This window comes from Anabaena sp. 4-3 (assembly GCF_001597745.1).
Taxonomy (GTDB): domain Bacteria; phylum Cyanobacteriota; class Cyanobacteriia; order Cyanobacteriales; family Nostocaceae; genus Trichormus.
This window is the reverse complement of sequence record NZ_LUHJ01000017.1, coordinates 18,780-76,450: the sequence shown is the minus strand read 5'-3', so window position 1 is coordinate 76,450 and position 57,671 is coordinate 18,780. Positions and strand designations below refer to the sequence as shown.

Genomic DNA, 57,671 nt, shown 5'->3' with positions numbered 1-57,671 from the left:
GATTCCACTTGAATTTGTCTGACTACAGTCAGGGCGGAATAACTTACCCCAGCTGTACCTTCCCCTGGATGGGTAGAGTCACCCACTAACCATAAATGATTGATGGGTGTACGGTTAGCAAAACCAAAGGGGCCAAAGGTGGGAATTCTTTGACCAATACCGCCAACTATACCGCGATCGCGGGCTGTGTAATGAGCAAAAGTCCGGGGTGTGGCAGCTTCTTGATAAACTATCGTCTCTGGTTTGAGATAAAAGTATTGAGCTAGTTTGGCGATCGCTTCTTGAGTATACTTTTCTTTTAATCCTGAGTAATCTTCAGTACGCCACCACGGTTCAGGGTCAACAAAAGATGAAGCGATAATTGTCGCTTTCCCTTCCGGGGCGCGTCCATCACCTGCATGACTCACAGAAACAAATAAAGAATTATTCTCGCCAATCGGGCCATTACCATCATACATAAACTGTAAATGCGGCGGACAATCCAGAGGAATCGCACTTGCATCTACCCCTAGATAGATGACAAATGCACCGGAGGCTGAAGGTAATTTCTGCACACGCTGTTTATAGCCAAAAGGAGCTTTTTCGCCTAATAGTTGCACTAAGTTTTGGACAGTCACATTAGCAACTACATGATCAGCTGTTTCAGTCCAGACTTCGCCTGTTTTTTGATTTCTAATCACAACAGCCGTAGCTTTGCCATTTTCGACTTTGATTTGTTCGACGGTGTGGCGCATTAATAATTTACCACCGTCTCGTTCTAAAGCTGAGACTAGGCGATCGCTCAATACCTGCATACTACCCTGAAGATGAAATAATCCTTGGGGTAGTTGGGATACACTCAAAGCTGTAGCGGCGTAAAGTAAAGCTGTTTCTTCAGCATTGACTTGAGAATATAACTTGAGTTGCAAGTCTAAAAAAGTCCGCAGTCGTCGGTCATTTCCCAAGCCAAATAACCTTAAAGCATCACCCACAGTTAACAAAGTGAAAGGTGCTGTAATGAAGGTATTAGGACGTACTGCTTGAATTAACTGCCCCAAGTCCCACAAATTGCGGGGTGGTAGCACAGGGTCACGTCCCTGGAATTCCCAACTAGCATCAAATAAAGTCGCCATCAATTGCCAGAAAGGTTCGCTACCAGGAAACTGTTTTTGGCGTTCATCTTGCCATTTTTCAGGGTCACGCCAGACGTTGATAGGTGTATTTTCCCCTGGTAAATAGACTGCACAAGCTGGGTCACAGGGGGTTGCATCTGGTAAATCTATTTCTAATTCGGAAAATATCCGATGATGAATTCCCCCAGGTTCTAACCCTGCTACCTGAGTTGCACCGACATCAAAGGTAAAACCTTGGCGTTTGAATGTGGAAGCACAGCCGCCAGGGACAAGGGCTTGGTCTAGGGCTAAGACGCTGTAACCCCGATGGGCTAGCAATGCAGCCGCCGTCAGTCCGCCAATTCCCGCACCGATGACGATGACGCGGGGTTTAGTTTGGTTAATAGAAATATGAGACATTTAAGATTAGGTTTACAAAAATTAATATTCTTACTCATAATTTTACAAGCTATATAGCCGAAGAAGAAACCTCAGAATAGCAGCCTGGGACATTTCATGATATCTTTTGACTTGTTTTATAGGAAATTTCATATAAAATGGAAGATGGCGAGGATAGTATAGAAAATCCTTTACGACCTCTTGTTTGGATGGGAGACTCTCGCAAAAATATCTGTTCATTTCCTGAAGAGGTGCGTAAATCAGTAGGCTATGCACTGCAATTGGTGCAAGCTGGGCATACACCAATGGATGCCAAGCCTTTTAAGGGGGTTGGCAGTGGGGTGTATGAAATCGTCAAACGTTACGATACCGATACTTACAGGGCTGTTTATGCAGTAAAGATTGGAGAAAAAATCTATGTCCTCCACGCTTTTCAAAAGAAATCAAAGCAGGGTATTAAAACCCCACAGGCTGATGTTGATCTGATTAAACAACGCTATAAGGATGCGGTAGCAAGGGAGAAACAACAATGACTCAAGAACCGGTTTTTGAAGAAAGCAGTGGCAACGTATTTGCTGATCTCGGTTTGTCAGATGCAGATGAACTTTTTACACGGGGTAAAATAGGGATTCACGTACTGCGTCTTCTGAAACAACGCAATCTAAAACAGCGCGAAATCAGCGAATTACTTGGCATTCCGCAGCCAGAAGTATCTCGTTTGATGAGAGGAGAGTTTCAACGGTTTAGTGAGGGTAAACTGCTGATTTTTCTCAAGCGACTTGATACAGAAATCACCTTACATCTTCGGACTTGTGACGCGCCGGGAGAATCTGCTGAAACTGTGATACCGTTATAGGACTCAATTAATAGGTACTGGAACGCGGTTCAGTACCTATTTAGTTTTATTATATTTTTCTGATGACATAAGTCATTTTAATAATCAAGTTTCATTCTTGACAAGATATAACAGTGATTTTGCTTAAATCTTCACTTGGCTGATTCGGGCGATTTAAGATATAGAAGTAAGGATATGTTCACTCACTACTACCCATGACTTCAACGCTGTCTAAGTTTCCGCGTCTTAACGCCCCAAAAGTACATCAATTACCTAATGGCTTAACTATTATTGTTGAACAGATGCCTGTGGAAGCTATGAACCTTAACTTATGGATCAATGTTGGTTCAGCAGTGGAGTCTGATGATATTAACGGTATGGCTCACTTTTTAGAACACATGATTTTTAAGGGTACTGAAAGATTAGGTAGCGGTGAGTTTGAACGGCAAATTGAAGAACGTGGTGCTGTGACTAACGCCGCTACTAGCCACGATTACACCCATTACTATATAACTACTGCTCCCAAGGATTTTGCTGCACTAGCTCCTCTGCAAATAGATGTAGTATTAAATGCCAGTATTCCTGATGATGCTTTTGAACGGGAAAGGTTGGTGGTATTGGAGGAAATTAGACGTTCTGAAGATAACCCCCGTCGTCGCACTTTTCGCCGGGCTATGGAAACAGCCTATGCAGAGTTACCTTATCGTCGTCCAGTCTTGGGGCCAGAATTGGTGATTTCCCAACTGACAGCCCAGCAGATGCGAGATTTTCATCAGACTTGGTATCAACCCCAGTCGATGACTGCTGTAGCTGTGGGTAATTTACCAGAGGAAGAATTAATCGAAATTATTGCTGAAGGTTTCACTCAACATCATATTACTTCCCAATCCCCAGTCCCTAGTCCCTATTCCCCAAATCTTGAACCTGCGTTTACTGAAATTGTGCGCCGGGAATTTATCGATGAAAGTCTCCAGCAAGCTAGGTTAGTTATGGTGTGGCGAGTTCCAGGGATGAACCACTTAGAAAAAACTTATGCTTTGGATGTTTTAGCAGCGATTTTGGCACATGGGAGAACATCAAGATTAGTCCAAGATTTACGGGAAGAAAGAGGGTTAGTAACTTCAATTGCTGTTAGTAATATGAGTAATCGTCTACAAGGGACGTTTTATATTTCAGCTAAGTGTGCAGTAGAAAATTTACCAGAAGTAGAAGCAGCGATCGCTCACCATATCCGCAGATTACAATCAGAGTTAGTCACAGACAAAGAAATTGCCCGTGTTCATAAGCGTGTAGCTAACAGATTTATTTTTGGTAACGAAACACCAAGCGATCGCACCGGCTTATATGGTTATTATCATTCCTTAGTAGGAGATTTAGAGCCAGCGTTTAACTACCCAGCCTATATCCAAGCCCAAGCAGCCAAAGATTTACTCTTAGCAGCTAATCAATACCTGTGTCCAGAAGCTTATGGTGTAGTTGTCCTCAAACCAGCTTAAATTAGGGACTGGGAATTAGGGGGTGATAATATATACTAATTCCCACTTCGGATATTTCATCACTCAGAGGATGTTTGTCAAGGTGCAAAGTAGGGGCAAGTTTATCAAGAATTCTGTCTACCTACAAATTAACTTGTGAACCCGCCCCTACAAAAACCCCTCTCCAAACCTCTCCCCTACAAGGAGAGAGGCTTTCACACCCCCATTCCCTTGTAGGGAAGGGGGCTGGGGGGGTTAGGTTTGAGAGACTTTGGTGTTAAAAACAATACTTTCCAATCATCCTCTGAGCAATTATTGAATTTTGAATTTTGAATTTTGAATTTAAAATGTGGACTGAAATCGATGCCCATATTAGCCGAGTCACTGACAAAAAATTTCAGCATCAACATAAGCGTTCAGTTGGTGGTGGCTGCATTAACCAAGGGTATGCTGTCTCTGATGGCAAACTAACGTATTTTGTCAAACTCAACCAAGCATCTCAAGTTGCCATGTTTGAAGCAGAGATGCTGGGATTACAGCAGATGTACGATACTAATACGATTCGCGTACCAAAACCAATATGTTGGGGTACAGCCGGGAATTCTGGTTATATCATCCTAGAATGGTTGGAAATGGGAGGCGGTAACAGTAATTCTTGGGCAGAAATGGGACGTAGGTTAGCAGCGATGCACAAAACCACTAGCCCTAAAGGTTACGGTTGGGAGATGAATAACACCATCGGTTCTACACCCCAAATCAATACTTGGACAGCAGACTGGGTAGAATTTTATGTTAAACACCGCTTGGGCTATCAATTTCAACTTGCAAGGCGACGAGGTGGTAACTTCCCCAAACAAGACGAATTACTAGATGCTATTCCCCAACTGCTAGCCAATCACGAAGTAAAACCTTCCTTAGTACATGGTGATTTATGGGGTGGGAATGCTGGCTGTACTGTCACAGGTGAACCAGTGATATTTGATCCAGCTACTTATTTTGGGGATAGAGAAGTTGATATCGCCATGACAGAACTTTTCGGTGGGTTTCCCGCAGCTTTTTATCAGGGTTATAACGAAGTCTTCCCCTTAGATGCAGGTTATGAAACCCGAAAAACACTCTATAACCTGTACCACATTTTAAATCACTTCAATTTATTTGGTGGTGGTTATGCTTCCCAAGCTAATCGCATGATAGACCAAATTTTGCGATCGCTCCATTAGAGGGAGTAGGGGTTTAGCAATGCTAAACCCCTACAATACTTGCAATACTTACTTATTGGCGTTCTTATTTGCGCCTACCGCAAGCGGTTCCGCCTTAGCGGTATGCGCGAAACAAAAATCAAGAGACGCGAAACTTCGCGCCTCTCAAAACTACTGCTCATCACTAATAGTAGAAGGCTGAAATTGCTGTATCGGCTCAGGATTAAGCAACTGCTGCCATAATTTAATTTGGTCTTGTGCTGCATTGTAAGTAGAGCTACCCCGTGGTACTAAGCGAGCAGTTTCAATCGCTCTGGGAATATCAGAACTACCTTGAGAACGGGCAATATCTAAGATTTGCTGACTCCATTGGTCAATAGCTATATTGGCATCCATCCGCAACAAACTGCGGTTGGAAATCTGATCAGCCAATCTAATCGCTTGCAGCAAAGCTCCCGGTGTACCAGCCTGTGCAATTTCTTTGGCTTGTTGCCAATTTTCCCTAGCACGAATTTGGCCTTGCCATTCATCGATGGCGGCTTGCGCTTCCCCAGCCAGCGATCGCCCAGAAGATGCCAGTGGTCTAGCTGTATTAATTGCTGCCGTCAACTCTCCAATTTGGGCTAAGTCGCGCGCCTGAGCTAATATTGGTTGGTCTTGGATCCGCTCTATCCTACCTACCCAATTCCGAATTCTGCGGCGTGCTTCTGGATACAATGACCGACCCGGACGAATTTGGCTAGCTTCGGCGATCGCCGCTTGCAAAGAATTCATATCCCCTAAATAAGCTATTTGTTCCGCCCTTTCCAGATAAGGTTGGTCTTCAATAGTTTCTATCTGTGCTTGCCAACGGTTAATACTTTGTCTAGCTTCCGAACTGCGGGGGTTGCTTCCCGGCACCATTTGTGCTTCGGCGATCGCTGCTGTTAAATCATCAATTGTGCCTCGGCTAGCTAGTGTTCTCGCTTTTTCCAACCGGGCAACATCTTCAATTTCCAACTGCCATTGGGTAATTAGCTGTTGCGCTTTGTCATACACTGGCCGTGATGGATCAATGTCTTGTGCCAGGGTAATTGCTGATTCCAAACCTGCTATATTACCTATCCACGCACTTCTTTGGGCATCAGCCAAGGCAATAAAGTCTTCCACTTCTGCCTGTATTCCGGTAATTTGTGGAATTTGTCTGGCAATGTCTATAGCTGTATCAGCATCACGCTGTTTCATTTTCGCTTGTGCTAAATCCAGCATTTTCCGCCCGTAGGCAGGAATCAGTTCTTGCGCTTTTTGATATAAGTAGCTATTTTGTCCAATCGATTGAGCTAATTTGATCGCTTCTAGTAAATTATCTACTGATCTACTCTTAGCTAATCTTTCGGCTGTACCTAACTTATCAACGTCTTCTTTTGCTAAGGTAATAATGCCGTTCAATTGGTCGTATTTAGTCGTTGCCCAATACTTATTATCTACACGCACCAATTTAGCTGCAACCATAAACGCTGATTGCCAGCGTCGTTCCCGTAGTTCTGCTTCTGCTTCCTGGTATATACCTTCTGCCTTCGTCCAAATTGCTTCCCACTTAGCAATTTGCTCATCTACCAATTTATAAGCTGACACATCTTGGGGTATCTTGCGCGCCGTGGCGATCGCCTCTTCTAAATTCCCCGCTTGAAAACTTTGATCAGCCAGCTTTAAAATATCCCGTGACCATTGTTCTACAAACCGATCAATTTCTCCCCGCAGTGGATGGTCTGGGGGTAATTGTCGCACTAAGGCGATCGCTTGTAGCAAATCTTCAACTGTTTGTTTAGTAGCCGCCAGTTGAGCGCAATGCAGCCGCACCGACGCACTCGCTAGCGGCCAAAAAATTGACGGACAATTAGGCGCAGATGGTAACTTCAGCAGCATTGCTGTGGCCATAAATGCCACACCACCCGGAATCAGCGTTAACAATAACGCCCATCCCATCCAGCCTTTCATCCAGCCCGGCAATTTGCTTTGGCCGCTAACGCCTACATTTTTTTCTGATTCGCTGTTAATCGGGTATGCTGCGGTTTTGTTATCTGTGAGTTGCTGCACTGAATTAGACGAACCAGTAGCAGGTACACCAGAAACATCAGGTTCACCAAATTTTTGCGTTCGGGAGAATCCTCCTATCTCATCTGGTTTTCTTCCTCTGCTTGGATGCCAACTTTCTGGGATATCCCGCTCTGTCATCTCTCACACCACAAATAAGGGAATAGCGATCTGTTTTAGAATGATAATTCTATTTTTGCCATAGTAACTTTCTCATATTTCAAAAGCTACTTGTTACATTATCCTACCCACAGATAACATTAATAATTAAAAGATTCAGCCTTCTTTTATACTTAACTGGAAACCGATGACTCCCCTTGCAAATCCACAATTAATTGAGCTAAATGATCACTGCTGGCTTGATACACACTGCCGCAAAAGTCGCAAGTAGCTTCTGCCCCATCATCTTTGACAATCATATCTTGTAATTCTGCCTCACCCAACATCTTTAATGCTCCTAGCACCCGGTCAAAAGAGCAACCGCAATGAAACCGCAAAATTTGGTGTTCAGGAAAGATGCTTAACCCCATATCACCCAATAAATCATTAAATATCTCCGGTAAATTCTTCCCTGCTTGCAATAACGGCGTGAACCCTGATAACGCTGCTACCCGCGCTTCCAATTTTGCTACTAAAGCCTCATCTCTGGCAGCTTTCGGCAATACCTGTACTAACAAGCCTCCCGCCGCCGTCACTCCACCTGAACCGACAAACACCCCTAAAACCACTGCCGAAGGTGTTTGCTCAGAATTCACTAAGTAATGCGCGACATCATCACCAATCTCACCGGACACCAATTCAACTGTACTAGAGTAGGGGTAGCCGTAACCGATATCTCTGACAACATAAAGGTAGCCATTACCCACTGCACCCCCAACATCTAATTTTCCCTTAGCATTGGGTGGCAATTCTACAGATGGGTTGCCTACATAACCCCGTACTGTCCCATCTAAGCCAGCATCTACTAATATACCGCCTAAAGGGCCATCGCCTTTAATCCTCACATTCACCCTAGATCCTGGTCGCTTCATACTAGAAGCCATCAACAAACCTGATGCCATCGTCCGACCTAGAGCCGCAGTTGCTACATAGGAAAGCTTGTGGCGTTGTCGTGCCTCTTCTGTTAAGCGTGTGGTAATCACACCTACTGCACGAATCCCACCATCAGCTGCTGTGGCACGAATTAACTGATCCGCCATGAAAACCTTACCAATAATAATTTCTTACCCACTCCCCTGACACATCAGCATAGGGGTGAATCTTATATTTAGTATAACAAAACTTAACTTATACATAAGTAGCCTCAGTATCAGAGAAAATTGATATTCCGGCGAGTCTAGCCCACAGTTCAGAAACAATTTCTCAACTTAACCAAAATTCAGACAGAGCATGCCTCTATCCCCAGCAATTTTTATTTATCTATCTTCTGGTATATTTAACTAACAGCCAATAATCCTGCTCAATCAGCATTTTGAAAGCAATATAAGTTACATTAAAATTATTATTCTCATCTCAAGTTATAGCAATGGTATTATTGCTCATTAGGTGTGATGTTAACAACTAAAAATATTGCATCATCTTGATAGTTATCCTCACCATAAAAAACAACAACTCATTATCATCAAAGTGTAATTTTTAGCAATGCTAGGAAATTTTCAAAAAAGCCAACTCAGAATAGAAATTGCTGCCTCAGCCAGTGCAATTCATGATAGTTTACTGCGAACTGAACAACTCAAAAAATGGCTCCTCGGACAGCGTTTTGCCCCAGGAATACCAGACGAACTGAGTCAAGGTATCAAATTTACTACCTGGACTGGCCCCATCAGTATTCATCATCAAGTGGATGTAGCAAAATCTAACTGTCTACGCTTGCTACTCAGTGGCGGGATAGATGGTTTTCACGAATGGTATTGGGGAGACGGTTGGGTACAATCTCATTTAGAAGGCGTATCATTGATGCCGTTAAATTTAGGGCAAACTTTGAGTTTACTAAGCTTGCGTCAATTTTTGGTGGAGAAAAACAGACGCTAAAATCCCATTTTCACCTGTTTAATTGCATCAATATTATTTTAATGCGGCTTGACCACCAACACAGAACAACCAGCCTCTTCCACTACTTGATTACTCACAGAACCTAAAACAATTCGCTTCATGCCAGTTAAACCACGACTACCAATAATAATTAAATCAGCTTGGTGAATATTGGCGAGGCGAATAATTTCGTCGGCTGGTTCTCCGGCAACCAATTCTATGTGAGTTTTGACTGATAACTGTTCTTGGAAAGATTGCAATTGCTGTTCAATATGAAAAGATGAAAATCGAGCAGATTCAGGCTGAGGTCGATCAGCTGGTAATTCTGTGTCTGACTCGCCTGTGGGAAATACATGACAGAGTATGACTTTTGTCTCTGGTGACAAAACCAAATTTTCTAAAGTCTGGATGACTCGTGTTGCAATTTCCGAACCATCTATAGCTACCAAAATAGTTTTGAGCATGGCTGTTACCTCTTCCAATTCAGATTCCTGATATCAGCATGAATCAACTGATTGGCAGCCATACCAACAATTTCTCACACAAAGACTGAGTTTACATGGTAGAGACTTTGCTGTACAAAGCTTTCCCAGGTGAAGATGACAGCTGCCTAAACTTTTAGTTTGAAGCCATTAAGTATTTTTTACCAAAACTATAGGAAAAACTTAAGCATTCTCCATCAGTCTTCTTGCTGAATTCGGCGACGCACTGAATCAGCATGAGAAGGTAAGCCTTCGGCTGTGGCTAGTGCGTCAATGGCTCCTGCAACTTTTTGCAATGCTGTGGGTGAATATTGAATAATATTGGAATGCTTCAGAAAAGTTTCCACTCCCAAAGCGGAAGCGTAGCGAGCAGCACCAGAAGTAGGTAAGGTGTGGTTAGGCCCTGCTATGTAATCCCCAACAGCTTCCGGTGTAGAATAGCCGAGGAATATCGCCCCAGCATGGCGAATGTTCGGCAATAATGCCCAAGGGTCTTTAACTTCTAATTCTAGGTGTTCCGGTGCGAATTCATTGGAGAGTTCCGCAGCTGCTTCTAAAGATTCCACCAGGATGATTAAACCGTAGTGAGCGATCGCTTTTTCGGTATCTATCCGCCGGGGGTGATCAACTAATTGTCTTTCTACAGCTACTTGCACATTTTTGGCTAACGCCGGTTCTGTGGTTAACAAAATCGCCGCCGCCATCGGATCATGTTCGGCTTGCGCTAATAAATCAGTCGCCACTTGCACAGGATTAGCTGTTTCATCGGCAATGATTAGCACTTCCGAAGGCCCGGCTAAACAATCAATCCCCACAGTGCCGTAGACTAACTTTTTAGCTAAGGTGACATAAATATTCCCCGGCCCGGTAATTACATCTACCTTGGGGATGGTTTCTGTACCATAAGCTAAAGCGGCGATCGCCTGCGCGCCTCCTACCCGATAAATTTCTTTAACTCCCGCTTCTTGTGCCGCGACTAACACCGCCGGGTTAATAGTTTTATTTGCACCTGGGGGAGTCACCATGACTACACGCGGTACACCAGCCACTTTCGCCGGAATGGCGTTCATTAGTACCGTACTCGGATACGCCGCACGGCCTCCAGGGATATACAAACCCGCACGGTCTACCGCAGTGTAGCGTTTACCTAACACCACATCATCATCGCCAAACTGTACCCAGGTTTTCGGGACTCGCTGACGATGAAAGGCTTCAATTTGCTCACAAGCTAGCTGAATTGCCTGTAGTAGTTCTTTCGATACCTTTTGGTAAGCCGCATCCAGTTCCGAACCTTTGACAAGCAGTTCTTCAGGCTTGAGGTCTTGATTGTCAAATTCGGCGGTATAATGTAGCACAGCTTTATCGCCTTGGCGTTTAACTGCTTGCAACACTTCCCGCACGGTGGCTTCTTGATGAAGCACTGGTTCATCATTGGTGCGATCGCAGATCCGTTTTAGTTCTGCTCTAACGTCTGCCTGCTGAGTAATGATTCGCAGCATGGAGTAAGGACAATGCCAAAATTTTAGAATATACCCGCCTGAGAATTAGTTCTGCTATTTACCCACTGGGTACATTGCCGACGCTAATCCTCTTCTCTAGCTTAACCTGGATTTTTTTGATACTCTCAATACCTCCAGCAGTTGATTTGCTGAAGACGGCAACTAAATGACTGATGACACCACCTCGCCATCTTTCTGGGAGCTTTGCTGATGCTGATACACATCTACGCTTACCCAATCCAGAAATCAAATGAGTGGTCGAGTCAAATTTGTGCTGATTTTTACTTAAATATCCACTAAAGTTCTTCAACCCTAGCTATTTGCAGCCTTTTCTTGTAACTGTACATCCTGGTTAGGGGATGTACCCCAGGGCTGGTCTTTAGGTCAGGTTTGGCAGCCATGAAAAAAGTTGATGATTATGACCTTTTATCATAGCGTTTTTTCTCAGGTATGCACCAAACCTGAGAAATTAGCTAGCAACTTTCTGAGCCACCCAAAAGTAATTTTTTGTCAGAATGCCTAACATTGGCAATCTTGATGCTATATTAGTAAGTCTAGTAGTGTGTGTACATAATTAATAGTCTTTTTGGAATTGACTGTGGCGAATACAAAGTCTGCTCTCAAGCGCGCCAAAATCGCAGAACGCAATCGGCTGCGTAATAAAAACTACAAATCAGCAGTTAGAACGCTGATGAAAAAATACTTGCAAGCGGTAGAAGTTTATGCAGGTAATCCTACTCCAGAAGCACAACAGGAAGTACAAACAAGACTTTCTGAGGCTTACAGCAAAATCGATAAAGCTGTAAAGCGGGGTGTTCTGCATCCCAACAATGGGGCAAGGAAAAAGTCCAGAATGGCTCAAAAGCTCAAGCCACTCACCCAAACAGCATAAGCAGTGATTGGTTATTAGTCATTAACTAATGACTAATGACTAATGACTCATGACTAATGACCATGCAACTGATTGATACTCACGTACATCTCAATTTCGCAGCCTTCCAGGCAGATTTAACAGCAGTGCGATCGCGGTGGCAAGAAGCAGGAGTTGTACGTTTAGTACATTCCTGTGTCGAGCCATCAGAGTTTGCCAGTATTCAAGCCTTAGCCCACAAGTTTCCGGAAATCAGCTTTGCCGTAGGCTTGCATCCTTTAGACGCAGAAAAATGGCAGAGTCATACAGGTGAGGAAATATTATCCTTAGCGCGTTCTGATTCTCAGGTAGTGGCGATTGGTGAAATGGGGCTGGACTTTTATAAAGCCGATAACCATGAACAACAGCATCAGGTATTTGAGGCGCAATTAGCGATCGCCTCTGAACTCAACTTACCCGTAATTATTCACTGTCGGGATGCCGCAGTTGCAGTCAGAGACATCTTACAAAAATGGCAAGAGAGGACAAATCATCAACTTCGGGGGGTGATGCACTGTTGGGGAGGGACACCAGAAGAAACTCAATGGTTTATGGATTTAGGCTTTTATATTAGTTTTAGCGGTACTGTTACATTTAAGAACGCTAAAACAATACAAGCCTCAGCCCAGATAGTGAGCAGCGACCGCTTACTAATTGAAACCGATTGTCCGTTTTTGGCACCAGTTCCCAAACGGGGAGAAAAGCGGAATGAGCCAGCTTATGTGCGCCATGTAGCGGAGCAAATAGCCAAGCTAAGAGGAGAGACATTAGAGGCAATTTCCACTCAAACTACCCAAAATGCCTGCAAACTATTTGGTCTAGCACTATAAAGTTTGTCCGGTTATATTATAGGTTGCAGTTAAAAATAAACAGCTAGGAGGAAAAAATATGCTAAAATTAATGCCTCCAAAACATTTTGTGTGCGTCATAATGATAAAGGAAGGAACTGAAAACTCCTAAGCTTGATTTTGTACAGTTATCAACTTGACCCTCCTCACATCTCCACAAGCGGATGCTTTCAATGTTATGACAAAACCTGACAACCAACATTGAGAGCAATTCTGACTAAAACCACCGGCTTTGTAATTAACCTATAGAAAATTGTTAAAAGAAATTGTCTTGTGATCACAATCTTGCAAAATCAAGCCATTTTGACGAATAAACTCCAAAGAAAGCTTTTGCTCCTCAATCACAGGCTATCACCGTGAGTAGCAATGGTGTGTTTTAGACAAAATAACATCTGCGACAAGTACAAGTAGTTGAAGCACTGTTGGGAGGGGAAGTGAGTTAGTTAGACAAATTGGGGTAAGGGCAGATTTCCGATTACTGCTGTTAAGGAATCAATGACATAGCTGGATGATAGTAGCCGTGGCTGGCTATCAGGGGTGATCACCCCTTGTGAAAATCTCCCGCGCCAGATGCAATTGCTGCGTTTATCCACACTTGTAAATCATCAGGTGAGATTGAAGGAGAAGTTCCCAAACAGCTAAGGACACGGAAGCAAGACAACAAAAGTCATCCAACTGTGTCCTCTAAAAATTTAACCAGGTTGACAAAGGTAGAGGCATGACTAGCGAAAATTATATTGAACCCGCCTTTCTATTGCCCGACTTGATTGAAATCCAGCGTTCAAGCTTTCGCTGGTTTTTAGAAGAAGGGCTGATCGAAGAACTCAACTCCTTTAGTCCTATTACAGACTATACCGGCAAACTAGAACTGCATTTTTTAGGACAAAACTACAAACTTAAAGAACCAAAGTACAGCGTTGAAGAAGCCAAACGCCGGGATAGTACCTATGCTGTACAGATGTATGTTCCCACCCGCCTGTTAAATAAAGAAACAGGGGATATTAAAGAGCAAGAAGTATTTATTGGGGATCTGCCCTTGATGACAGATCGCGGCACCTTTATTATTAACGGAGCCGAGCGGGTAATTGTCAATCAAATCGTGCGATCGCCTGGAGTTTACTACAAATCCGAAATCGACAAAAACGGACGACGTACCTATTCTGCCAGCTTAATTCCCAACCGAGGAGCATGGCTGAAATTTGAAACCGACCGTAACGATTTAGTGTGGGTAAGGATAGATAAAACCCGTAAACTCTCAGCCCAAGTATTACTTAAAGCCCTAGGGTTATCAGATAACGAAATTTTTGATGCTCTTCGCCATCCCGAATACTTCCAAAAAACCATCGAGAAAGAAGGGCAGTTTTCCGAAGAAGAAGCCCTGATGGAGTTATACCGCAAACTCCGCCCCGGTGAACCACCAACCGTCTTAGGCGGACAACAACTGTTAGACTCCCGGTTCTTCGACCCCAAACGCTATGACTTAGGTCGGGTTGGCAGATACAAACTGAACAAAAAATTACGCCTATCCGTACCCGAAACAGTACGGATACTGACCCCTAGCGATATTTTGGCAGCAGTTGATTACCTGATCAACCTGGAATATGACATCGGTAGCGTAGATGACATCGACCACTTAGGCAACCGTCGCGTCAGAAGCGTCGGTGAGTTGTTGCAAAACCAAGTCCGGGTAGGGTTAAACCGCCTTGAAAGAATCATTCGGGAACGGATGACCGTATCCGACGCAGAAGTATTAACCCCTGCATCCTTGGTCAACCCCAAACCCTTGGTAGCAGCCATTAAAGAATTCTTTGGTTCCAGCCAATTAAGTCAGTTCATGGATCAAACAAATCCCTTAGCAGAACTGACCCACAAACGCCGTCTGTCAGCCCTTGGGCCTGGTGGTTTAACCCGTGAACGGGCAGGTTTTGCCGTGCGGGATATTCACCCCTCCCACTACGGACGTATCTGCCCCATCGAAACACCAGAAGGCCCCAACGCGGGTTTGATTGGTTCCTTAGCTACCCACGCACGAGTCAACCAGTACGGCTTCTTAGAAACACCCTTTAGACCAGTAGAAAACGGTCGGGTGATCTTTGACAAGCCAGCAGTCTACATGACCGCCGATGAAGAAGACGACCTACGGGTAGCACCAGGGGATATTCCCTTGGATGAAAATGGCTACATTCTGGGGCCACAAGTACCAGTCCGTTATCGCCAAGAATTCTCCACCACCACCCCAGAACAGGTAGACTACGTAGCCGTATCTCCGGTGCAGATTGTCTCCGTAGCTACAAGCATGATTCCCTTCTTGGAACATGACGACGCAAACCGTGCCCTCATGGGTTCCAACATGCAACGCCAAGCAGTACCCCTGCTGAAACCAGAGCGACCCTTAGTCGGTACTGGTTTAGAAGCCCAAGGTGCGAGAGACTCCGGGATGGTGATTATTTCCCGTACCGATGGCGAGGTAACTTATGCAGATGCCACAGAAATTCGGGTACGTCCCAAACCAAATTCATCAGAAATTAAGTATACCCTTTCCAAATACCAGCGTTCTAACCAAGATACCTGCTTGAACCAAAAGCCACTTGTACGCATTGGTGAACACGTAGTAGCGGGTCAGGTATTAGCTGATGGTTCTTCTACCGAAGGCGGAGAATTGGCACTTGGTCAGAATATTGTCGTGGCTTATATGCCGTGGGAAGGCTACAACTACGAAGACGCAATTTTAATTTCTGAACGCCTGGTACAAGATGATATTTACACCTCAATTCACATTGAAAAATATGAAATTGAGGCACGGCAGACCAAACTAGGGCCAGAAGAAATTACCAGAGAAATTCCCAACGTCGGGGAAGATGCCTTGCGTCAGTTAGATGAACAGGGGATCATTCGCATTGGGGCGTGGGTAGAATCTGGCGACATCTTAGTAGGTAAAGTCACACCCAAAGGTGAATCTGACCAACCCCCAGAAGAAAAACTGTTGCGGGCGATTTTCGGGGAAAAAGCACGGGATGTGAGAGATAATTCCCTGCGCGTACCCAACGGTGAAAAAGGTCGGGTAGTTGACGTGCGCTTGTTTACCCGTGAACAAGGTGATGAACTGCCACCGGGTGCGAACATGGTAGTCCGGGTGTATGTGGCGCAAAAGCGGAAAATCCAGGTAGGCGACAAAATGGCAGGTCGTCACGGGAATAAGGGGATTATTTCGCGGATACTGCCCATAGAAGATATGCCTTATCTGCCTGATGGTTCCCCTGTAGATATTGTCCTCAACCCTCTGGGTGTACCCAGCCGGATGAACGTCGGACAGGTATTTGAGTGTCTGTTAGGTTGGGCTGGCTATAACTTAGGAGTGCGGTTTAAGATTACCCCCTTCGATGAAATGTATGGGGAAGAATCATCTCGCCGCATTGTGCATGGCAAATTGCAAGAAGCACGGGATGAAACAGGTCGCAACTGGGTGTATAACCCCGATGACTCTGGCAAAATCATGGTATTTGATGGTCGGACTGGCGAACCATTCGACCGACCGGTGACCGTGGGTGTAGCTTATATGCTGAAACTGGTACACCTAGTAGACGATAAGATTCACGCTCGTTCTACTGGCCCGTACTCCTTAGTGACACAGCAACCCTTGGGTGGTAAAGCACAACAAGGTGGTCAGCGATTTGGGGAAATGGAAGTGTGGGCTTTGGAAGCCTTTGGTGCTGCTTACACCTTGCAAGAATTGTTGACAGTAAAATCCGACGATATGCAGGGACGAAATGAAGCCTTAAATGCGATCGTTAAAGGTAAGGCTATTCCCAGACCTGGCACACCAGAATCCTTTAAGGTGTTGATGCGCGAATTACAATCCTTGGGCTTAGATATTGCTGTGCATAAAGTAGAAACCCAAGCCGATGGTAGTTCCTTAGATGTGGAAGTTGATTTAATGGCAGACCAAGCCAACAGAAGAACACCACCTCGACCCACCTACGAATCTCTCTCCCGCGAATCCTTGGAAGACGAAGAATAGGTATTAGAGACTGGGGACTCTTGACTGGGGACTGGGAAATAATCCCCAGTACCCAATACCCAATCCCTAATACCCAACACCCAAAGTTCCAAAACTAAATACACTCAACACTCAGCACTGAAAGTATGAGACCTGCCCAAACTAATCAGTTTGACTACGTAAAAATCGGCTTGGCATCACCTGAACGTATTCGCCAGTGGGGTGAAAGAACATTACCCAATGGTCAGGTAGTCGGTGAAGTTACCAAACCAGAGACAATTAACTACCGTACCCTCAAGCCAGAGATGGATGGCTTATTTTGTGAGCGCATCTTTGGCCCCGCGAAAGATTGGGAATGTCACTGTGGTAAGTATAAAAGAGTCCGCCATAGAGGGATTGTTTGTGAGCGTTGTGGCGTAGAAGTTACCGAGTCACGGGTGCGTCGCCATCGCATGGGATACATCAAACTAGCTGCGCCAGTAGCCCACGTTTGGTATCTCAAAGGGATTCCTAGTTATATTTCCATCCTGCTAGATATGCCTTTGCGGGATGTGGAACAAATTGTATATTTCAACTCTTATGTTGTCCTTAGTCCCGGCAATGCGGAAACTTTAACCTATAAACAACTGCTGAGTGAAGACCAGTGGTTGGAAATTGAAGACCAAATTTATAGCGAAGATTCTCAGTTGCAAGGTGTAGAGGTAGGTATCGGTGCGGAAGCATTACTGCGCTTGCTGGCTGACATTAACTTAGAGCAAGAAGCCGAAAACCTCCGCGAAGAAATTGGTACTGCCAAAGGACAAAAGCGAGCAAAACTGATTAAACGCCTGCGGGTAATTGACAACTTCATTGCTACCGGTTCTAAGCCGGAGTGGATGGTGATGACAGTTATTCCCGTCATTCCTCCAGATTTGCGCCCAATGGTGCAGTTGGATGGTGGACGGTTTGCGACTAGCGATTTAAATGATTTATATCGTCGGGTAATTAACCGGAATAATCGTTTAGCACGACTGCAAGAAATTCTCGCACCGGAAATTATTGTGCGGAACGAAAAGCGGATGCTGCAAGAAGCGGTAGACGCTTTGATTGATAACGGTCGTCGGGGACGTACCGTGGTAGGGGCAAACAATCGACCCCTGAAGTCTTTGTCCGACATTATTGAAGGTAAACAAGGACGTTTCCGGCAAAACTTGTTGGGTAAACGGGTTGACTACTCTGGACGTTCCGTAATTGTCGTAGGGCCAAAGCTGAAGATTCACCAATGCGGTTTGCCCAGAGAAATGGCGATTGAGCTATTTCAACCATTTGTGATTAATCGCCTGATTCGCAGTGGCATGGTGAATAATATCAAAGCTGCGAAAAAATTAATTTCTCGTTCCGATCCAAGTGTTTGGGATGTTTTGGAAGAGGTGATTGAAGGACACCCCGTGATGCTCAACCGTGCGCCAACGCTGCACCGCTTGGGTATTCAGGCTTTTGAGCCGATTTTGGTAGAAGGGCGAGCAATTCAACTACATCCTTTGGTTTGTCCGGCGTTTAACGCTGACTTTGACGGTGACCAAATGGCGGTACACGTACCTTTGTCATTAGAAAGTCAGGCTGAGGCGCGGCTGTTGATGCTGGCTTCTAATAACATTTTGTCACCAGCCACAGGTAGACCGATTATTACACCTAGCCAAGATATGGTCTTGGGGGCATACTACCTAACTGCGGAGAATCCTGGTGCTACAAAGGGTGCAGGTAGGTATTTTGCATCGATGGAAGACGTAATTATGGCCTTCGAGCAAGAGCAAATCGACTTACACGCCTACGTTTACGTCCGCTTTGACGGGGAAGTAGAAACTTCTCAACCTGATACAGAACCCGTAGAGGTGAAAAATAACGAAGACGGTAGCCGGACTGTCATCTACAAATTCCGCCAAGTCAGAGAAGACGCTCAGGGCAACTTAATTTCTCAGTATATACGCACTACGCCGGGTCGCGTTATTTACAATAAAGCGATTCAGGAAGCACTTGCAAGTTAGGGAGTATAGGCAGGGGAGATGAGGGAGATGAGGGAGACAAGGAAGACAAGGAAGACAAGGAAGACAAGGAAGAATCTTCTGCCTTCTGCCCCAGTCCCCAGTCCCCAGTCCCCAATACCCAATACCCAATCCCCAATGACTAAGGACTAAAGACTAATGACTAACGAAAAGATGATTTTTCGCAATCGCGTCGTTGACAAAGGTCAACTGAGAAATTTGATCGCTTGGGCGTTCACTCATTACGGGACAGCGCGAACTGCTGTAATGGCGGATAAGTTGAAGGATTTAGGCTTTCGCTATGCTACCAGAGCTGGGGTTTCTATCAGTGTTGATGACTTGATGGTGCCACCAACTAAGCGGAGTCTTTTGGACGCAGCAGAAGAGGAAATTCGCGCTACAGAAGCCCGTTACCAACGGGGTGAAATTACTGAAGTAGAACGTTTCCAAAAGGTAATTGATACTTGGAACGGTACGAGTGAAGCGTTGAAAGATGAGGTAGTTACCCACTTTAAACAGACAAACCCCCTCAATTCTGTATACATGATGGCGTTTTCTGGGGCGCGGGGTAATATCTCTCAGGTGCGTCAGTTGGTGGGGATGCGGGGACTGATGGCAGATCCGCAAGGGGAAATTATTGACTTACCTATCAAAACTAACTTCCGGGAAGGTCTGACGGTAACAGAATATATTATTTCTTCTTACGGTGCGCGGAAAGGGTTGGTAGATACGGCGTTACGGACTGCCGACTCTGGTTATCTTACCCGTCGTCTGGTGGATGTTTCCCAGGATGTGATCATTCGGGAAATTGATTGTGGTACTACTAGAGGCATTCCTCTGCGGGCGATGACCGAAGGTAGTAAAACCCTGATCAAGTTGTCTACACGCTTGCTAGGACGGGTAGTGGGTGAAGATGTCATACATCCAACTACCAAGGAAGTGATTGCACCACGTAATACCCCAATTTCTGATGACTTAGCTAAGGAGATAGAGAAAGCTGGGGTAAAAGAAGTTGTAGTGCGATCGCCCCTCACCTGTGAAGCCGCCCGTTCCGTTTGCCAACACTGCTACGGCTGGAGTTTGGCACACGCCAAAATGGTAGACTTAGGCGAAGCCGTCGGTATCATCGCCGCCCAAAGTATTGGCGAACCTGGCACCCAGCTAACCATGCGGACATTCCACACCGGGGGTGTGTTCACCGGGGAAGTAGCTCAACAAGTACGTTCTAAAATTGATGGGACGGTAAAAATCCCCCGCAAATTGCGGACAAGACCCTATCGTACCCGTCACGGGGAAGATGCCTTGTATGTGGAAACCAATGGGACTCTGATTTTAGAACCACAGAAAGATGGTGCAGAAACACCAGTTAACCAAGAAATCCAAGTTACCCAAGGTTCCACACTCTATATATTTGATGGGCAGCAGGTAAAAATTGGTCAGTTATTGGCAGAGGTCGCCCTGGGTGGTCGTACTACCCGCGCCAACACAGAAAAAGCCGTCAAAGATGTGGCTTCTGACTTAGCTGGCGAAGTCAAGTTTGCGGAAGTAGTCCCCGAACAAAAAACCGACCGTCAAGGTAACACCACCACTACCGCCGCACGGGGTGGTTTGATTTGGATTTTGTCTGGGGAAGTTTACAACTTGCCACCAGGAGCAGAATTAGTAGTCAATAACGGCGACTCAGTAGCAACTAACGGCGTATTGGCAGAAACCAAATTAACCACCTTACACGGTGGTGTAGTGCGTTTACCAGAAGCTACCCCAGGTAAGAGTACCAGGGAAATTGAAATTATTACGGCTTCTGTAATTTTAGACCAAGCCACCGTCACCGTTCAAAGTTCCCAAGGGCGCAACAACTACCTAGTCACCACAGGTAATAACCAAGTATTTAACTTGCGGGCTACACCAGGCACAAAAGTGCAGAATGGTCAAGTAGTAGCGGAGTTGATTGATGACCGCTATCGCACTACCACAGGTGGATTACTGAAGTTTGCTGGCGTAGAAGTCCAGAAGAAAGGTAAAGCCAAACTGGGTTATGAAGTGGTACAGGGAGGTACACTGTTGTGGATTCCCGAAGAAACCCACGAAGTTAACAAAGACATCTCCTTGCTGTTGGTAGAAGATGGTCAGTATGTCGAAGCTGGTACTGAAGTCGTTAAAGACATCTTCTGTCAAAACAATGGTGTAGTTGAAGTCACCCAGAAAAACGATATTCTGCGAGAAGTCGTAATTAAGCCTGGTGAACTGCTAATGGTAGACGATCCAGAAGCAGTGATGGGACGAGATGACACATTTCTCCCCGCAGGTGAGGAATTGTTAGGGCGAGTCTTTAATGAACTGCGCTACATCCAGTATGTGGAGTCCCCAGAAGGCCCAGCATTGTTAAGCCGTCCCGTGGTAGAGTTTGCCGTCCCTGAGCATCCAGATGTGCCATCGACTACATCTGTGAGCCAACAGACCGGACGTTCTATTCAGATGCGGGCAGTACAGCGATTGCCTTATAAAGACTCTGAACGTGTCAAGTCTGTGGAAGGTGTGGAACTGCTACGCACCCAATTAGTCTTGGAAATTGAGCAGGAAGGCGAACAAGAACATAATGCTTCTCCGTTAGCCGCAGATATTGAATTAGTAGCGGATGCGGAGAATCCAGAAATTCAACGTTTACAACTGGTAATTCTGGAATCTTTAATCATTCGGCGCGATATTGCTGCTGATGCGACTCAAGGCAGTACCCAGACAGCTTTAGAAGTGAAAGAGGGAGACACGATCGCTCCTGGTGCAGTGGTGGCGCGTACCCAAATCTTATCTAAAGAAGGTGGGATTGTGCGCGGTCTGCAAAAAGGAACCGAAGCGGTGCGTCGCTGTTTAGTGCTGCGCCGCACTGACATGGCAACGCTGAATGTTAACGGCCAACCCACAGTCAAAGCAGGTAACTTGATCGTAGCAGGTGCAGAAATTGCCCCTGGTGTCTTCGCTGAAGAATCTGGGCAAGTGGTGTCAGTGAAAAATGCTAATGTTGAATCTGCTGCCAGTGAATCAGCACTGAGCACCCAAAACTATGCAGTTACTATCCGGGCTGGTCGTCCTTACCGAGTTAGCCCTGGGGCGGTGTTACAGGTAGAAGACGGCGATTTGGTACAACGGGGCGATAACTTAGTGTTGCTGGTGTTTGAACGGGCAAAAACTGGAGACATCATTCAAGGTTTGCCTCGGATTGAAGAACTGCTAGAAGCCCGCAAACCTAAAGAAGCCTGTATTTTGGCAAAACGGGGCGGGGAAGTGAAGGTGGTTTACGGTGATGGTGATGAAGCGATCGCTGTCAAAGTCATAGAGTCAAATGGTGTAGTCACCGACTACGCACTTGGCCCTGGTCAAAACCTCATCGTACCTGATGGTTCTCATGTATCAGCAGGGCAACCACTAACAGATGGCCCTTCTAATCCTCACGAAATTTTAGAAACTTTCTTCAGTCTGGGTTCAGACGAAGGTGTTTATGCCTGTGCCAGCCACGCCTTGCAAAAAGTACAGACATTCTTGGTGAATGAAGTCCAGATGGTTTATCAATCCCAAGGGATTGACATCGCTGACAAACACATCGAAGTGATTGTCCGCCAAATGACCAACAAAGTGCGGATTGATGATGGTGGTGACACCACTATGCTTCCCGGTGAGTTGGTGGAATTACGCCAAGTTGAGCAAGTAAATGAAGCTATGGCGATTACTGGCGGTGCTAGAGCGCAATACACCCCAGTATTGTTAGGGATTACCAAAGCATCCTTGAACACCGATAGCTTTATTTCTGCGGCATCCTTCCAAGAAACCACACGGGTTCTCACCGAAGCAGCCATTGAAGGTAAATCTGACTGGTTGCGTGGCTTAAAAGAAAACGTAATTATCGGACGTTTGATTCCGGCGGGTACTGGTTACAACACCTATGATGAACCCGGTATGATCGAAGACTATTCAACTCTAGATACCAGCAGTGTCTTAGATGAAACCGATGACCCACTGGATATGGTGCTAGATGACCGCACAGCTCGCGCCTATAATTTAGATGTTCCTTCTTTGGGAGACGGTGGATTTGGTAATCGGCGGTCAATTCTCGATGAGGATGATGATTTGATTGCAGATGAAATTCATGACCTCGTAGACGAAGAGGAAGAGGAAGACGAAGTTGACGACTACGAGGAAGATGACGAAGACGATTTCGATGATGAGTAATATCGAAAAGTCAAAGTGAAAATTGCAAAGGCAAAAGAATCAATTCTTTTGCCTTTTTTTATATCTATCTTTCTTAATTTTGAATGAGAGAATTTTGAATTCAGAGCGAAGCAACGTCACGATCCCCAGAAGGTCTTAAAATATTGTTAATTTCCCCCAAACCCCTTGACCTGCAAATTACAAGTATCACCCCAAAAAACTATGGCTATTGGCTACGTCGCGCTTGTACTCCACGCACATCTGCCTTTTGTTCGTCACCCAGAAAGTGATTATGTACTAGAAGAAGAATGGCTGTATGAAGCTATTACCGAAACATACATTCCCTTACTAAAAGTATTTGAAGGCTTAAAACGAGACGGCATCGACTTTAAAATCACCATGAGTATGACACCACCGCTAGTGTCGATGCTCCGTGACCCTTTGTTACAAGAACGCTATGATACTCACTTAGCCAAACTAGAAGAATTAGCAGAACTGGAAGCCGAGCGTAATGTCCACAATGGGCATATTCGTTACCTAGCCGAACACTACGCCACTGAGTTTAATGAAGCGCGTCAGATGTGGGAACGCTACAACGGTGATTTAGTAACGGCTTTTAAAGAGTTCCAAGATACTAACAATCTAGAAATTATCACCTGTGGTGCCACTCATGGCTATTTGCCATTGATGAAGATGTATCCGCAAGCTGTATGGGCGCAAATTCAGGTAGCTTGTGAACATTACGAAGAAACTTTTGGTCGTCCCCCTAAAGGTATTTGGTTGCCAGAATGCGCCTACTATGAAGGTTTAGAACGGATGCTGGCAGATGCGGGTTTGCGTTACTTCCTGACTGATGGACATGGTATTCTTTATGCTCGTCCTCGTCCCCGCTTTGGTACTTACGCGCCAATTTTTACTGAAACTGGTGTTGCGGCTTTTGGTCGTGATCATGAATCTTCACAACAGGTATGGTCTTCTGAGGTGGGCTATCCCGGTGCGGCGGAATATCGGGAATTTTATAAAGATTTGGGCTGGGAAGCTGAATATGAGTACATCAAGCCCTACATTATGCCCAACGGTCAACGTAAAAATACGGGGATTAAGTATCACAAAATTACTGGGCGTGGCTTAGGTTTATCCGATAAAGCACTCTATGACCCTTATTGGGCAAGAGAAAAGGCGGCAGAACACGCTGGTAATTTTATGTATAACCGCGAACGTCAGGTAGAGCATCTCTATGGCATTATGCAGCGTCCGCCAATTATTGTTTCGCCCTATGATGCTGAGTTGTTTGGGCATTGGTGGTATGAAGGGCCTTGGTTTATTGATTATCTCTTCCGCAAGTCTTGGTATGACCAAGGAACTTATACAATGACTCACTTGGCAGATTATTTACGGGCTGAACCGACTCAGCAAGTCTGTCGTCCTTCTCAGTCAAGTTGGGGTTATAAGGGTTTTCATGAGTATTGGTTAAATGATACCAATGCCTGGATTTACCCACATCTGCACAAAACTGCGGAACGGATGATTGAAATCTCTCGTTTAGAACCGGAGGATGAATTATCCTGGAAAGCACTCAATCAAGCGGCGCGTGAATTGCTGTTGGCTCAATCTTCTGACTGGGCGTTTATTATGCGGACAGGGACTATGGTTCCCTATGCAGTACGACGGACGCGATCGCACATCATGCGATTTAATAAACTTTATGAAGATATAAAAATCGGCAAGATTGATAGCGGTTGGCTAGAAAAAGTGGAATTAATGGATAATATTTTCCCCAATATTAACTATCGGGTTTATCGTCCTTTGTAATTAACATCTCACCTCAGTTTATTTTTTTCACAGATGAAAAGCTAAACCCCCAGTTATCAATACTGGGGTTTTGGCTGGCTTCTTGCTGATTTTACCAGTGCGTCGCCGCACCGGTGGGAAGCTGATATCTGATATCATGTTCATCTCTTGAGTTACAGTGATGAGCGCATCTGTGCAGAACCTAATGATCAATCTTTCATATCAGAAATTTTTACCTTTACATTTCTTTAGAAATACAGCAGGGAATAGGGAACTCTTAACAGGGAAAAGGTTTGAAACTCTCTTAGTATAAAGCTTTGTTCCTAAAATTTGTACCTGATTGACCCCAAATCTGCTGTATCTTCTCCAACTTAGAAGGCATCAAAAATTTAATCATCCTCTTCTGAATTTTGGATTTAACTTTTTTGGCAATCAAACCGTAAAAATAAGGATTTGAGTTGATTTTCTGGCAAAAGTGACAAAAGATGTTGATTACAAAAATTAACTTTTTTTGCTCGGCAGGGCTGTAGTCAGATTATTACAGTTTTTATTCATCAATATAGGTTTCGGCAAAGTTTTAGTATAATTAAAGCTAAATTAGTCTAAAAATTTAATTAAAACAATCCAAATTGACATTAACTCATGCTAATCTCTCTTTTTGAGAGATGCGTGATCAAGCAAATATTAATTTTTCGGGTGCGTTAAAACAAAGCGTAACGTACCAAAATCATCTGCTGCATTACGGCTGATTTCTATTATCAAAAACACTTATAGCTGTAGTCGGATAAGTTAGGAAATTTTGAAAGCGTGAATGCTAGGAATAGTAAGATTTTACCTCCAGCATAGCTGCCTCCTATCTTTTGCCTCCTGCTATAAATTCTGAAATAGCCGGAAGAAAATGCCAGTAAGTTTAAATCGGGAAAGTATTCTGGAGAATAGCTTATGGGGGAAATTCACTGTTCTGCGGACTGCCTGAAAACTGGATACACTCCTCTATTTACATCTTGCAGTAGTTGCTTGATTGCGCTGACAGGGTGGTGGGCATTGCCAACAATATAAAACTAAGGCTTTCAGCAAGTTACAAGCAATGCCCACCCGACAAAAATTATCATCAAGGAACAGGTGCCAGATGTGGGTAGAGATAAACAGCCAAAAATAGATTTTGAGGCAAATTGTTCACGATTAAGGAGAAAAGTTAAAGTAACGTCAAATTCATACCCAGCCATAAATGATGTTAGTCAAACAGGTTGAGAAACTCTGTAGTTGACGATAGAACTGATCAATTAAATCAAAACTTTTCATATTTCTTTTGTTCTGATTGTATTTAATATAAATCTATAATTTATGGACGTTCAAGAAGCCTTAGCCTTTGTTGACACTTTCATATTCCAGAAAAAAGGTAAGCATCTGAGTGATTTGCAAAGGCTGCTTCTGCATGCGTTTTGGTCAGAACCACATCTACGCTACAGTGACATTGCCGAAACCTATGGTTATTCAGTAAATTACCTTAAGCAAGATATTGGCCCTAAGTTATGGCAGTTGCTGTCGGAGGTGTGCGGTGAAAAAGTTAGTAAAACTAATTTTCGCTCGGCTTTAGAGAGACAATGGTATCAGGCTAGTGCAACTTCAGTTGTTGGGGAAAATGTCGCCCAGACAAATGTTAGTGATCAGGTGATGGCAACGCCAGACGCTTGGCGATCGCCAGATATAATTAACATCCCAGTCAGGGAGACGACAAGATACCAAGACTGGGGAGATGCACCTGATGTTTCTGTGTTCTACAATCGGACTGAAGAACTGGCTACCCTAGAACAATGGATAGTCAACGATGGCTGTCGTTTGGTGGTATTGCTGGGAATGGGAGGAATTGGCAAAACCCATCTCAGCGTCAAGTTAGCCGAACAAATTCAGCAACATTTTGAATATGTGATTTGGCGATCGCTTCTGCAAGCCCCTCCTTTACAACAATTGGTAATCAATCTCCTGCAATTTTTGACTCAAGGAGAGGAAAATAATTTACCCATCAGATTTGAGGCACAAATGTCTTATCTGATTCATATTCTGAAAACAAAAAGATGTTTGCTCATCTTAGATAATGCGGAAACAATTTTAAAAAGTGGTGTATTAGCAGGTCAATATCAAGAAGGCTATGAGGAGTATAGAACATTTTTTAAACGTATAGGAGAATGTCATCATAAAAGTTGCTTACTCCTGACTACCAGAGAAAAACCTAAAGAAATAGCCTTAATGAAAGGAGAAACCTTACCGGTTCGTTCTTTAAAATTAGGAGGATTAAATTTCCAAGCTGCGAGAAAACTCTTGCAATTAAGAGACGGATTTTTAGAATCTGAAGAATCTTACCAATTTTTAATCGAAAACTATGGAGGCAATCCTTTAGCGTTAAAAATTGTTTCGGCAATAGCAGCAGATTTATTTAATGGAAATATTTCGGAGTTTATTAGAAATAAATCATTAATTTTTGGAGAAATTAATAAAGTTTTAGAGGAGCAATTTAATCGACTACCATTGTCAGAAAAAAGCTTTTTATACTGGTTAATCATTGAACAGGAGCCTATTGATCAATCAGATTTGAGGTCGGGAATATTTGCGAATATATCAGATGGAATAATTATTGAAACTATTCAATCGCTTTTGCATCGGTCTTTTTTAGAAAAAAAGAACACAAATTTCTTTTTACAACCTGTTGTGAGAGAATATTTATGCAACAAACTAATTGATGAAATTTTTGCAGAAATTCAAAACGAAAAAATATTTTTATTAAATCAATACCCTTTACTGAAGTCAAGGTCTAAAGAATATCTCAAACAAGCTCAGATTAAGCAGATTATTAAACCTTTATTAGATAAGCTGTTAACTTGCTATAAAAGTAAAGAAAAAATCGAGTTGCAATTCCAAAATATTATTAATAAACTCAAAAATGACCCGACATTAGAGCCGGGTTATGCGGCTGGAAATATTATTAATATCTTATGTCAGATGCAAGTTGAGCTATCAGGCTATGACTTCTCAAATTTAACAATCTGGTCTGGCTGTTTACAACATACGAACTTACAAAATGTCAATTTTACCGATGCTGATCTGAGTCAGTCAGTATTTGCAAAACAGTTAGCCAGTATTTTATCTATAGCCTTTAGTCCTGATGGCAGATTACTAGCCACTGGAGATGTGAACGGGGAAATTTACTTATGGCAAATTACAGACGGTCAACCAATTCTCAATTGTCAAGGTCATGCAGGTTGGGTACATTCAATTGCGTTTAGTCCTGATGGAAAAACGCTTTGTAGTGCTAGCAGCGACCATACGATTAAATTATGGGATGTGTGGGATGGCAGCTGCTTGAAAACGCTTACAGGCCATCATCAGCGAGTGCGTTCCATCGCCTTTAGTCCCAATGGTAAACTGATAGCCAGTGGCGGCAGTGACGCAACAATCAGACTCTGGGATGTTAACACTGGTGAATGTCTCAAAGTGTTTTCAGGACATAACAGTTATGTTTGGTCTGTTGCTTTCTCCCCTGATGGCAGCATGATTGCGAGTGGGAGTGAAGATAGGAGTATTAAACTATGGGATGTAAATACAGGTGAATGTTACCACACACTATCAGCACATGAGCGTTGGGTGCGGACATTAGCCTTTAGTCCCGATGGTAAGTTGATAGCTAGTGGGAGTGGCGATCGCACCCTGAAAATTTGGGAAACCAGCACTGGCAAATGTGTGCGGACATTAACCGGACATACCCAAAGATTGCGGTCAGTCGCCTTTAGTCCCGATGGTAAACTCATAGCTAGTGGTAGTGGCGATCGCACCGTGAGACTTTGGAGTGTTGCTGACGGACAATGCCTAAAAACCCTACACGGCCACAACAGTCTTTTAACCTCAGTCGCCTTTACTCCCGATGGCACAATGTTAGCAACTGGCGGCGAAGATCGCTCAGTGCGACTGTGGGAAGTCAGCACAGGTAGCTGCATCGATATCTGGCAAGGTTACGGTAGTTGGATTCAATCAGTCGCCTTTAGTCCCGATGGCAAAACCCTAGCTAGTGGGAGTGAAGATAAAACCGTCCGATTATGGAATCTAGAAAAGGCTGATGCTGTCAACACTCCTGTGAGTTCAATCGTCTTAGAAGGACATCGGGGATGGGTTTGTTCTGTTGTCTTTAGTCCCGATGGCAAACATCTTGCCAGTGGCAGCAGTGATTATAGTGTCAAGCTTTGGGATGTCACTACAGGTCAATGCCTGAAAACATTGCAGGGACACACCCGTTGGATTGGTTCAGTGGCGTTTAGTCCTGATGGATTGGTGTTAGCCAGTTGCGGCGGCGACTACACTGTTAAATTATGGGATATGATTACAGGAAACTGCCTGAAAACTCTCCACGGACACGAGGGTTGGTTATGGTCTGTGCAATTTAGTCCTGATGGAGTCACCTTAGCTAGTGCTTCTGAAGACAAAACCATTAAAATCTGGGATGTTGCCACAGGTCAATGTATTAACACACTGGTAGGACATACTAGCTGGGTGCAAGGAATCTGTTTTAGTCCTGATGGCAAACTTTTAGCCAGTGCCAGTTGTGATTGTACTATTCGTCTGTGGGATGTCGCCACAGGAGAATGTTTAAAAACCTTACAGGGACACACCAGTTGGGTACAGTCAGTAGCATTCAGTCCCAATGGAGAAATTCTAGCCAGTGGTAGTTGCGACCAGACCGTGAAGTTTTGGAATATCAATACAGGTAAATGTCAGCAAACCATCCCAGCACATAAAAGTTGGGTGTGGTCTGTGGCATTTAGTCCCGATGGCGAGATTTTAGTAAGTGGCGGTCAAGATGAAACTATCCAACTGTGGGATATTCATACAGGAAAATGCCTAGAGATGTTGAGAACAAAACGACCCTATGAAGGAATGTGCATCAAAGGAGCAAAAGGTTTAATAGATGTACAACGAGAAGCCTTAAAATTTTTAGGCGCAGTCGATGAGAATGAGTAGGTTTGTTGATTTGATGCCGTACTGTGCGCTAACACACCCTACTGGACTTGGGTTAGTCCTAGAGAATTACTTATCTAGTTTGAAAAGGGTATTGCCCATCCGCATCATGAGTTTTCTGGTTTCGCTGGGTTGTTCTCTGTTGTCATTTCCATGATGCCATTGAGCGATTTCATGATTTAACACCTTCTTCAATACCTCACGGTAAGGAAATCTAAACCCAAGCGGATCAGAAATTAGTTCTTCGTCTGGTTTGATGATTCCTTGAGGAGTTGGTAAGTAGATTTTTTGAAACCTGCGATAATGACCGCCAAGATTAGCATAATCCCAACCTTTGAATCCTTGCAAAATTCCATAAAGACTGGAGGCTGTCATATAAGTAAAGAGATTTGCCAAAGGATTTCTACCTGCTTGAGCTTGAATATTGGTTTCTGAAAAATCAAAATTCCAAATCTTTGAGCCGTCGGGAAAGACTATTTCCAATTGATAAATCACTTGCCATCGACAATGCTCTATAAACAGAAAATTTCGATTTTTAGTGATCAATTCCGCTAGGTTAACACTAATTTCCTGCTCAATTGCCTGCTTCATCTCATCAAGATGATAGTTGTCGGGATTGCTATCTATCATTTGATTCCCGACTCGAACGGGTGCAAAATCTAAATCTTCTCGATGATCAGAAATTTTTTTGACAAATTTGCATTCACCTTTTAAATGATTAAATTCACCGTGTTCAAAACTTAAAACATCCCCAGGGTCTAAGGTAAATATATTGTCAACTATTTCTGGACAAACAATTTTTATATCCTCACAAAAACGTTCTCTCGTAACGGGAAATAAAATTTTATTCAGCCAAGCTGAATCCCCATTACATCTAAAAGCATTAGAACCAGGAGCAATTGCTTGCGGCTGAATTGTACTAATAGTCTCTAGAACCTTGCTATAGATTGAATAGGGAAAATTTAAACTCATGTTCAGTTGATAGTTCATCTCTAGCATGGGTTGCCACATGGCTAAGAGAAAATCTATCTTTTCATAGCGAGATTTAATCAAACGAATAGTATTCAAGCTAACGATTGTATCCACTTGATTCCAAAAAACTCCCGATTCGTCAGCAAAAATCACACCGTATTCAGGCACTCGGTTTTCTGAACGAGTGGTTAACAAACTTGTAGCACCAAATTTTACTTTATTAAAATCTTTTAAAGTATAAATATAGGAATATCCTAATTGACGCAGACAGTCTTCTATCAACTTGTCTTCGGGAATTAGCACATCAACATTTTTGGGTAAATAAGCGAGAGAGCGAATATGAAAGTGATCTAAATGTTGATGGGAAATAATTAGTAGATCAAATTCGGGAATGTTCTCATGAATTACTTCTCTTTCGGGACAAATATCAAATAAGCCTTCTTGGTGTGGGTTCCAGAGAACTGGATCCATTAAGATTCGACAATCTTGGGTGTTGACGAAAATAGAAGCGTGTCCAATAACATGAATTTCCATCTTCTTAAACAGTAGAATTAATTTTCTAATTTTTGAACTAATATTGCAGTAGCCAACTGAATGCGTTGATATTTTTTATACATTGCTTGAGAGTTTGATTCGTCTCCCATCTGGTGGTAAATTTTGGCGAGTACGTTCACAGGCGGACTAAATGCTGGCATCAGTTCGCTGACTTTCAAAAAATGCTGGCACGCCTGTTTTAAATCGCCCTGTTTGGCGTAGATTCTGCCGAGTAATGAATGCGCTCCACAGGCTGTCATCTCATCTTGTAATGCAGCATGAAGAAAACTGGCTGCACGTTGGGGATATCCTGCTTGCAGTAGCAAATTGCCTAGCCTGAAGTTGAGTTGGGGGTGGCGAGTGCTGATTTTCTTGTAAATTTGATGGTGCTTGAATACCTGGCGAAAATCCCCCAATTTGCTATACAACAGCCCTAATGTAAAGTGAGCGATCGCCAACTCTTGTTGATTCACTCCGCTTACTTCTAGTTGCTGTTCTAATTCTTCCAAGTTCTGCCGCTCAAATTTTAAGTCACGACTGGCTAATTCACTAATAGAACGCAAGACACTGTAACGATAATTAACATCTAAACTAGCCGCTTGCTTGTGATAATCTTGGGCTAGTTCATGATTGGATTCCGCTAGGCTCAGTAGGTAGTAAGTTGTAGCGCAGTCTGAGAATTGTTGTAATTCCTCAAGACAACCGGCGACAACAACCTCAGCTTCTCCATCTCGCAATTTTTTGTCCAAATCGAATAAGCGCGAGTAATGACTGGACTTTTGGCGATCGCCTTCCCATAAAGCCGCCAGATAGTCTGCAATAAAACGATAACGCAATGGTGTATAACCACTACTGACTGAACGAGTTAAGGTGACAAAATCCGACGTTAAAGGCAGCTTTTGCAAGCTAGTAAACACCTCTTGCGGATCGATCCAAGGTTCGTCCGCAGGTAATTCAATAAAATAGTCGATATCGATATCAATTAAACTGTCTTCTGGCAGCTGCAATTGAGTTAGATCACGATAATCGCAAATAACTACATCCAATCCCAACAGTTTCCCTTCTAAGATAGTACCGACTAGCTTAAAACTTGATAAATCTTCCAGGCTCACTCCTTCCATTGATTGCAACTTGCCCAGAATTTCTTTAATTTTTTGTTCTCGATTTTGTTCTTCGTTTTGAGGGGGACTCACCCAAATCAAACGGGAAATCATGCCCAAGCGGTAAGCCGGATATAAGAAATCTTCAATGCTATAGCTGTAACCGCGATCAGGCAACATGTGATGGGGTTTCTCATATTTAGCCAATTCATCAGCCGTTGTGCAATTTTCCAATGCTGCAATTCGCTGCTGGCTGACTAACTGAAGGTCTATATGTGCATCTAAATAAATTAAAGTTTTACCTTGAATCCTGCGCCGCTTCCACTCTGGTAATACAGCAGAATGCTCTTCAAATATGATAGGTTTCATTATTTCTTTATTTATTTTCTTGGTGTTATTTTAGTTAATCAACACTATAAGCGCATTCTAAATGTATTTTTTGCAAAGCAATATATATGTTAAAAAAAGTTTACGAAATCTATTAATAAACATCCTTCAAAATTAACCACCTGAACTTTCCATAACTTTTATTAACTGCAACAAAAAAATTGTATTTACATCCTGAACTTTTAAGAACTTATCTATATTGCGATGCTAGAACATCTAGATTATAAAAGAATTATGTCTGATTTTTGATGATTTGATTCAGCAAAAACATCCATCTGATTAACTAATTACTAGGAGAAATAAAATGTCTAAAGAAGCTCTTGTAAAAATGTTTGAAGCTGCTAAAGAAGATGCGGCTTTACAACAGCAACTAGAAAAAGCTGATGGATATGCAGAAGCTGTAAAAATCGGTGCTGAAAATGGCTTTAATTTTACTGAAGAAGAAGCACAAGCTTTCCTAGCTGAACGCGGCTTAATAGAAGGGCCAGAAGGAGAATTATCTGAAGAAGCCCTTGAAGCTGTTGCTGGTGGCTGGTTTGATAACTGGAGAGTCAGAATTCGTGGCGGTTCTGGTTGGTAGATCGTAGTTTCCACTGTTCTACAGCAGGTAAATTATGACTTGCTATAGTTCAATTCAGTTGGTTGGTGTTTGTTACTTGCGAGGTAAGTAATCAAATAGTCAACTTGAAGAGGGTATATGTTAATTTCATTCAATATACCCTTCCTCTTATCTATCGTAAAAATGAACCATTTAAATCAAAGTAACTTGTTTACTTAGTTATTATTTATTGCCTATGACTCTGTAACATGGTTATGATTATTGTTAATATTTGATTATATTAAAATCAGATTATTTTTTAATTTAAATAATTTTAATTAATCTTTAAAACTTAAACATTAGTGTGGAAAATAACCAAAATATCTGATTTTTTTGAGGAATAATATTAATGTCAAAAGAAGTTGTTGAGCAATTAATGCAAGCTGCTAGCCAAGATGTAGCGTTACAAAATAAACTGGAAATTGCACAAGGGTTTGCAGAAGTTGTTAAAATCGGTGCTGAGAGATGTTATCAGTTTACTCAAGAAGATGTGCAAGCTTTTCTGAATGAGCGTGGTATTCCTGTTGAAGAAAGTTCCGATGGTGAACTATCAGAAGAAATCCTTGATGCTGTTGCTGGTGGATGGTTTCAGAATTTGAGAATTAGGTATGGCAATAACCCACCAATTACAATCCGTCAGTGGTAGCAAAATATTTTTTCAGTTCTTTTGTAGGTAATCTGCTCAACTTCCTCTATTTATTGAAAACCAGGACAAATCAAATGTCTAAAGAATCTGTTGCACGCATGATAGAAACTGCTGGAGAAGATTTAGCTTTGCAAAAAAAGCTCGAAGCTGCACAAGGGTTTGCAGAAGTCGTTCAAATTGGGGCGGAAAAAGGATATCAGTTTACTGAAAAAGATGTACAAGCTTTTATGACTGAACGCGGTATTAATATCATAGACATCGTAGACGGTCAGGGGGAAGAACTATCAGAGGAAATGCTTGATGCTGTGGCTGGTGGCTCTTTTTGGGACGGAAAATGGACGGATAACGTGAGAATTAACCTTCGTGGTTGGTAATTTTGTTCAATATGATTGAGGTAATTTTACAATGTCGAAACAAGCGATCGCACAAATGATGCAATCCGCTAGTCAAGATAAAACCTTGCAACAGCAACTAGAACAGGCGGGCGGATTAGCAGAAGTGGTAAACATTGGTGCGGAAAAAGGCTATCAGTTTACTGAAGAAGATGTCCAAGCTTTTCTCTTGGAACATGGCATTAATTTTGATGATAGCGAAGAAGGTGAACTATCAGAGGCAGTCTTGGAAACTGTCGCTGGCGGTATGGTGATTAACTGGTGGTCGCCCAGGTTTAGAGGTTGGTAAAACCCTACTAATTCAATTAGTCAGGCCATCCTGTCGGTAATTTCAAACCCCTAATCATAGCACCCAGGCGATTGCCTAACGTTAACATAAGAACAAAAGATGGATGTACTGAAAGCTTGGCAAGAAATCCTCACAAAAGAGAATGTTTTCACAGACGAAGCAAATATTGCTGCTGTGCAGACAGCAACTTTTGCTACTAAACAGCGAGTGTTGGCGATTATTCGACCAGGCGATCGCGCCGAAGTTCAAGAATGCGTCAAAATTGCCAATCAATATCACACACCTATTTATCCTATTAGCCGGGGTAAAAATTGGGGCTTGGGTTCACGAGTTCCCGTTCAAGATAACTGTGTAGTGATGGATTTGAGCAGGTTAAATCGCATTATTGAATATAACGAAAAGCTGGCTTACATCACTGTAGAACCAGGAGTTACCTTTCAACAGGTATTTGAATATTTGCGCGATATTCAGTCCAACTTATTTATATCTGTAATTGGCGGTTCTCCCCATGCTAGCTTAATCGGAAATGCCTTGGAAAGAGGAGATGGTATTGGGCCGAATGGCGATCGCGCCAGTTATGTTTGCGGTTTTGAAGTAGTTTTACCCACAGGAGAACTGATTCATACTGGATTTGGACGTTTTGCTCATGCCAAAACTACACCTGTGAGTCGTTGGGGAGTAGGGCCTTCCCTAGATGGTATATTTGCCCAATCTAATTGGGGCATAGTCACCCAAATGACAGTTTGGTTAACACCCCTACCCAAATATTATCAATCTTTTAATTGTGTCGTTAAAGATGATGATTCTTTAGAGAAAGTCCTCGATATCATTCAGCAATTAATGCTGCAAGGTACAATTCAGGAAAACTGTTTTAATCTTTGGAATTGCTACAAAGTTTTAGCCAGAGAAGGGCGATATCCTTGGCAACTTTTAGGAGGAAAAACCCCTTTTTCTCTGAAAGAATTAAAAGGTGTTGAACCTTGGATAGGAAGTGGAGATTTATATTGCGCCAGTCGCGAACAAGCATTCGCATTACAGCAGATAATTGAAGAAGCATTCGCCGGAAAAGTAGCTCCAGTAACTTTTAGAGGACACGATGCTAGTAATGAACTATTAAATTTAAGTATTGGGGTTCCCAGTAATTTAAATGTCAAAAGCACTTATTGGCGCAAGAAAATCAAAATACCTAACAATATCGATCCTGATAGAGATGCTTGTGGTGTACATTGGCTTTGTCCATTATTTCCTTTTGATGGACAGCAAATTGTTGCCGCCTTAAAAACAATTGAATCAACAATTAAATCCTTTGGATTTGAGCCAAACATTGCCATCAGTTGTTCAACAAGTAGAAGTGTCAAAATGTTTATCGCTATCATGTATGATCGCGAGCAACCTGAAGAAGATGATCGAGCAATGTCATGCCACAATCAAATTTTACAATTCTTATTGCAATCAGGATATATTCCTTATCGGTTAGGGATTCAATCAATGAATTCTCTCCCCTCGCCAGCAGATGATTATAATCAATTAATTAGCCAATTGAAACAGCAACTAGATCCTAATAATATCCTTGCTCCTGGCCGATACGATTTTAGAAACAATTTTGAAAAATATTAATTAACTAACAACTGCCAAACTTTTCATTTTTGGATGATAAAATACCATGAAAATAGCCGTTATTGGTGGTGGTACAGCAGGATATATCGCTGCATCACACATCAGCAAACATTTTCCTCAGTTTGACTTATATCATATTTATGACTCGACTATCCCTAGCATTGGGGTAGGTGAAGGCACAACACCTTACTTTTTAACTTGGTTAGATAAAATTACTAATTTGAGCTATGAACAACTAGAAAAAAGATGTCATATTACTCGAAAATTTGGCATTAGCTTTGAGAATTGGGGAGTTGAACACGAAAAATTTTTCCATCACTTTTATCCCGTCGGACAAGGATATGCCTATCATATTTCTGCCGTGGAAATCGTTAATCTTCTTAAAGAACATGTTTGTGCGACAGAAATTGATTCCAATGTAATAGATTTACAAAGCAACGGAATATCAGTCAAGATTATATTAGCAAATAATACTAATCTAGAAGTTGACCTAGCAATTGACGCGCGAGGATTTCCTCAATCTTTTGATGAAAATTACATTAAACTGTCTTGGATACCTACTAATAGAGCTTTAATTCGTCAAGTTCCGGGAATTGATGATCATACTATTGATCTAAAAATTGGCAGCCATGCGGTCAAGTATCAAACAGCTACTAGAAGTATAGCTCGACCTCATGGTTGGATTTTTACCATTCCCCTAACCAATCGCACATCTTATGGTTACATTTACAATCGTGATATTAGTTCAGTCAGTGAAATAGAAACAGATTTTGATAAATTCTTTCAGGCAGAAGGAATTACCTATAATGGTCAAGCTAAACAGGTAAATTTCCCGAATTTTACTGTACGTAATTGTTTTGACGGCGCACTTTTTAAGATTGGTAATAGTGCTTCGTTTCTCGAACCTTTAGAAGCAACAGCTATTGGCTGTATTCTCAAACAGGTTGAAGCCATATCTCATTGGGTGCTTCGGTCTTTTGCTAAACTCGAAAAAAGAGAAAGATTAGATGAAAGCCAACTGATAATTTTCAATCAATACTTTCTGAATTATGTTTATAAGATGTCTCTGTTTGTTGGCTGGCATTATGCAATGGGGTCTCGCTTCAATACAAAATTTTGGGAATTTGCCGAAGCTAATTTTTATCAAGAAATAGAAAATTTGGAGAATAAAACACTATTAGAAAAATTTTATAGTGTTTTAGAATTAGCACAGCGATCGCCTCATCCAATTGACAATTTTCTAGAATTCTCATCAACAGTAGCAGAGACAGAAACCAACATTGTCACCGCTCTCATCAAAGGAGTTGCCAAATTATACGGTCAGTGGACTCAGCCAAGTTTTACCGAAGTCGGATATGGCATCGGATATTTTTCCTAAGGAGTCTACATAACCTCGTTATAACCCCCGCGTGAATGCGGGGGATTTACGCCTGATGACTTTTAACTATGACAAGCAGTTTTAGTCCTAACTTAGTTCGGTTTTTCAAATTTGATTATTGTTGTTTCTCAATTGCTCGGCACGTTGCTGTAAATTTTGGAAAAAATCCTGGTTGATAATTTCGGCAATTTCGCTGTCTTTTTTCGATTGATCGATTTGAATTTGCAATTCCAATACTTGTTGTTTTAGTTTCTGTTCTCGTTTGTGGAATTCATGAGACATGTGAATAGCTGCTGCGGCTTGGTTAGCCAAAGCACCTAAAAACTCTAAATCTTCTTCTGTATAGCGGACAAGCGGAGATAAATTATCAACGTATAAAACCCCGATGGTTTCCTTGTAGTTTTTCAAAGGCACACACATACAATTCTGAATTCCATCTAGAACTACTGAGATAGAATCAGAAAATCGCTGATCGCGCTGAGGATCTTGAGTGATAATTGCATCCCCGCTTTTATAAGCGAGATTGACAATCCGCCGACTGTAAAATGGTTGATCATCATGAAGATACTCTCGTAACTTCACAGCTTTTGGTTCGAGTTGTTGAGACTCGTCATCAACTAAAAGAATGACAGCCCGATCAATTCCCATAATTTGAAACAGCAAATCCAGAATTTTTTGGAGAATTTGTTCTGGTTCATCAGGAGAACAGAGTTGTTTGCTGACTTCTAAGAGAATTTTGAGTTTGTTGACTGATTTTTGTCCACTATTGTGAGTATTAAATTTGATAACTGAATCTTCATTAAACTGCTGGTTCACCAAACTGTCCAGTTGAACTGGTATTTGGGGTAAAGCAATTTGTTTTAAATTATCACTTAATAATTCTTTAGCATCGATATTCTGTAACTGTGATGTCGTCAGATCATGAACAAATTTAAACGGCGCAGTACCGCAAGCAATGACATCACCATCAGCCAGTTGATAAGAATCAATTTGCACTTGATTCACAAAAGTATGATTGCGACTCTGACAATCTTGAATTGTCACCCCATTGAGGGTGACGTGAATCTGCGCGTGGTAACGTGATACAGTTTCTTCTAATAAAACAATAGTGTTATCGATTTGGCGACCAATGGTGTTAACTCCTGGTTTCAATTCATAGACTCTCTCATTTGAAGTTTCAGGAGCGTAGATTAAATAGGACACGTTTGCTCCTCAGATATTATCTAACCTTTACTAGAAATTTAGTGCCAAAAAATAGACACTTACCTGGTAAATATGAACAGTTAAATTGTAACTGCGTTGCTAGTAATTTGTTTAGCCATGTTTTGCAAAACTGTACTGATGGGATGGTTACTGTATTTAATTGTAAAGATGCCTTGACTAGCTAAACGCAGCATATCGGGAGAGTCAGGCAGAATGCCCAACACAGGCACATTGTAAGTAGATCGGACTTGTTGACACATTTGCTCGAAGTTGTATTCAGGTAAGGCTTTGTTGACTATCAGAAACAGATTAGGGACTTTGAGTCGCCGAGCCACATCTACTGTAACGGCTGTCCCCTGGAAATCTTGTCGATCTGGTCTTAAAATTAACAGCACAATCTGGGACACTGTTAACGAAAGTAACGTTTCTTCACTCAGGCCAGGATGAGTGTCGATAAATAAATAATCTAGTTTTAAATCCTTAATCAGCTGCTGATATCCTGCAAATAATAATTCCGCGTCGAAACCTTCTCTTAATATCCGAGAAATATCATTGATTTTGACACTAGCAGGCACTAAATAAATCTTGCTATTGGGAGTTCCCTGTCCTTCCAGCACATGACTGACATCATAGGCTGCATCGGTAATTTTACCCTTTCCCCAGAGAAAATCATTGAGCGTGCGATCGCCCTGCTGCTCCCCCAAACCAAACAGAATATGAATGCCAGGGGAAGGAAGATCAGTATCAATAATTCCAACGCGATTTCCCTCACGGGCAACCAGTGTTGCCAGATTAGCGGTAGTATTAGATTTGCCAGTGCCGCCCCGATAAGAATGAATCGAAATAATTCTTGACATTTTGTTATTAAGTTAAAAGTAACAAAAATAAAACATAGAGTATATTTTAAAACATCTTTTTCATTTATTATTATTCCTAATATACTTTTTTGACTTTTGCGGTAGCAATGAATTCTTCACAGTTTTTTGCTGATATTTTGGCAGGTTATGGAGCTAGCGAGTCAGAAATCGTGGAATTGCTGACATACAATCAAAATGTCTTCGCTCGCCCTCTGCCAGAGTACCTGCACCAACCGCAATCAGAACCTTATCTTGCTACCTGGGAGCAATATGCCCAAGAGTCGGCTAGCGTTGGGGTTTATGCAACTTTGAAAACGCATTTGGTTCAATTTCAGTTTCCGATACTGGCTGGTATCAGCGAGACGGAAGAATATCGAGCAGCAACTCGCAAAGGGAAATCAACCAAACAGATGAAGACTGCTAGTGGGTTGGTTTTGCTCCAACCGGAACAACTCCAACTATATGTTTATCCAACCTTAGCAGGTGCGATTCCTGTCTTAGTTGCAGGGAACCGACAAGATTTTATCAGCTTAGTCCAAGCATTGACTAAACGTAACGAACCCAAGTCCATCCCAGACTCAATGGGAGCCTGCATTGTAGAAGGATATAACAACTGGCATCGGGTGCGCCAATACCAACAAAGATGGCTGGAGAACAATCAAAATCAGGAGCATCCAGGCAATTGGGCAGACGAGTTTCAACGGTTAATTCAGCGTCCAGAACTGTATCGAGATCGGTTTATATTGCTCAGTCGGGGGGCGTATAGCAACGTTAACGCTATTGAATTAGGACTCGATGAACAACGATGGCGAGAACTCTCGCTCAAAATTCGCTTAGAACACGAATCCACCCATTATGTAACACGCCGTTGGTTCGGCTCGATGCGAAACAACATCCTCGACGAATTAATTGCAGATTATCGAGGTATTGTGAGTGCGAACGGCAATTATCGGGCTGACTGGTTTTTACATTTTGTGGGTTTAGAAGCCTTTCCCACCTATCGTCAAGGGGGCAGATTGGAAAATTATCGAGGCGAGCCACGACTCTCAGACGGGGCGTTTCAAGTTTTACAAATATTAGTGAAAAACGCTGCCGAAAATTTAGAAGAGTTTGAGCAAAGATATTGTCATTCAGTACGAACCAGCCAAGAAGAAATGGCAATGTTAATAGCTTTGTCAACGCTAAGACTGGAAGAATTAGCTTCTAAGCAAGGAGTGTCTTTGTTAGAAACAGCCTTTAATTCCCAAAAACAGATGATTTTCAACTCTGATGCACTCAATATTCAGTGAGAGAATAACGGGGAAAAATTGCCAATTAAATAGGTGAAATATATGATAGATATTTTTCTCAAACAGTTAAGTAATAGTGATATTCAATGGCTCAAGCAAAACGGACATCAACAAAACATTCCCGCAGGAAGCGTCTTAATTGAACAGGCGCGATCGCCTGCGGTGGGGCGTAGCCCATCGCCTGATTGTTTCTACCTGCTAATTAGCGGCGAACTCACAGCAAGCATTAGTCAAAACCAAGGCGGCAGATTAGGTAGTATTTTTGCTGCCCTGGAAGACGACCAAAATTTGGAACAAGAAATTGCCAGCTTTTCCCCTGGAGAAGTCATAGGCAAGATGCCTGTTGTAGAACTCACACCAGCAACTATGACTGTGAGAGCCGCAGAAAATTCAACTGTGCTTGCCATTCCCTATGAGGCACTACAAGAGCAAATAGAAGCGGATTTTGGGTTTGCAGCCAGATTTTATCGAGGCATTGCGATTTTACTCTCAGAGCGTTTTGGGCGACTTATTCAACAATTTTTGCGTCAGCAAAAAGGACAAATTCCGCCGTTACAGGATGTGCCGCTAATTTTTGGCGAACTCAGTGACAGTGACGTTGACTGGATGCTGGGCGTTGGCAAATTGGAAGCAATATCATCTGACAAAGTTCTCATCCGAACTGGCGAGCAGATTGAAAATCTCTATATCATTCTGCAAGGCGGAATTGCTGTGTTTATGAAAGAAGAACAATCCAATCGGCTCGTCAATCTTTTCGCCGCCTTAGAAAGCAACGAAGAAACAGATGATTCCTTAGAAAGAGAAATTATGCGCCTTTACCGGGGAGAAATTCTCGGAGAAGCCTTTACCTTAGATAATCCCATGTCAACCTATACCTTGAGAGCATTAGAAGATTCTATTTTGCTGAAAATTCCAGACCGCCAATTGCTAGTGAAATTACAGCAAGATGTCGCAACTGCGGCTCGATTTTACCGTGTCCTGGCCATGCTGCTCTCAGGGAGATGGCAAGGACTGATTAGCCGTTTGGGATACGGGCGAAGTTCCTACCAAATTGGTCAAAGCTTAGAACTAGACGCAGAATACGAAGATGAAATTGATCTTGATCTCATGGATAACCTCACCCTCGGTGGAGCCAGATTTGAATGGATGCTCAAACGACTAAAAGTCAGTTAGACCTTGATCAACGAGAAGAGGATTAGTTTTTATGTCAGATTCAGCCAAAAAACTATTTCGTGAAGAAGCCTTAGAACGCTTATCCTCACCAGAACGGCTTGACCAGCTGATGAATGTTGTCAATCCTCAAGCTTGGTTGCCATTAGCTGGATTAGGATCTTTAGTGGCGATCGCCGCCATTTGGAGCGTAGTTGGTCGCCTACCCCTGACAGTTTCAGGACAAGGTGTGTTGCTCTATCCTCGCAGCGTCGTTCAATTTCAAGCACCTAGTGATGGGACAGTAGTAAAACTGAACATTAAATCTGGAGATAACGTCAAAAAAGGCGATGTCATCGGCATCATCAGCCAACCCTCCTTGCAACAGCAACTCCAACAAGAACAGAAAAAGCTCAGAGAACTATTGACTCAAGCACAAGACAGCAATTCCGTGCTTAACAAACGACTCAGTTCAGAAAGAGCAAATCTGATCAAACAAAGAGTCTACCTGAACGCCAGCTTAGAAAGAGAGTCTATCTTACCAGCTTTGCGCCAAAAAAATCTCACATTACTCGCGCAAAACCGCGCCGCTATTGAAAAAAAACTGAGTACAGACCAGCAAATTTTACCGAGTCTGCGTCAAAGAAGTCTGGATAGTTTGCAACAAAAAAGAGAAGGTTTTAACAAGCGCATAGAACAAATTAATAAATTGCTGCCACAACTAGAAAGACAGTTAGAAGCTCGCCGTCAATTGTACGAGCAGAAAATAGTCAGTGCTGATGTGATGTTAAGTGCTCAAAGAGAATACTTTGACAGTTTAGCTCAACTCTCTGACCTGGAAGCCCAACAGAAACAGCTAGAAGTGGAGCAGTCCAATATAGAACGGCAGTATTTAGATAGTCAAAACCAAACTAATGAACTCAACGTCAAACTACAAGAAATCCAAGTTCAACAAGTTGATATCGAAAGGCAATACCAACAAAGTTTGAATACACTGGACGAAATCAATACCAAACTGCGAGACGTTGACAGTCAACTTGCTAAGTTAGCTCAAGAAGAACTACAGGCAAAGATTAATCAACAGAATAATATTGCAGACGTAAGAAGAAGAATAGCTCAATTAGAGAAAGAAATTGAATTAAAAAGCCAAATTGTCAGTGATTATGACGGAAAAGTTATTGAATTATCAGTTGTGCCAGGACAGATAGTGGGTAGCGGAACTCGTCTAGGAGCAGTGAATGCTCAAGGCACCGATGCCCAACTGATGAGCGTCATTTACTTTGCCGATAAAGATGGCAAACAAATCAAATCGGGAATGGAAGTCCAAGTCACCCCCAGTCTAGTCAAGCGAGAACGATTTGGTGGTATTCTCGGCAAGGTGCAAACGGTGACACCATTCCCGGTGACAGTACAAGATATGTCCAGCATCATCGGCAACCAAAATCTGGCGGAAAGTCTCGCCGAAAGTCTCGGACAAGCAGGGGGTAAAGCTCCCGTACAAGTGTTTGCACAGCTGGAAACAGCCAATACGAACAGTGGCTATCAATGGTCTTCTTCCAACGGACCGGACATCAAACTTTCTCCAGGAACTACCGTACAGGTGCGTGTGAAAGTCGGAGAAATTGCACCAATAGCCTATGTTATTCCTATCTTGAAGTCGGTTACGGGTATTTATTAGGAGATTATGCCAATAGCACTGATTTCCAACTTATTCACACCCCACCAAGGTGGTCGAGTGCGAACTCCTACTGTGCTGCAAATGGAAGCTGTAGAATGTGGAGCGGCCGCACTCGGTATTATCTTGGGTTACTACGGTCGGATAGTTCCCCTGACAGAATTGCGGCGTGAGTGTGGCGTGTCACGGGATGGGAGCAAAGCTTCTAACGTTCTCAAAGCAGCTCGGTTGTACGGTTTAAACGCCAAAGGATTTAAAAAATCCTTGGAAGACGTGCAACAAATTAAACCTCCTTTCATTGCTTTCTGGAACTTCAATCATTTTTTGGTCGTAGAAGGGTTTGCGGGGAAAACCGTTTATCTCAATGACCCAGGAACAGGGCCAAGAAAGGTTTCTTTTGATGAATTTGACCAAGCGTTCACCGGCGTGGTTCTATTGATGGAACCGGGGCCAGATTTTAAAAAAGGGGGGAAAAAACAGGGAATTCTCACCGCAATGGCCACACGCTTGCAAACCTCGCGTCAAGCCTTGATTTTTTGTTTGATTGCCGGATTATTGCTAACGATTCCCCGTTTAGCAGTGCCAGCTTTTACACAAGTGTTCGTTGATGAGATTTTGGTAGAAAATCGCACAGACTGGTTGCGTCCCCTGCTGTTGGGCATGGTGTTGGTGGCATTACTCAGAGGCTTGCTAGCTCGACTGCGACTGACTTATCTGCGACGGTTATTGCTGAAGCTATCAGTGGCGATGTCGGGTCAGTTTCTGTGGCACACCATCCGGTTACCAGTAGGGTTTTATGCCCAACGGTTCGCGGGGGAAATTAGCAGTCGCGCGCAACTCAACAATAAAGTAGCTGAGGTACTCTCAGGGCGTTTGGCAACCACCGTGATCGACTCGATCATGATGGTTTTTTATGCCTTGATCATGTTGTTTTATGACCCATTGTTGACCTTGATTGCTATTCTGTTTGCGGCTGCCAATTTCGTGGCCTTGCAATCTCTGTCCCGCAACCGAGTCGATGCAAATATCAGGCTGTCTCAAGAAACTGGGAAGGTAGCAGGTGTTGCCATTAGTGGGATTCAAACCATTGAAACTGTCAAGGCAAGCGGGCTAGAGTCAGACTTATTTGCTAAGTTCGCGGGATACTATGCCAAAACTATCAACGCCCAACAGGAATTAGGACTGCCTTCTCGATTACTGGGAACATTGCCAACGGCGTTGACTTCCCTTGCTGTGACCTCGATTTTAGTAGTTGGCGGGTTCCGAGTCATGCAAGGCACCCTGAGTATTGGCGCACTGATTGCTTACCAAGCACTGACGCAGGAATTTCTCAAGCCTGTTAACGATTTGGTCAATTTTGGCAGTACGCTGCAAGAATTGGAAGCAGACTTAAATCGGCTAGATGATGTTTTAGCAAACCCCGTTGATCCAGAAGCAGAAAGACAAGTGGAGCCAGTGAGCGATCGCTGGGAATTCTATCGCCAAGATTCCTTTAAATTGCAAGGATACGTCAAGATAGACAATCTCACCTTTGGCTACAACCGCCTAGATGACCCCCTAATTAAAGATTTGAGCTTTAACTTGAAACCTGGTCAGAGAGTCGCTTTAGTCGGCGGTAGCGGTTCCGGCAAGTCCACCGTCGCTAAGTTGCTCACCGGACTCTATCAACCTTGGTCTGGCGACATCCTCTTAGACGACATTCCCCGCGCTCAGATTCCTCGTCCCATCCTTGCCAATTCTCTGGCGATGGTAGAGCAGGAAATCTTTCTGTTTGCTGGCACGGTGCGCGAAAATCTCACCCTCTGGGATCCAACTGTACCGGAAGCAGACATCATCAGAGCTTGTCAAGACGCAGCTATCCACGACCTGATCTTGAATATGCCAGGGGGCTATAATTGCCAGCTAACTGAAGGCGGTATGAATCTCAGTGGCGGACAACGTCAACGCTTGGAAATTGCACGGGCTTTGGTGAGGAATCCATCTGTATTGGTTCTCGATGAGGCAACTAGCGCGCTGGATGCGGAAACAGAGCTGATGATTGACAGAAACCTGCGTCGGCGTGGTTGTTCCTGCATCGTCGTTGCCCACCGACTGAGTACGATTCGCGATTGTGATGAAATTATTGTCTTGGCGCGGGGGAAAGTGGTACAACGAGGCACCCACGAAGAGTTACGCCGCAGCCCAGGAGTCTATACCCGCTTAGTTGGCACTCAAGAAAGATAAATTAAATTATGACTATTGCTCAACAAGGACGCATCGTTAAAGGTAACGAACCGTTGCTGTTAGACGATCCCCAGAGGATCTGGGTGGTGAAATCAGGTTCTCTGGTGTTGCATAGCATCTTGGTGGAGAACACAGAACTCAAAGGCAATCGCCGCTTTTTGTTTAATATTGGTGCCGGCGAAGCCTTGTTTGGCGTAAATTTAGTGGCAAGTCCAGGCAGCAAGGAATTCAGAGGCATTTTGGCAGTGGCTCTGGAAGAAACCGAATTGTTGGAATGCTCGTTGGCGGATTTGATTGCGGAAATTGCAGAAGGGAACTGGCAAGCGATCGCCTTGTTGGAAGGCTGGCTTTGTCACTTGGGAGAATGGCTCAGTGAGCAGCTAACATCAGCTAACTCGCCAAGTAATAGTATCTTGGCGGAAGGAACCCACTTTATATCATTGCTCAAAGAGCAAACCTTGGTGCCACCTCGCCCCTCCGTCAGAGATGAGCAGGTGGGAAAAACAGTCGCCTGGATTCATATCCGCCAAGGCAGCACTCGTTGGTTAGGGATGGAAGACCTAAAAATAGAGACTACTTCCCCACCCATACCTTTAGTTGATGGTATGTGGTTGGAGGCGGAAAATACCGTAGAAGTTTACACAACTCCTACCCCAGAACTAGAAACATTTGAACAACTAGCCGCCAGTTTATCTCAGTTACACGCTTATTTTTTTCACTACTTTCACCTCTTAGAACAGCAGCAAATTGAGTCGGAATTTCGCCGTTTCCAGGAAAGGCAGCAACTCAACCGTCGGATGATCGAAAGCTCGATGGGAGAATTAACATCTGTATTGCAGTCGCAAACAGATGAATTCTTTCCCGAAGGAACTCATTTGCTGATGGCGGCAGGTGCGGTAGGTAGAGCAATGGGGATTAACATTCGCCCCCCAGCCCAATCGGAAGACTTTGATCGCGTCCAACATCCCATCGAAGTGATTGCACGAGCTTCTCAATGCCGAGTTCGCCGGGTGTTGCTGGTTAGTGACTGGTGGCAACAAGAACATGGTGCTTTGTTAGGCTACACCAAAACTAACCAGCCAGTAGCTTTATTGCCAGAGGCAGGAAATCGTTATGTGCTGTTTGATCCAGAAACTTTAACACGCAAGAGCGTTGATGCCGAGGTAAGTGCCAACCTCAAGCCGGAAGCTTATGTATTTTATCGACCCTTACCTCAGTTTGTGACTAATGCCGTGGAGATTTTCCAATTTGGCATCAAGGGGTATGAAACAGGCATTGTCGCTATTATCGTCTTGGGTATCTTGGCATCACTGCTAGGTATGGTGACACCACAAGCAACGGCTATCTTAGTTAATGATGCGATTCCCGACAGCGATCGCTCTTTATTATTGCAACTGGGATTAGCTCTGTTTGCTGCTGCTTTTGGCCAAGCTACTTTTCAACTAGCACAACAGATTATTACCTTAAGAGTGGAAAGTGCGGCTGATGCCACTCTCCAGCCGGCTGTTTGGGATAAAATCCTGAAATTAAGTCCGGCGTTTTTTCGCGAGTATGCTTCTGGTGATTTGGTAAACCGACTGTTGGTAGTTAGCCAAATTCGCTCTCAACTGAGTGGTTCCACACAACGCACACTATTAACCGGACTGTTCGCTCTCCTGAACCTGGTGTTAATGTTTGTGTATAGCTGGAAACTCGCTTTGGTAGGTCTTGGTATGGGTGTTTTAGTCATCATCATTACCCTGGTTTCCAGCCAGCTGATAGTCAAGAAAAAGCGAAAACAAGAGACACTAGATGGTGAGATTAACGGACTGACTGTAGAACTCATCCAAGGCGTATCCAAGTTGCGTGTTGCGGCGGCTGAGGAACGGGCATTTGCAGCTTGGGCGAAACAGTACAGTCAACGCACCAAGTTACAATCAGGTGTCAAACGCATTGATGATAGTCTCACGGTTTTTAATGAAGCACTCCCTGTTGTCAGTTCTATCCTCACATTTTGGTTTGCAATTTTCTTTATGCAGATGGCAGTGGCTCAGAGAACATCTAGTGGACTATCGCCTGGCGCATTTCTGGCTTTCAATGCCGCTTTTGCTGTTTTTGTGAACGGCGCGACCGAGATTAGCAATACTTTGAGTGATATTTTAGAGATTATTCCTCTCTGGGAACGAGCCAGACCTATATTACAATCACAACAAGAATCAGACCCTACCAAGGCAGATCCAGGCAGATTAACAGGGCGTATTGCCTTAGAACACGTTACTTTCCGCTATCGGCAGGATGGGCCACTCACCCTTGATGATGTCAGCATCTATGCCAATCCTGGGGAATTTGTCGCTATAGTCGGTCCTAGTGGCAGTGGTAAATCAACAGTATTTCGCTTGTTGTTAGGCTTTGAAACTCCGTTAAGCGGGACTGTATATTACGATGGACAAGATTTAGCAGGACTTGATATTCAAGCGGTACGTCGGCAGTTGGGCGTGGTGCTGCAAAATGTCCGCATTTCTTCTGCGCCGATTTTTGACAGCATTTCGGCTGGTGCTTTAGTCACCTTAGATGAAGCCTGGGAAGCAGCCCGAATGGCAGGTTTTGACGCAGATATTAAAGCTATGCCAATGGGAATGCACACAGTCGTGAGTGAAGGTGGCACTAATCTGTCTGGGGGGCAAAGACAACGACTGTTAATTGCTCGCGCCTTGGTTTTAAAACCGAAAATTATTCTGATGGATGAAGCAACCAGTGCTTTGGATAATCAAACCCAAGCCATTGTCACTGAAAGTTTAGATAAACTGAATGCCACTCGTATTGTCATCGCCCACCGTCTCAGCACTATTCGCAATGCTGATCGGATTTATGTTGTGGAAGCAGGGCGTGTGGTGCAGGTAGGAACTTATGATGAGTTAGTCAAGCAAGACGGATTATTCGCTCGCTTGGTAGCTCGACAGTTGGATTAGTCACTTGATTAACTCACCATCACTTTTTTTACCTTTCTTTTAAAGTATCTGGCAACCACAATAAAATTAACACTAATAGACAAACTATGACCAAGCCAATGCTGTAACGAACCGATTCTTTAAGATTAAACGATTCTTGCATGAGATAAAGTGTGATTAGCATAGTAAGCTGGCTGTGCATATTACTTGACTTTGCTGGAGTTTCACCCCTACTAGGATAGTTTGACTTGCAGTCAATAGTCCTACTTCTAGGTTAGGTGATTTTACCACAGTTAGGCTTTAGCTAAAGCACATTTTCAAAACAGATTAACAGTAAAACCCCCAGTCTCGGTGACTGGGGGTTGATTTTTGATGACTCTCAGCATTTTTACTGCTATTGGGGCATAGTCCGGCTAGCATATACATCCATAGCATAGGCGGGAGTGCGATCGCTGTAATCTATCTCCATCCCAGTAATCGACTTAGCCAATTTTTCAAAAGACTCAGAACGCCAGTTACGCTCATGGATGGGCTTCTTCTGCTCTCCCAGGAAGTAAGCTAGAGAACCTAAAACTGAACCAGCAACCCAACCTAAAGCTAACACCGCAAATAAGATAGTCATGGCAAACCTCTTTTTTATATTTTTGTAACTTTATGTAAATAAATATAACTTTATTGCAACAAAATTTGCAATACGCTCTCAGGTGTGCATACCGAACAGGCAGGTAGGGTATTTACCACTACCGCTATCAGATTGCACCAAAATATGGTTTTACCAACAAAATCAGGAATTTATGGCGTAATTCAGAGATTATCTGGATTAATATTTAATTTTCGGAGTTTAGCAGCTAATCTATGCGCTCTTTCCTCGGCTGCTTGTCTTGCGGCTGCTTCCTCTTCATGGCTTAGAAGATTTTGACTGGTCACGGGATTGTAAAAGCGTAGTTTCCCAGCTTCCAAACGCAACTCTAACCCTAATACTTCACTGTGTAGAGAAAATGTACCATCTGCTAGGGCGTTAGGTGATACTGGAAAATAATTACCATCAACTAAGCTGTAACCTTGAAGTTGGGGATGAAGATAATCGCCTGTTGGGTCATATTGAAAATACTCGCGCATTCCCAAAAAGGCATAAATTCCTTTGTTCGCGCCTTGGTCTTGGCTGCGAGTGGCTTTTGAGGTAATCTCTAGCACAAAATCAGGTGTTTTATCGTTTTCTTCCCAGATTTTATAAGAACGTCTTTGACACTCCTCGTCCTAAAGTCCGAGGATTCTTGGTTCAGTCACGATTTTCTACTCCAAACACCACAAATACATCTGGTGCAACAACTGATTCTGGACGACCTTGTTCATAGTAAATAAATAAATTACCTGAGACGTAAACATCAGAACGGTTTTGGAAATAAATTTGTAGTACATCAGTTGCATATAGTAGATATTTTCTCTGTAAATCACCTTCTGCCACTGGTTTACCGTCCTCATCAGGATATTCAATTGGCGTAACGGGTATATACTCTACTGAGGTTGTCATGGCCGGATACCCAACTCTAATGGAGTTAAGTTTAATCTAACCCTAGTTTGAATTTGTAGATACTGCACATCAACAAGAGGTTAGTTAAAACCACCCTCTAAAAATGAAGATATGTGAAATCGGTGTACTAATAACTTACAACTTGTTTTATGTTGAGCCTATCCAAAAGCTCAAAAGCAATTTCTGTAAAATAGATTATCGTTATTATTTACACATTGCCTGAAAAATTGTCACAAGTATAGCGTCTAAGGTTGATATTACTGCTGCTAGTGCAATTAATATAATACCGCAGTTTAAAAATTTACTTTTCTTTATTGCATCTAGGTCTAATTCTTCTTCTGCTTCTATAAATGTGTTTATAATTTTAGCTTTTAAGTAAATATTTTCCTCATAGAAATAATCATTCATTAGTTTTCTAGGTCTAATAATATATCCTGAACCTTTGGCTAGTAACGAAACAAGATTTGCTATTACAGATCCACAAAGGCAGAGTAACGTCAATATCTTTAAAGTTTTTGCAGTTGGACATCCATCAGGTAGGTCAAATCCAAACTTCAATAAAACCCCCCCAAATGCTAAAAATGCACTTGCACGTGTATTAAGATTGTCTATTGTTTTATTTCTCGCGTTAAAAACCTTTTCAGTATAGTCAAACGCCATTTCTAAATTTAGAATGGAATTGTCTTTGTTTTCATTCATACATTTGTTGTGACTAATTCAAATAATCCTTCTAGCTCTGATAATAGTAAAGAGCCTAAGCCAGCAAACTCTCCTAAGCCTCCAGTGAACAAAACCCCGCCTGAATCTAAAGGTGAATGTACTACTTGGAGGCGAGATAGCGTTAATTCTGATACAGAATAATGGAGGTGATTGACAAAACAGAGGTCTATCCATAGTGGATCTCAGTAAGTGGTTTTGTATCTGTTCCACCTTCACTTGAGGTTCTGAATCATAAATTGAGGCAAAAAGCTCAATTTATGATCAAAGTCACAGCTTCCGCCATAACAAATCCGAATGGTGATTTACTCATACCGTTTTGAATTTTGGATTTTTGCTTTTGCTTTTAAATGATCAAAAAAATAAAAAAGACAGGCTGTAGCCTGTCTTGGATATATTGATTTAGCAGAGAATTTAGAAATTCATTTCGGCAGCTTGGACTTTTTCCACCTGCTTCTTCTTGAGAACTAGCATTACTTGAGCTAACATCACTAAAGCAATGAAAGCAATCAACCAGCCAACTCTGTTGGCATCTTGCAACACGATTTCTACATCTTTTTGACCGAAGCCACCAACGTTGGGGTTATTGGTCAAAGCATCACCAGATGTCACAGCTTGTCCTTCAGAAACGATCAATTCTGGGCCTGCGGGAATGCTATCGCTAACAACTTCACCAGACTCAGTTGTGATGTCTACAAGATATTTAACGCTACCGTTTTCATCTTCTTCTTTAGCAATCTTGCTAATTGTGCCTGTAGCAGCAGCGTTATAAATGTTGTTGTTGCTCTTTTCGCCTGTAGGATAAACTTGTCCGCGTCCTCTGTTTCCGCCTACGTGAACTGAATATTTACCGAAGTGGATATTTTTGTCGTTGGCAGGGTTGGGAGAGAGAACTGGGAAGACGATTTCCTGATATTGTTCGCCTGGTAAGGGGCCGACGATGACGATGTTTTCTTGATCTTCGCTGTAGGGTTGGAAGTAAACATCGCCTACTTCTTCTTTCATTTCTTCAGGAATGCGGTCTGCTGGTGCAATTTTGAAGCCTTCAGGCAACATTAATACAGCACCAACGTTTAAGCCGACTTTAGAACCATCAGCACCAACTTGTTGTACGCTGGTGTCGTAGGGAATTTTGACGACGGCTTTAAATACCTGATCTGGTAGTACAGATTGGGGAACTTCTACTTCTGTGGGTTTGGCTGCTAAGTGGCAGTTAGCGCAAACGATTCTACCTGTAGGTTCGCGGGGAGTTTCTGGGTAGGTTTGCTGCGCCCAGAAAGGATAAGCAGCCGCAGATTGGGGAAGGACTAGATCGCTGGTAAAGAATAGTGTTAGGGTAGCGATCGCTATGAGCAATGCTTTGGTCATCGCTCTCACACTGCGAGTTAACCTCGCTGTTAAACAAGCATTTCTCATCTCTATAAGGGCAACGATTAATTTAGTCAAGAGTCAATAGTCAACGGTCAATAGTCAACAGTCATAGTCTATAGTTTCTACTAAGGACTTTGGACTTTGGACTATTGACTAACAATTAAGCCCACCAAGGTTCTTCGTTGGTGCGGAAGTCGGTTTCTGTCCAAGGAGTTAAAACGATTTTGTCGTCTTGCACTTTGGCGTGACTCAACGCTAAAGAACGTGGTGCAGGGCCACGGACTACCTTACCGGTGGCATCGTATTGAGAACCGTGGCAAGGACATTTAAACTTGTTTTCGGCAGCATTCCAGGGAACGACACAACCCAGGTGGGTGCATACAGCATTGATGCCGTAATCGGTAATCGCTTCCTTGCTTTCCACCACAATGTATGTTGGGTCTCCCTTGAGTCCTTGAACTAGGGTGCGATCGCCTACATTATGGCTATCTAAAAATTTGCTGACGCTAACATCGTTGCCCAGTTCGTCTTTCGCTGTTGTACCGCCACCCGCTCCACCAGCTGCTGGTGGAATAAAGTAATTAACAACAGGATACAATGCACCCAGAGCCACACCGGTGACAGTACCAAAAGTTAGCAAGTTCATGAATTGACGTCTCCCCATATCGGGAACGTCCATAGATTCAGAAAATTGAGCCATAATCTCCGCGCTCTTCGGTTATTTTGTCTAAGCGTTCTGACAAGAGTATTAATGCTGGTGCAACTCCTGTCTCTGTCGAAATGCTAACGCTGTAACGATGCTGTCCTTCTTTGTTTCAAGATATTTCTAGCATCCATTTTGTTAGCATTACATTTCTTTATATCCTTATCATACTTGAGTTACGGAACTTAACATCGTAACTAAATGTAAAATCTAGTTGAGAAAATCTATGACAGGACAGGAATTAAGGCAACTTTTACTAGATAAATGGGGACGTTCCTATGATCTCCAGTTTCGCCGCACCCAAGGAAAGGTCTTTTTACAGGTGATGTGGAAATATCTAGAGCAAGCTTCTTTCCCCATGACTGAGGTAGAATATCAAGAGCATTTGGATAGTGTGGCGAATTATATTCACGCTTTGGGTGGTGCGGCGCAGGTGCGAAGCTTCATCAGCGAAACACGCGAGCGTCCCCGTCTGGGTAAAGCTGTCAGCATTCCCTTAGACTTGGGTGAACGTGCTTCTGAATGGATAGTTTAACAGGCGATCGCCCCCATTGCTGTGGCGTAATGGATTAACTTTCTAGAAGTTTTATTATTTTTGGTAATCGGTCATGGGTACTAGCTAATCTTCATCACTCATGACCAAAAAAATCATGTTCATTCATTTGCCTGTGAGTTTCACCAAACCAATACCACCGAAATAAAGACCCAGCACCGCACCCGCTAGTAAACTTTGGGTGAGAGGATCTGTAGAAGGTGTGAGAACAGCACCTAAAATTACTCCGCCCATAATCACAATTCGCCAACCAGCAAGCATTGTTGCAGAAGAAACAATACCCAAATTAGCCAGTAACAATTGGATGATAGGCACTTGAAAGGCTAACCCAGTGCTGAACATTAACAGCAAGACAAACTCAAAATACTTATCAATTGACCACAGCTGTTCTACTACATCTGCACCATAGCTGATAAAGAAGTTTAAAGCTGCGGGAATCAACAGTAAATAGGCAAAGACTAAACCAGCAACAAACAGTACACTTGAGCCTAAGACAACAGGCCCAAGTAACCGACGTTCACGGCGAGTCAGTCCAGGTAAAACAAACTGAATGATTTGGTAAAGGATGAAGGGGCTAGAGAGTACCAAACCACTATAAGCGGCGACTTTCAGAGAGACAAAGAAATATTCGCCGGGGGCTAGTTGCAGAAATTTCACCCCTTTAGCTGGGACTTCTAGTAGTTGGACTATGGGTTTGACACCAAGAAAACAGCCGACAACACCCACAGCGACAGCAATTAATGAATAAAAAATTCTTTGTCGTAACTCTTCTAGATGGTCAAAAAGAGACATTTCGACCTCATCAGGCAACTCATCTAAAGGATTAATTTCCGAGTTGCCGTATCCCTTAGTGTCGATATCAGGAGTGTTTACGGTATCTACTTCTTGTGAAGGTGTCATGATTCAGGTGGTAGGCAACATTTGTTAACTATTCTATCTGGGCAAGCAGGCTCCTGGGTTAATGAATCCCGGCGGTAGCCACACCCAAGGGGCCACGAGTGACACCGAGTTGATTTTGCAATTTCAACTCGCGCCAGAGTTGAGAACCTGTAATTTCACCTTGCAGTAATTGTTGATATCTATGTATAATTTTACGCACTTGTTCTGGTGTTTCATTAACAAACTCAATGCGGAAGTGACGCAATCCCAAGTCTATCAGACGTTGTACGTACTCTGCACCAGTTTGAGCAGTGCCATTAAATACCGTGTTTCGACAACCTGTATCAGCTAGCAAAATGTGTTCACTACCTACCCTGTCTCGTAGTTTCACTTCATGCTGTTCACAAGGTCTACCACAGTTAGTATAGTCTGTTCCTTCCGAGAGGAACGCACAAAAAACGCAGTGTTCCATGTGGAACATCGGAATATGTTGATGAATTGTCACCTCAAACCATTCTGGCGGTGCAGTGGTAAGTAAATCTTCCAGTTGGGTAATATTCAAATCATAGGATGCTGTCAGCCGTTCCAAACCATAACGCTGGTGAAAATAGTTGGCTGTGATGGGGTTAGCAACGTTGAGGGAAAAATCACCAATACAACGGTCTGCGCCAAAAAATTCTAGCTGGTCATAATTCCGCACCAAATAACCATCGGCTTGGGAAGCGCGGACTTGCTGCAAAATCCAGTTTTCTCCCGGTTTGGTAATGCGGGGAGGGGCGACCCAAATTGTGGGGACTGGGGACTGGGGACTGGGGATTGGGTAAAAGTTATTTTCCCCTGCTCCTCTGCTCCCCTGCTCCCCTGCTCTCCGTTCATGCACTACCCTGACTGCTTCCCGATATGCACGGGGGTCTTCAAATTCGCAGTATATTGTCTCAACACCAGCATTGAGGGCGGTTTGGAGTTGTTTGAGGTTGCGGACTAAAACTATGAGTGAGGGGGTTGTGGGAGAGGGGGAAGTTTTAGGGGGAAGGAGGTCTTGGAAGGAGGCGTTTTGATTGAGTTGCCAGCGTTTGGGTTGACTGCGTAAGTCTTCTAACTGGGTGACAATTTCGCGCCGCATTCGGTTTAGTTCACTCACGGGTAACATGACTGCGCCAGTGAGATGATTAGTTAATGTTGCCAAATAAAAAGGGGTGTTACCTAGACGACCAAATTGTTCTTTGAGGCGGTCTGTGTCTAGGGGTTTGGTGTGTGCTTCTACCAGTAATATTTCGGATGCTACTTGTACAATGTTACCAAATTCATCGCGGGCGATCGCTACCAATGATTGACCAATTTCCCCATACACTTCTACAGTTATCGGACGCTGAAATTGGGGATTTTCCCCCGCATAACTCTGGCGTAGTTGCTTATCTAATTCTGGGTCGCTGGTTTTCCACAGCTTATCCCCGACATGAACCCGACGAAAATTTAAAGCACCTTTCCCAAAGCTTAAAACTGCATCCTTACCTTTGTGTACCACACCATAAACTCGCCCACCTTCTTCCTTCGCCTCTGGATGACCGCAGTCAAACACCACACCATCCCCAGGCTTAAGCGGTGCTTCTAATCTTACTGTCACCTGTTCATTGCGAATACGGGTCACTTCGCCTAAATACACCCCCCGCTTCTTCCCGAAACGCGCATGAACTAATTCTTGATTATTAATTCCCTCAAACCAACCTGTGTAAAGTCCACGAGAAAACGCCATTTCCAAGTTGTAGTTTTCTTGACCTCTCCCCCAACCCCTCTCCGACACGGAGAGGGGAGCTTTTATTCCCCCTTCCTTTGTAGGGAAGGGGGTTAAGGGGTTAGGTCTGGTTAATGCCTCCATTACCCGGTCTAATGCTTCTCTGTAAACACGAGTGACATTAGCAACATATTCTGGTGCTTTTAACCGACCTTCTATCTTCAGACTGGTTACGCCAGACTTGACTAAATCTGGTAATACTTCCAACCCGGCTAAATCTTGAGGACTGAGTAAATATTTCCGTTCCCCTAAGTCTACAATTTCCCCATCAGCAATTAAATCATAAGGCATCCGGCAAGCTTGAGCGCATTCACCCCGATTTGCAGAACGTCCACCTAAAGCTTCACTGGTTAAACATTGTCCAGAATACGCCACACACAATGCACCATGCACAAACACCTCTAACGGTAAAGTCGCCGCCCGTTGTGCAATCTGCTGCTGAATTTTGTTAATCTCTTTGAGGGAACATTCACGAGCTAATACGACCAACTGACAACCCAGAGACTTAGCAAACTCCACCCCAGGCGCGCTGGTAATAGTCATTTGAGTTGAGGCGTGAATGGGAAAATCTGGCGATAGGTGACGAATGAGGCGACAAATACCCACATCCTGAACAATGATTGCATCTACACCAGCCGCGATAATTGTCCGAAGATATTGCTGGGCTTCTGGTAATTCTTTAGGGAAAATTAGGGTATTGACAGTGACATAACCCTTCACACCGCGACGGTGGAGAAATGTCATTAATTCAGGTAAATCAGCCTCAGTAAAATTTTGCGCCCGCATTCTGGCGTTAAACCGATCTAAACCAAAATAAATTGCATCCGCCCCATTTTCCACAGCAGCTTTTGCACACTCCCAGTTACCAGCAGGTGCAAGGATTTCAGGACGTATCAAGGTTGTTTGGGGATGTTGTGAGCGAGCAATTTCCATTAGGTTTAAATTAGGTTAAATATCACCATAGTGATTTTATCGAAATTAATTGATAGTTAGGGAATTGGGGACTGGGGATTGGGGACTGGGAAATAATTTCT

At 43.2% G+C, this 57,671-nt stretch carries 41 protein-coding genes (1 of these 41 only partly in view); 24 read left to right on the top strand and 17 right to left on the bottom strand.

Annotated features, from left to right (window positions below):
* Positions 1 to 1,511, bottom strand: the 5' portion of a protein-coding gene (gene crtD / locus A3775_RS04805) for a C-3',4' desaturase CrtD (protein ID WP_066424089.1). It extends 4 nt beyond the left edge of the window; only the first 1,511 of its 1,515 coding nucleotides appear in the window; its start codon is at positions 1,509 to 1,511; the stop codon falls past the left edge of the window.
* A 137-nt stretch (positions 1,512 to 1,648) separates the two neighbouring features.
* Here crtD and A3775_RS04800 point away from each other — a divergent pair, with 137 nt between their 5' ends.
* The 4 genes from A3775_RS04800 (at position 1,649) to A3775_RS04785 (ending at position 5,020) form a co-directional block, all read left to right on the top strand.
* The gene (locus A3775_RS04800) at positions 1,649 to 2,023 is read left to right on the top strand and encodes a type II toxin-antitoxin system RelE/ParE family toxin (protein WP_066424086.1); all 375 of its coding nucleotides are present in this window, start codon (positions 1,649 to 1,651) and stop codon (positions 2,021 to 2,023) included.
* Positions 2,020 to 2,346, top strand: a complete 327-nt coding sequence (locus A3775_RS04795; protein ID WP_066424085.1) for a helix-turn-helix domain-containing protein — start codon at positions 2,020 to 2,022, stop codon at positions 2,344 to 2,346. The genes A3775_RS04800 and A3775_RS04795 overlap by 4 nt, the downstream gene beginning before the upstream one ends.
* A 194-nt stretch (positions 2,347 to 2,540) precedes the next feature.
* A complete protein-coding gene (locus A3775_RS04790) occupies positions 2,541 to 3,821 on the top strand; it encodes a pitrilysin family protein (protein ID WP_066424082.1) in 1,281 nt (426 codons plus the stop codon).
* A gap of 326 nt (positions 3,822 to 4,147) precedes the next feature.
* Positions 4,148 to 5,020, top strand: a complete 873-nt coding sequence (locus A3775_RS04785) for a fructosamine kinase family protein (RefSeq protein ID WP_066424080.1) — start codon at positions 4,148 to 4,150, stop codon at positions 5,018 to 5,020.
* A gap of 150 nt (positions 5,021 to 5,170) precedes the next feature.
* On the opposite strand, the gene A3775_RS04780 is transcribed toward A3775_RS04785, so the two are convergent.
* Positions 5,171 to 7,213, bottom strand: coding sequence for a chromosome segregation ATPase (locus A3775_RS04780; RefSeq protein WP_066424079.1), 2,043 nt, complete (start codon positions 7,211 to 7,213; stop codon positions 5,171 to 5,173).
* Positions 7,214 to 7,365: 152 nt separating this feature from the next.
* A complete protein-coding gene (gene hslO / locus A3775_RS04775; RefSeq protein ID WP_066424078.1) occupies positions 7,366 to 8,271 on the bottom strand; it encodes an Hsp33 family molecular chaperone HslO in 906 nt (301 codons plus the stop codon).
* Positions 8,272 to 8,713: 442 nt separating this feature from the next.
* Between hslO and A3775_RS04770 the strand changes: the two genes are divergently transcribed.
* Positions 8,714 to 9,103, top strand: a complete 390-nt coding sequence (locus A3775_RS04770) for a hypothetical protein (protein ID WP_066384570.1) — start codon at positions 8,714 to 8,716, stop codon at positions 9,101 to 9,103.
* A 38-nt stretch (positions 9,104 to 9,141) separates the two neighbouring features.
* Here A3775_RS04770 and A3775_RS04765 read toward each other — a convergent pair whose 3' ends face one another.
* On the bottom strand, positions 9,142 to 9,567 hold the full coding sequence (locus A3775_RS04765) for a universal stress protein (protein ID WP_066384572.1): 426 nt from the start codon (positions 9,565 to 9,567) through the stop codon (positions 9,142 to 9,144).
* 215 nt (positions 9,568 to 9,782) lie between these two features.
* Positions 9,783 to 11,084 carry a histidinol dehydrogenase gene (hisD, locus tag A3775_RS04760; RefSeq protein WP_066384575.1) on the bottom strand — a complete coding sequence of 434 codons (1,302 nt, stop codon included), beginning with the start codon at positions 11,082 to 11,084 and terminating at the stop codon, positions 9,783 to 9,785.
* A 598-nt stretch (positions 11,085 to 11,682) separates the two neighbouring features.
* Between hisD and rpsT the strand changes: the two genes are divergently transcribed.
* The 7 genes from rpsT to A3775_RS04725 all read left to right on the top strand — a co-directional run bounded on the left by rpsT (position 11,683) and on the right by A3775_RS04725 (position 29,858).
* Positions 11,683 to 11,976, top strand: coding sequence for a 30S ribosomal protein S20 (rpsT, locus tag A3775_RS04755; protein ID WP_066384578.1), 294 nt, complete (start codon positions 11,683 to 11,685; stop codon positions 11,974 to 11,976).
* 62 nt (positions 11,977 to 12,038) lie between these two features.
* Positions 12,039 to 12,824, top strand: a complete 786-nt coding sequence (locus A3775_RS04750; protein ID WP_066384580.1) for a TatD family hydrolase — start codon at positions 12,039 to 12,041, stop codon at positions 12,822 to 12,824.
* A 736-nt stretch (positions 12,825 to 13,560) separates the two neighbouring features.
* Complete coding sequence (gene rpoB, locus A3775_RS04745; RefSeq protein ID WP_066384582.1) at positions 13,561 to 16,860, top strand: DNA-directed RNA polymerase subunit beta; 3,300 nt, start codon at positions 13,561 to 13,563, stop codon at positions 16,858 to 16,860.
* A gap of 125 nt (positions 16,861 to 16,985) precedes the next feature.
* Complete coding sequence (locus A3775_RS04740) at positions 16,986 to 18,863, top strand: DNA-directed RNA polymerase subunit gamma (RefSeq protein ID WP_066384586.1); 1,878 nt, start codon at positions 16,986 to 16,988, stop codon at positions 18,861 to 18,863.
* A 156-nt stretch (positions 18,864 to 19,019) separates the two neighbouring features.
* A complete protein-coding gene (locus A3775_RS04735) occupies positions 19,020 to 23,081 on the top strand; it encodes a DNA-directed RNA polymerase subunit beta'' (protein WP_066384589.1) in 4,062 nt (1,353 codons plus the stop codon).
* A 201-nt stretch (positions 23,082 to 23,282) separates the two neighbouring features.
* Positions 23,283 to 24,872: a glycoside hydrolase family 57 protein gene (locus A3775_RS04730; protein WP_066384595.1), complete on the top strand. Its 1,590-nt coding sequence runs from the start codon at positions 23,283 to 23,285 to the stop codon at positions 24,870 to 24,872.
* A gap of 1,323 nt (positions 24,873 to 26,195) precedes the next feature.
* Positions 26,196 to 29,858, top strand: coding sequence for an NB-ARC domain-containing protein (locus A3775_RS04725; RefSeq protein ID WP_066424077.1), 3,663 nt, complete (start codon positions 26,196 to 26,198; stop codon positions 29,856 to 29,858).
* A gap of 66 nt (positions 29,859 to 29,924) precedes the next feature.
* Here the strand turns inward: A3775_RS04725 and A3775_RS04720 are convergent, their stop codons facing one another.
* Complete coding sequence (locus A3775_RS04720; RefSeq protein ID WP_066424076.1) at positions 29,925 to 31,361, bottom strand: MBL fold metallo-hydrolase; 1,437 nt, start codon at positions 31,359 to 31,361, stop codon at positions 29,925 to 29,927.
* Between the two features lie 17 nt (positions 31,362 to 31,378).
* Positions 31,379 to 32,830: a UPF0489 family protein gene (locus A3775_RS04715; protein WP_066384601.1), complete on the bottom strand. Its 1,452-nt coding sequence runs from the start codon at positions 32,828 to 32,830 to the stop codon at positions 31,379 to 31,381.
* Between the two features lie 322 nt (positions 32,831 to 33,152).
* Between A3775_RS04715 and A3775_RS04710 the strand changes: the two genes are divergently transcribed.
* The 6 genes from A3775_RS04710 (at position 33,153) to A3775_RS04685 (ending at position 37,768) form a co-directional block, all read left to right on the top strand.
* On the top strand, positions 33,153 to 33,428 hold the full coding sequence (locus A3775_RS04710; RefSeq protein ID WP_066384604.1) for a Nif11-like leader peptide family natural product precursor: 276 nt from the start codon (positions 33,153 to 33,155) through the stop codon (positions 33,426 to 33,428).
* Positions 33,429 to 33,795: 367 nt separating this feature from the next.
* Positions 33,796 to 34,092 (top strand): Nif11-like leader peptide family natural product precursor, encoded by a 297-nt coding sequence (locus tag A3775_RS04705; RefSeq protein WP_066424072.1) that lies wholly within the window; start codon positions 33,796 to 33,798, stop codon positions 34,090 to 34,092.
* A gap of 74 nt (positions 34,093 to 34,166) precedes the next feature.
* A complete protein-coding gene (locus A3775_RS04700) occupies positions 34,167 to 34,466 on the top strand; it encodes a Nif11-like leader peptide family natural product precursor (protein ID WP_156481566.1) in 300 nt (99 codons plus the stop codon).
* Between the two features lie 31 nt (positions 34,467 to 34,497).
* Positions 34,498 to 34,773 (top strand): Nif11-like leader peptide family natural product precursor, encoded by a 276-nt coding sequence (locus A3775_RS04695; protein WP_066384610.1) that lies wholly within the window; start codon positions 34,498 to 34,500, stop codon positions 34,771 to 34,773.
* A 99-nt stretch (positions 34,774 to 34,872) separates the two neighbouring features.
* Positions 34,873 to 36,390, top strand: coding sequence for an FAD-binding oxidoreductase (locus A3775_RS04690; RefSeq protein ID WP_066384612.1), 1,518 nt, complete (start codon positions 34,873 to 34,875; stop codon positions 36,388 to 36,390).
* Positions 36,391 to 36,436: 46 nt separating this feature from the next.
* Positions 36,437 to 37,768 carry a tryptophan 7-halogenase gene (locus A3775_RS04685; protein WP_066384615.1) on the top strand — a complete coding sequence of 444 codons (1,332 nt, stop codon included), beginning with the start codon at positions 36,437 to 36,439 and terminating at the stop codon, positions 37,766 to 37,768.
* Positions 37,769 to 37,873: 105 nt separating this feature from the next.
* Here the strand turns inward: A3775_RS04685 and A3775_RS04680 are convergent, their stop codons facing one another.
* Entirely contained in the window at positions 37,874 to 38,971 is a 1,098-nt protein-coding gene (locus A3775_RS04680) for a GAF domain-containing protein (RefSeq protein WP_066384618.1), read from the bottom strand.
* A gap of 80 nt (positions 38,972 to 39,051) precedes the next feature.
* Positions 39,052 to 39,828 carry a MinD/ParA family protein gene (locus A3775_RS04675; protein ID WP_066384621.1) on the bottom strand — a complete coding sequence of 259 codons (777 nt, stop codon included), beginning with the start codon at positions 39,826 to 39,828 and terminating at the stop codon, positions 39,052 to 39,054.
* Between the two features lie 107 nt (positions 39,829 to 39,935).
* Here A3775_RS04675 and A3775_RS04670 point away from each other — a divergent pair, with 107 nt between their 5' ends.
* Genes A3775_RS04670 through A3775_RS04650 form a run of 5 tightly spaced genes read left to right on the top strand, consistent with a single transcriptional unit; the run spans position 39,936 to position 49,112 of the window.
* Positions 39,936 to 41,117 (top strand): DUF7005 family protein, encoded by a 1,182-nt coding sequence (locus A3775_RS04670; RefSeq protein WP_066424070.1) that lies wholly within the window; start codon positions 39,936 to 39,938, stop codon positions 41,115 to 41,117.
* Positions 41,118 to 41,159: 42 nt separating this feature from the next.
* A complete protein-coding gene (locus A3775_RS04665; protein ID WP_066384626.1) occupies positions 41,160 to 42,290 on the top strand; it encodes a cyclic nucleotide-binding domain-containing protein in 1,131 nt (376 codons plus the stop codon).
* 31 nt (positions 42,291 to 42,321) lie between these two features.
* Entirely contained in the window at positions 42,322 to 43,944 is a 1,623-nt protein-coding gene (locus tag A3775_RS04660) for an NHLP bacteriocin system secretion protein (RefSeq protein WP_066384628.1), read from the top strand.
* Positions 43,945 to 43,950: 6 nt separating this feature from the next.
* Positions 43,951 to 46,164, top strand: coding sequence for an NHLP family bacteriocin export ABC transporter peptidase/permease/ATPase subunit (locus A3775_RS04655; protein ID WP_066384630.1), 2,214 nt, complete (start codon positions 43,951 to 43,953; stop codon positions 46,162 to 46,164).
* 8 nt (positions 46,165 to 46,172) lie between these two features.
* Positions 46,173 to 49,112: an NHLP bacteriocin export ABC transporter permease/ATPase subunit gene (locus tag A3775_RS04650; protein ID WP_066384633.1), complete on the top strand. Its 2,940-nt coding sequence runs from the start codon at positions 46,173 to 46,175 to the stop codon at positions 49,110 to 49,112.
* 373 nt (positions 49,113 to 49,485) lie between these two features.
* Here the strand turns inward: A3775_RS04650 and A3775_RS04645 are convergent, their stop codons facing one another.
* The 6 genes from A3775_RS04645 to petC all read right to left on the bottom strand — a co-directional run bounded on the left by A3775_RS04645 (position 49,486) and on the right by petC (position 53,410).
* Positions 49,486 to 49,713 carry a photosystem II protein, Psb35-related gene (locus A3775_RS04645; RefSeq protein ID WP_066424067.1) on the bottom strand — a complete coding sequence of 76 codons (228 nt, stop codon included), beginning with the start codon at positions 49,711 to 49,713 and terminating at the stop codon, positions 49,486 to 49,488.
* A gap of 182 nt (positions 49,714 to 49,895) precedes the next feature.
* On the bottom strand, positions 49,896 to 50,285 hold the full coding sequence (locus tag A3775_RS24910; RefSeq protein WP_231866941.1) for a Uma2 family endonuclease: 390 nt from the start codon (positions 50,283 to 50,285) through the stop codon (positions 49,896 to 49,898).
* An 85-nt stretch (positions 50,286 to 50,370) separates the two neighbouring features.
* Positions 50,371 to 50,622, bottom strand: a complete 252-nt coding sequence (locus A3775_RS24905; protein ID WP_231866940.1) for a hypothetical protein — start codon at positions 50,620 to 50,622, stop codon at positions 50,371 to 50,373.
* Between the two features lie 204 nt (positions 50,623 to 50,826).
* The gene (locus A3775_RS04635; protein ID WP_066424065.1) at positions 50,827 to 51,321 is read right to left on the bottom strand and encodes a hypothetical protein; all 495 of its coding nucleotides are present in this window, start codon (positions 51,319 to 51,321) and stop codon (positions 50,827 to 50,829) included.
* A 432-nt stretch (positions 51,322 to 51,753) separates the two neighbouring features.
* Positions 51,754 to 52,755: a cytochrome f gene (gene petA, locus A3775_RS04630; RefSeq protein WP_066424063.1), complete on the bottom strand. Its 1,002-nt coding sequence runs from the start codon at positions 52,753 to 52,755 to the stop codon at positions 51,754 to 51,756.
* 115 nt (positions 52,756 to 52,870) lie between these two features.
* Positions 52,871 to 53,410: a cytochrome b6-f complex iron-sulfur subunit gene (gene petC / locus A3775_RS04625; RefSeq protein ID WP_066384646.1), complete on the bottom strand. Its 540-nt coding sequence runs from the start codon at positions 53,408 to 53,410 to the stop codon at positions 52,871 to 52,873.
* A 229-nt stretch (positions 53,411 to 53,639) separates the two neighbouring features.
* Here petC and A3775_RS04620 point away from each other — a divergent pair, with 229 nt between their 5' ends.
* Positions 53,640 to 53,948, top strand: a complete 309-nt coding sequence (locus A3775_RS04620) for a DUF3067 family protein (RefSeq protein ID WP_066424061.1) — start codon at positions 53,640 to 53,642, stop codon at positions 53,946 to 53,948.
* Between the two features lie 123 nt (positions 53,949 to 54,071).
* Here the strand turns inward: A3775_RS04620 and tatC are convergent, their stop codons facing one another.
* Together tatC and A3775_RS04610 are read right to left on the bottom strand one after the other, a co-directional pair.
* Positions 54,072 to 54,866, bottom strand: coding sequence for a twin-arginine translocase subunit TatC (tatC, locus tag A3775_RS04615; RefSeq protein WP_066424057.1), 795 nt, complete (start codon positions 54,864 to 54,866; stop codon positions 54,072 to 54,074).
* A gap of 58 nt (positions 54,867 to 54,924) precedes the next feature.
* Positions 54,925 to 57,570 carry a U32 family peptidase gene (locus tag A3775_RS04610; RefSeq protein ID WP_066424056.1) on the bottom strand — a complete coding sequence of 882 codons (2,646 nt, stop codon included), beginning with the start codon at positions 57,568 to 57,570 and terminating at the stop codon, positions 54,925 to 54,927.
* Positions 57,571 to 57,671: the final 101 nt, after the last annotated feature.

Excerpts from the sequence above, each read along its gene's own strand:
- A3775_RS04800 (WP_066424086.1), top strand. The coding sequence starts at position 1,649 with ATGGAAGATGGCGAGGATAGTATAGAAAATCCTTTACGACCTCTTGTT.
- A3775_RS04795 (WP_066424085.1), top strand. The coding sequence starts at position 2,020 with ATGACTCAAGAACCGGTTTTTGAAGAAAGCAGTGGCAACGTATTTGCT.
- A3775_RS04790 (WP_066424082.1), top strand. The coding sequence starts at position 2,541 with ATGACTTCAACGCTGTCTAAGTTTCCGCGTCTTAACGCCCCAAAAGTA.
- A3775_RS04785 (WP_066424080.1), top strand. The coding sequence starts at position 4,148 with ATGTGGACTGAAATCGATGCCCATATTAGCCGAGTCACTGACAAAAAA.
- A3775_RS04780 (WP_066424079.1), bottom strand. The coding sequence starts at position 7,213 with ATGACAGAGCGGGATATCCCAGAAAGTTGGCATCCAAGCAGAGGAAGA.
- hslO (WP_066424078.1), bottom strand. The coding sequence starts at position 8,271 with ATGGCGGATCAGTTAATTCGTGCCACAGCAGCTGATGGTGGGATTCGT.
- A3775_RS04770 (WP_066384570.1), top strand. The coding sequence starts at position 8,714 with ATGCTAGGAAATTTTCAAAAAAGCCAACTCAGAATAGAAATTGCTGCC.
- A3775_RS04765 (WP_066384572.1), bottom strand. The coding sequence starts at position 9,567 with ATGCTCAAAACTATTTTGGTAGCTATAGATGGTTCGGAAATTGCAACA.
- hisD (WP_066384575.1), bottom strand. The coding sequence starts at position 11,084 with ATGCTGCGAATCATTACTCAGCAGGCAGACGTTAGAGCAGAACTAAAA.
- A3775_RS04750 (WP_066384580.1), top strand. The coding sequence starts at position 12,039 with ATGCAACTGATTGATACTCACGTACATCTCAATTTCGCAGCCTTCCAG.
- rpoB (WP_066384582.1), top strand. The coding sequence starts at position 13,561 with ATGACTAGCGAAAATTATATTGAACCCGCCTTTCTATTGCCCGACTTG.
- A3775_RS04740 (WP_066384586.1), top strand. The coding sequence starts at position 16,986 with ATGAGACCTGCCCAAACTAATCAGTTTGACTACGTAAAAATCGGCTTG.
- A3775_RS04735 (WP_066384589.1), top strand. The coding sequence starts at position 19,020 with ATGACTAACGAAAAGATGATTTTTCGCAATCGCGTCGTTGACAAAGGT.
- A3775_RS04730 (WP_066384595.1), top strand. The coding sequence starts at position 23,283 with ATGGCTATTGGCTACGTCGCGCTTGTACTCCACGCACATCTGCCTTTT.
- A3775_RS04725 (WP_066424077.1), top strand. The coding sequence starts at position 26,196 with ATGGACGTTCAAGAAGCCTTAGCCTTTGTTGACACTTTCATATTCCAG.
- A3775_RS04720 (WP_066424076.1), bottom strand. The coding sequence starts at position 31,361 with ATGGAAATTCATGTTATTGGACACGCTTCTATTTTCGTCAACACCCAA.
- A3775_RS04715 (WP_066384601.1), bottom strand. The coding sequence starts at position 32,830 with ATGAAACCTATCATATTTGAAGAGCATTCTGCTGTATTACCAGAGTGG.
- A3775_RS04710 (WP_066384604.1), top strand. The coding sequence starts at position 33,153 with ATGTCTAAAGAAGCTCTTGTAAAAATGTTTGAAGCTGCTAAAGAAGAT.
- A3775_RS04705 (WP_066424072.1), top strand. The coding sequence starts at position 33,796 with ATGTCAAAAGAAGTTGTTGAGCAATTAATGCAAGCTGCTAGCCAAGAT.
- A3775_RS04700 (WP_156481566.1), top strand. The coding sequence starts at position 34,167 with ATGTCTAAAGAATCTGTTGCACGCATGATAGAAACTGCTGGAGAAGAT.
- A3775_RS04695 (WP_066384610.1), top strand. The coding sequence starts at position 34,498 with ATGTCGAAACAAGCGATCGCACAAATGATGCAATCCGCTAGTCAAGAT.
- A3775_RS04690 (WP_066384612.1), top strand. The coding sequence starts at position 34,873 with ATGGATGTACTGAAAGCTTGGCAAGAAATCCTCACAAAAGAGAATGTT.
- A3775_RS04685 (WP_066384615.1), top strand. The coding sequence starts at position 36,437 with ATGAAAATAGCCGTTATTGGTGGTGGTACAGCAGGATATATCGCTGCA.
- A3775_RS04675 (WP_066384621.1), bottom strand. The coding sequence starts at position 39,828 with ATGTCAAGAATTATTTCGATTCATTCTTATCGGGGCGGCACTGGCAAA.
- A3775_RS04670 (WP_066424070.1), top strand. The coding sequence starts at position 39,936 with ATGAATTCTTCACAGTTTTTTGCTGATATTTTGGCAGGTTATGGAGCT.
- A3775_RS04665 (WP_066384626.1), top strand. The coding sequence starts at position 41,160 with ATGATAGATATTTTTCTCAAACAGTTAAGTAATAGTGATATTCAATGG.
- A3775_RS04660 (WP_066384628.1), top strand. The coding sequence starts at position 42,322 with ATGTCAGATTCAGCCAAAAAACTATTTCGTGAAGAAGCCTTAGAACGC.
- A3775_RS04655 (WP_066384630.1), top strand. The coding sequence starts at position 43,951 with ATGCCAATAGCACTGATTTCCAACTTATTCACACCCCACCAAGGTGGT.
- A3775_RS04650 (WP_066384633.1), top strand. The coding sequence starts at position 46,173 with ATGACTATTGCTCAACAAGGACGCATCGTTAAAGGTAACGAACCGTTG.
- A3775_RS04645 (WP_066424067.1), bottom strand. The coding sequence starts at position 49,713 with ATGACTATCTTATTTGCGGTGTTAGCTTTAGGTTGGGTTGCTGGTTCA.
- A3775_RS24905 (WP_231866940.1), bottom strand. The coding sequence starts at position 50,622 with ATGACAACCTCAGTAGAGTATATACCCGTTACGCCAATTGAATATCCT.
- A3775_RS04635 (WP_066424065.1), bottom strand. The coding sequence starts at position 51,321 with ATGAATGAAAACAAAGACAATTCCATTCTAAATTTAGAAATGGCGTTT.
- petA (WP_066424063.1), bottom strand. The coding sequence starts at position 52,755 with ATGAGAAATGCTTGTTTAACAGCGAGGTTAACTCGCAGTGTGAGAGCG.
- petC (WP_066384646.1), bottom strand. The coding sequence starts at position 53,410 with ATGGCTCAATTTTCTGAATCTATGGACGTTCCCGATATGGGGAGACGT.
- A3775_RS04620 (WP_066424061.1), top strand. The coding sequence starts at position 53,640 with ATGACAGGACAGGAATTAAGGCAACTTTTACTAGATAAATGGGGACGT.
- tatC (WP_066424057.1), bottom strand. The coding sequence starts at position 54,866 with ATGACACCTTCACAAGAAGTAGATACCGTAAACACTCCTGATATCGAC.
- A3775_RS04610 (WP_066424056.1), bottom strand. The coding sequence starts at position 57,570 with ATGGAAATTGCTCGCTCACAACATCCCCAAACAACCTTGATACGTCCT.